The sequence below is a fragment of the Leifsonia lichenia genome (assembly GCF_054780215.1).
On record NZ_BAAGWT010000001.1, the window covers coordinates 283,519 to 340,351 of the forward strand.

Annotated in this window: 59 protein-coding genes (2 of these 59 running past the window's edge); 1 reads left to right on the forward strand and 58 read right to left on the reverse strand. The window is 66.7% G+C overall.

Features of this window, described 5'->3' with window-relative positions; all coding sequences use genetic code 11:
* From ACYVGI_RS01325 to ACYVGI_RS01525, 41 genes are all read right to left on the reverse strand, one after another.
* A protein-coding gene (locus ACYVGI_RS01325; RefSeq protein ID WP_055894825.1) for a DNA-directed RNA polymerase subunit alpha crosses the window boundary here: on the reverse strand, positions 1–490 show its 5' portion. The gene continues 506 nt to the left of window position 1, outside the view; only the first 490 of its 996 coding nucleotides appear in the window; it begins with the start codon at positions 488–490; the stop codon falls past the left edge of the window.
* Positions 491–624: 134 nt separating this feature from the next.
* Positions 625–1,023 carry a 30S ribosomal protein S11 gene (gene rpsK, locus ACYVGI_RS01330; RefSeq protein ID WP_055821293.1) on the reverse strand — a complete coding sequence of 133 codons (399 nt, stop codon included), beginning with the start codon at positions 1,021–1,023 and terminating at the stop codon, positions 625–627.
* 41 nt (positions 1,024–1,064) lie between these two features.
* Positions 1,065–1,439 carry a 30S ribosomal protein S13 gene (gene rpsM / locus ACYVGI_RS01335; protein WP_055894822.1) on the reverse strand — a complete coding sequence of 125 codons (375 nt, stop codon included), beginning with the start codon at positions 1,437–1,439 and terminating at the stop codon, positions 1,065–1,067.
* Between the two features lie 169 nt (positions 1,440–1,608).
* Positions 1,609–1,722 carry a 50S ribosomal protein L36 gene (rpmJ, locus tag ACYVGI_RS01340; RefSeq protein WP_021759549.1) on the reverse strand — a complete coding sequence of 38 codons (114 nt, stop codon included), beginning with the start codon at positions 1,720–1,722 and terminating at the stop codon, positions 1,609–1,611.
* A 78-nt stretch (positions 1,723–1,800) separates the two neighbouring features.
* The gene (gene infA, locus ACYVGI_RS01345; protein ID WP_011186713.1) at positions 1,801–2,022 is read right to left on the reverse strand and encodes a translation initiation factor IF-1; all 222 of its coding nucleotides are present in this window, start codon (positions 2,020–2,022) and stop codon (positions 1,801–1,803) included.
* Between the two features lie 186 nt (positions 2,023–2,208).
* Complete coding sequence (gene map, locus ACYVGI_RS01350; RefSeq protein ID WP_460630878.1) at positions 2,209–3,039, reverse strand: type I methionyl aminopeptidase; 831 nt, start codon at positions 3,037–3,039, stop codon at positions 2,209–2,211.
* 6 nt (positions 3,040–3,045) lie between these two features.
* Positions 3,046–3,654 carry an adenylate kinase gene (locus ACYVGI_RS01355; RefSeq protein ID WP_460630879.1) on the reverse strand — a complete coding sequence of 203 codons (609 nt, stop codon included), beginning with the start codon at positions 3,652–3,654 and terminating at the stop codon, positions 3,046–3,048.
* Positions 3,651–4,973 (reverse strand): preprotein translocase subunit SecY, encoded by a 1,323-nt coding sequence (gene secY, locus ACYVGI_RS01360; RefSeq protein WP_460630880.1) that lies wholly within the window; start codon positions 4,971–4,973, stop codon positions 3,651–3,653. The genes ACYVGI_RS01355 and secY overlap by 4 nt, the downstream gene beginning before the upstream one ends.
* Before the next feature lie 82 nt (positions 4,974–5,055).
* Positions 5,056–5,802, reverse strand: coding sequence for a 50S ribosomal protein L15 (gene rplO, locus ACYVGI_RS01365; protein WP_460630881.1), 747 nt, complete (start codon positions 5,800–5,802; stop codon positions 5,056–5,058).
* Positions 5,802–5,987 (reverse strand): 50S ribosomal protein L30, encoded by a 186-nt coding sequence (gene rpmD / locus ACYVGI_RS01370; RefSeq protein ID WP_055894815.1) that lies wholly within the window; start codon positions 5,985–5,987, stop codon positions 5,802–5,804. The genes rplO and rpmD overlap by 1 nt, the downstream gene beginning before the upstream one ends.
* Positions 5,987–6,706: a 30S ribosomal protein S5 gene (gene rpsE / locus ACYVGI_RS01375; protein WP_082581390.1), complete on the reverse strand. Its 720-nt coding sequence runs from the start codon at positions 6,704–6,706 to the stop codon at positions 5,987–5,989. Before rpsE ends, rpmD begins: the two co-directional genes overlap by 1 nt.
* On the reverse strand, positions 6,703–7,074 hold the full coding sequence (gene rplR / locus ACYVGI_RS01380; RefSeq protein WP_055894813.1) for a 50S ribosomal protein L18: 372 nt from the start codon (positions 7,072–7,074) through the stop codon (positions 6,703–6,705). Before rplR ends, rpsE begins: the two co-directional genes overlap by 4 nt.
* 2 nt (positions 7,075–7,076) lie before the next feature.
* Positions 7,077–7,613 (reverse strand): 50S ribosomal protein L6, encoded by a 537-nt coding sequence (gene rplF / locus ACYVGI_RS01385; protein WP_055894811.1) that lies wholly within the window; start codon positions 7,611–7,613, stop codon positions 7,077–7,079.
* Positions 7,614–7,619: 6 nt separating this feature from the next.
* Entirely contained in the window at positions 7,620–8,018 is a 399-nt protein-coding gene (gene rpsH, locus ACYVGI_RS01390; RefSeq protein WP_055894808.1) for a 30S ribosomal protein S8, read from the reverse strand.
* A 103-nt stretch (positions 8,019–8,121) separates the two neighbouring features.
* Entirely contained in the window at positions 8,122–8,709 is a 588-nt protein-coding gene (rplE, locus tag ACYVGI_RS01395) for a 50S ribosomal protein L5 (RefSeq protein ID WP_460630882.1), read from the reverse strand.
* A complete protein-coding gene (gene rplX / locus ACYVGI_RS01400) occupies positions 8,709–9,068 on the reverse strand; it encodes a 50S ribosomal protein L24 (protein WP_085368815.1) in 360 nt (119 codons plus the stop codon). The genes rplE and rplX overlap by 1 nt, the downstream gene beginning before the upstream one ends.
* Before the next feature lie 3 nt (positions 9,069–9,071).
* The gene (rplN, locus tag ACYVGI_RS01405; RefSeq protein ID WP_055894798.1) at positions 9,072–9,440 is read right to left on the reverse strand and encodes a 50S ribosomal protein L14; all 369 of its coding nucleotides are present in this window, start codon (positions 9,438–9,440) and stop codon (positions 9,072–9,074) included.
* Complete coding sequence (rpsQ, locus tag ACYVGI_RS01410) at positions 9,437–9,742, reverse strand: 30S ribosomal protein S17 (protein WP_460630883.1); 306 nt, start codon at positions 9,740–9,742, stop codon at positions 9,437–9,439. The genes rplN and rpsQ overlap by 4 nt, the downstream gene beginning before the upstream one ends.
* Positions 9,742–10,071, reverse strand: coding sequence for a 50S ribosomal protein L29 (gene rpmC, locus ACYVGI_RS01415; protein WP_055894789.1), 330 nt, complete (start codon positions 10,069–10,071; stop codon positions 9,742–9,744). Before rpmC ends, rpsQ begins: the two co-directional genes overlap by 1 nt.
* On the reverse strand, positions 10,071–10,490 hold the full coding sequence (gene rplP / locus ACYVGI_RS01420) for a 50S ribosomal protein L16 (RefSeq protein ID WP_055894786.1): 420 nt from the start codon (positions 10,488–10,490) through the stop codon (positions 10,071–10,073). The genes rpmC and rplP overlap by 1 nt, the downstream gene beginning before the upstream one ends.
* Before the next feature lie 2 nt (positions 10,491–10,492).
* Positions 10,493–11,257 (reverse strand): 30S ribosomal protein S3, encoded by a 765-nt coding sequence (gene rpsC, locus ACYVGI_RS01425; protein WP_055894781.1) that lies wholly within the window; start codon positions 11,255–11,257, stop codon positions 10,493–10,495.
* Positions 11,257–11,649: a 50S ribosomal protein L22 gene (gene rplV / locus ACYVGI_RS01430; protein WP_460630884.1), complete on the reverse strand. Its 393-nt coding sequence runs from the start codon at positions 11,647–11,649 to the stop codon at positions 11,257–11,259. The genes rpsC and rplV overlap by 1 nt, the downstream gene beginning before the upstream one ends.
* Before the next feature lie 24 nt (positions 11,650–11,673).
* The gene (gene rpsS / locus ACYVGI_RS01435) at positions 11,674–11,955 is read right to left on the reverse strand and encodes a 30S ribosomal protein S19 (RefSeq protein WP_055894775.1); all 282 of its coding nucleotides are present in this window, start codon (positions 11,953–11,955) and stop codon (positions 11,674–11,676) included.
* Between the two features lie 9 nt (positions 11,956–11,964).
* Positions 11,965–12,804 (reverse strand): 50S ribosomal protein L2, encoded by an 840-nt coding sequence (gene rplB, locus ACYVGI_RS01440; RefSeq protein ID WP_055894771.1) that lies wholly within the window; start codon positions 12,802–12,804, stop codon positions 11,965–11,967.
* A 26-nt stretch (positions 12,805–12,830) separates the two neighbouring features.
* A complete protein-coding gene (gene rplW, locus ACYVGI_RS01445) occupies positions 12,831–13,127 on the reverse strand; it encodes a 50S ribosomal protein L23 (RefSeq protein ID WP_055894767.1) in 297 nt (98 codons plus the stop codon).
* Entirely contained in the window at positions 13,127–13,777 is a 651-nt protein-coding gene (gene rplD, locus ACYVGI_RS01450; RefSeq protein ID WP_055894764.1) for a 50S ribosomal protein L4, read from the reverse strand. Before rplD ends, rplW begins: the two co-directional genes overlap by 1 nt.
* A 4-nt stretch (positions 13,778–13,781) precedes the next feature.
* Positions 13,782–14,441: a 50S ribosomal protein L3 gene (gene rplC / locus ACYVGI_RS01455; protein WP_055894761.1), complete on the reverse strand. Its 660-nt coding sequence runs from the start codon at positions 14,439–14,441 to the stop codon at positions 13,782–13,784.
* An 11-nt stretch (positions 14,442–14,452) separates the two neighbouring features.
* Positions 14,453–14,761, reverse strand: coding sequence for a 30S ribosomal protein S10 (rpsJ, locus tag ACYVGI_RS01460; protein ID WP_005050520.1), 309 nt, complete (start codon positions 14,759–14,761; stop codon positions 14,453–14,455).
* 404 nt (positions 14,762–15,165) lie between these two features.
* Entirely contained in the window at positions 15,166–15,639 is a 474-nt protein-coding gene (locus ACYVGI_RS01465; RefSeq protein WP_460630885.1) for a hypothetical protein, read from the reverse strand.
* Positions 15,640–15,642: 3 nt separating this feature from the next.
* Positions 15,643–16,524: a hypothetical protein gene (locus tag ACYVGI_RS01470; protein WP_460630886.1), complete on the reverse strand. Its 882-nt coding sequence runs from the start codon at positions 16,522–16,524 to the stop codon at positions 15,643–15,645.
* A gap of 365 nt (positions 16,525–16,889) precedes the next feature.
* Positions 16,890–19,574 (reverse strand): DUF7927 domain-containing protein, encoded by a 2,685-nt coding sequence (locus ACYVGI_RS01475; RefSeq protein WP_460630887.1) that lies wholly within the window; start codon positions 19,572–19,574, stop codon positions 16,890–16,892.
* Positions 19,575–19,764: 190 nt separating this feature from the next.
* On the reverse strand, positions 19,765–20,958 hold the full coding sequence (gene tuf / locus ACYVGI_RS01480) for an elongation factor Tu (protein WP_055894752.1): 1,194 nt from the start codon (positions 20,956–20,958) through the stop codon (positions 19,765–19,767).
* A gap of 113 nt (positions 20,959–21,071) precedes the next feature.
* Positions 21,072–23,186, reverse strand: coding sequence for an elongation factor G (gene fusA, locus ACYVGI_RS01485; protein WP_460630888.1), 2,115 nt, complete (start codon positions 23,184–23,186; stop codon positions 21,072–21,074).
* A 119-nt stretch (positions 23,187–23,305) separates the two neighbouring features.
* Positions 23,306–23,776 carry a 30S ribosomal protein S7 gene (rpsG, locus tag ACYVGI_RS01490; protein ID WP_055894744.1) on the reverse strand — a complete coding sequence of 157 codons (471 nt, stop codon included), beginning with the start codon at positions 23,774–23,776 and terminating at the stop codon, positions 23,306–23,308.
* Positions 23,776–24,150 (reverse strand): 30S ribosomal protein S12, encoded by a 375-nt coding sequence (rpsL, locus tag ACYVGI_RS01495; RefSeq protein WP_055787040.1) that lies wholly within the window; start codon positions 24,148–24,150, stop codon positions 23,776–23,778. The genes rpsG and rpsL overlap by 1 nt, the downstream gene beginning before the upstream one ends.
* A gap of 388 nt (positions 24,151–24,538) precedes the next feature.
* A complete protein-coding gene (locus ACYVGI_RS01500; protein WP_460630889.1) occupies positions 24,539–24,835 on the reverse strand; it encodes a WXG100 family type VII secretion target in 297 nt (98 codons plus the stop codon).
* 112 nt (positions 24,836–24,947) lie between these two features.
* A complete protein-coding gene (locus ACYVGI_RS01505) occupies positions 24,948–25,838 on the reverse strand; it encodes a hypothetical protein (RefSeq protein ID WP_460630890.1) in 891 nt (296 codons plus the stop codon).
* Positions 25,835–26,437: an alpha/beta fold hydrolase gene (locus ACYVGI_RS01510; protein ID WP_460630891.1), complete on the reverse strand. Its 603-nt coding sequence runs from the start codon at positions 26,435–26,437 to the stop codon at positions 25,835–25,837. Before ACYVGI_RS01510 ends, ACYVGI_RS01505 begins: the two co-directional genes overlap by 4 nt.
* Entirely contained in the window at positions 26,434–27,078 is a 645-nt protein-coding gene (locus ACYVGI_RS01515) for a hypothetical protein (protein ID WP_460630892.1), read from the reverse strand. Before ACYVGI_RS01515 ends, ACYVGI_RS01510 begins: the two co-directional genes overlap by 4 nt.
* A gap of 34 nt (positions 27,079–27,112) precedes the next feature.
* Positions 27,113–28,522, reverse strand: coding sequence for a putative T7SS-secreted protein (locus tag ACYVGI_RS01520; protein WP_460630893.1), 1,410 nt, complete (start codon positions 28,520–28,522; stop codon positions 27,113–27,115).
* A 9-nt stretch (positions 28,523–28,531) separates the two neighbouring features.
* Positions 28,532–28,855 carry a hypothetical protein gene (locus ACYVGI_RS01525; RefSeq protein ID WP_460630894.1) on the reverse strand — a complete coding sequence of 108 codons (324 nt, stop codon included), beginning with the start codon at positions 28,853–28,855 and terminating at the stop codon, positions 28,532–28,534.
* Positions 28,856–28,965: 110 nt separating this feature from the next.
* Here ACYVGI_RS01525 and ACYVGI_RS01530 point away from each other — a divergent pair, with 110 nt between their 5' ends.
* Positions 28,966–33,453, forward strand: a complete 4,488-nt coding sequence (locus tag ACYVGI_RS01530) for an FtsK/SpoIIIE domain-containing protein (RefSeq protein WP_460630895.1) — start codon at positions 28,966–28,968, stop codon at positions 33,451–33,453.
* Between the two features lie 15 nt (positions 33,454–33,468).
* On the opposite strand, the gene ACYVGI_RS01535 is transcribed toward ACYVGI_RS01530, so the two are convergent.
* From ACYVGI_RS01535 to ACYVGI_RS01615, 17 genes are all read right to left on the reverse strand, one after another.
* Positions 33,469–33,960 (reverse strand): DUF6121 family protein, encoded by a 492-nt coding sequence (locus ACYVGI_RS01535; protein WP_460630896.1) that lies wholly within the window; start codon positions 33,958–33,960, stop codon positions 33,469–33,471.
* Positions 33,961–33,984: 24 nt separating this feature from the next.
* The gene (locus ACYVGI_RS01540; RefSeq protein ID WP_460630897.1) at positions 33,985–35,151 is read right to left on the reverse strand and encodes a hypothetical protein; all 1,167 of its coding nucleotides are present in this window, start codon (positions 35,149–35,151) and stop codon (positions 33,985–33,987) included.
* A 105-nt stretch (positions 35,152–35,256) separates the two neighbouring features.
* Positions 35,257–35,976 carry a hypothetical protein gene (locus ACYVGI_RS01545; RefSeq protein ID WP_460630898.1) on the reverse strand — a complete coding sequence of 240 codons (720 nt, stop codon included), beginning with the start codon at positions 35,974–35,976 and terminating at the stop codon, positions 35,257–35,259.
* Between the two features lie 2 nt (positions 35,977–35,978).
* Complete coding sequence (locus ACYVGI_RS01550; protein WP_460630899.1) at positions 35,979–36,773, reverse strand: hypothetical protein; 795 nt, start codon at positions 36,771–36,773, stop codon at positions 35,979–35,981.
* Positions 36,770–37,819, reverse strand: coding sequence for a type IV pilus assembly protein PilM (gene pilM / locus ACYVGI_RS01555; RefSeq protein ID WP_460630900.1), 1,050 nt, complete (start codon positions 37,817–37,819; stop codon positions 36,770–36,772). Before pilM ends, ACYVGI_RS01550 begins: the two co-directional genes overlap by 4 nt.
* Positions 37,820–37,838: 19 nt before the next feature.
* Positions 37,839–38,684 (reverse strand): prepilin peptidase, encoded by an 846-nt coding sequence (locus tag ACYVGI_RS01560; protein WP_460630901.1) that lies wholly within the window; start codon positions 38,682–38,684, stop codon positions 37,839–37,841.
* Positions 38,681–40,585, reverse strand: coding sequence for a hypothetical protein (locus tag ACYVGI_RS01565; RefSeq protein ID WP_460630902.1), 1,905 nt, complete (start codon positions 40,583–40,585; stop codon positions 38,681–38,683). Before ACYVGI_RS01565 ends, ACYVGI_RS01560 begins: the two co-directional genes overlap by 4 nt.
* Entirely contained in the window at positions 40,582–41,247 is a 666-nt protein-coding gene (locus ACYVGI_RS01570) for a PulJ/GspJ family protein (protein ID WP_460630903.1), read from the reverse strand. Before ACYVGI_RS01570 ends, ACYVGI_RS01565 begins: the two co-directional genes overlap by 4 nt.
* 8 nt (positions 41,248–41,255) lie before the next feature.
* Positions 41,256–42,641 (reverse strand): prepilin-type N-terminal cleavage/methylation domain-containing protein, encoded by a 1,386-nt coding sequence (locus ACYVGI_RS01575; RefSeq protein ID WP_460630904.1) that lies wholly within the window; start codon positions 42,639–42,641, stop codon positions 41,256–41,258.
* Positions 42,642–42,772: 131 nt separating this feature from the next.
* Positions 42,773–43,216, reverse strand: a complete 444-nt coding sequence (locus tag ACYVGI_RS01580) for a type IV pilin protein (protein ID WP_460630905.1) — start codon at positions 43,214–43,216, stop codon at positions 42,773–42,775.
* 176 nt (positions 43,217–43,392) lie between these two features.
* Positions 43,393–44,619 carry a type II secretion system F family protein gene (locus ACYVGI_RS01585; protein WP_460630906.1) on the reverse strand — a complete coding sequence of 409 codons (1,227 nt, stop codon included), beginning with the start codon at positions 44,617–44,619 and terminating at the stop codon, positions 43,393–43,395.
* Between the two features lie 4 nt (positions 44,620–44,623).
* The gene (locus ACYVGI_RS01590; protein WP_460630907.1) at positions 44,624–46,321 is read right to left on the reverse strand and encodes a type IV pilus twitching motility protein PilT; all 1,698 of its coding nucleotides are present in this window, start codon (positions 46,319–46,321) and stop codon (positions 44,624–44,626) included.
* A gap of 8 nt (positions 46,322–46,329) precedes the next feature.
* Entirely contained in the window at positions 46,330–48,000 is a 1,671-nt protein-coding gene (locus tag ACYVGI_RS01595) for a GspE/PulE family protein (protein ID WP_460630908.1), read from the reverse strand.
* Positions 48,001–48,370: 370 nt separating this feature from the next.
* Entirely contained in the window at positions 48,371–48,601 is a 231-nt protein-coding gene (locus ACYVGI_RS01600) for a hypothetical protein (protein ID WP_460630909.1), read from the reverse strand.
* A gap of 102 nt (positions 48,602–48,703) precedes the next feature.
* Positions 48,704–52,579: a DNA-directed RNA polymerase subunit beta' gene (locus tag ACYVGI_RS01605; RefSeq protein ID WP_055894679.1), complete on the reverse strand. Its 3,876-nt coding sequence runs from the start codon at positions 52,577–52,579 to the stop codon at positions 48,704–48,706.
* A gap of 45 nt (positions 52,580–52,624) precedes the next feature.
* Entirely contained in the window at positions 52,625–56,122 is a 3,498-nt protein-coding gene (rpoB, locus tag ACYVGI_RS01610) for a DNA-directed RNA polymerase subunit beta (RefSeq protein WP_055894677.1), read from the reverse strand.
* 298 nt (positions 56,123–56,420) lie between these two features.
* Positions 56,421–56,833, reverse strand: the 3' portion of a protein-coding gene (locus tag ACYVGI_RS01615; protein WP_460630910.1) for an SDR family oxidoreductase. 631 nt of this gene lie beyond the right edge of the window; the window shows 413 of its 1,044 coding nt (coding positions 632–1,044); the start codon falls outside the window, past its right edge — the gene reads right to left on this strand; its stop codon occupies positions 56,421–56,423.

The following is a 56,833-nucleotide window of genomic DNA, read 5'->3' on the forward strand; positions in this document are numbered from 1 at the left end:
TCGGGATCTGACCGGCCTCGCTGTACTCGTTGCGGTTCTGGGTCGCCGACACGTAGCCACGGCCGCGCTCGATGGTCAGCTCGACCTCGAACTTCGCCTTGTCGTTGAGGGTCGCGATGACCAGCTCGGGGTTGTGGATCTCCACACCGGCCGGAGCCGAGATGTCCGCAGCGGTGACCTGGCCGGAGCCGGTCTTGCGGAGGTAGGCCGTGATCGGCTCGTCGTGCTCGCTGGAGACGACGAGACCCTTGATGTTCAGGATGATCTCGGTGACGTCTTCCTTGACACCCGGGACCGTGCTGAACTCGTGCAGCACGCCGTCGATGCGGATGCTGGTGACAGCCGCGCCGGGAATCGAGGAAAGGAGGGTGCGGCGAAGCGAGTTGCCGAGTGTGTAACCGAAACCGGGCTCGAGGGGCTCGATCACGAACCGCGAGCGGAACTCGGAAATGTTCTCTTCGGCGAGCGTAGGACGCTGTGCAATGAGCACTGTTGATTCCTTTCGGCTAAGTGTCCGCTATATGACACTTGCGTTTGTGGGTATTGAGTTGTCGCATCGCGCGCGTCGGGCGACGGCTGGCTCAGCCAGCCGCCGCCCCACGCTTGCGCGAAAAGGAATACAGCTTAGACGCGGCGACGCTTCGGCGGGCGGCAACCGTTGTGCGCCTGCGGGGTGACGTCGTTGATCGAGCCGACCTCGAGGCCTGCGGCCTGGAGCGAACGGATCGCGGTCTCGCGGCCGGAGCCCGGTCCCTTGACGAAGACGTCGACCTTCTTCATGCCGTGCTCCTGCGCCTGACGCGCAGCCGACTCGGCGGCGAGCTGAGCGGCGAACGGGGTCGACTTGCGCGAACCCTTGAAGCCGACGCCGCCGGACGATGCCCAGCTGATGACCGCACCAGTGGTGTCGGTGATCGAAACGATGGTGTTGTTGAACGTCGACTTGATGTGGGCCTGGCCCACGGCGATGTTCTTCTTCTCTTTCTTGCGCGGCTTGCGAACGGCCGACTTGGGTGCTGCCATGATTTCTCCTGAATCCTATGGGCGAGGCTGCTGGCTAAGGCCTAGCGAGCCTTCTTCTTGCCGGCCACGGTGCGCTTCGGGCCCTTGCGGGTGCGAGCGTTGGTCTTGGTGCGCTGACCGCGGACCGGGAGGCCCTTGCGGTGGCGGATTCCCTCGTAGCTGCCGATCTCGACCTTGCGGCGGATGTCGGCCGCGACCTCGCGGCGGAGGTCACCCTCGACCTTGAAGTTGCCTTCGATGTAGTCGCGGAGGGCGACGAGCTGGTCGTCGGACAGATCCTTGACGCGGATGTTTCCGTCGATAGCGGTGTCGGCGAGGGTCTTCAGAGCCCGCGTGCGGCCGACGCCGTAGATGTAAGTGAGTGCGACTTCCACGCGCTTCTCGCGCGGGATGTCAACGCCTGCTAGACGTGCCATTGTGGCTTCTCCTGTGAGTGAGTGGAGGTCTGCAGCAGTTCCGGTGCCCCGGCCTCCAACCGAGGGTGTCCCCCGTGGCGCTCACGCGCCGCAGGATCTGGAACTGCCATATTTCGATATTGAGTTATGGGTGGCCGGCGGGAGAGCATCCCACCGGCCGGAACCGCGATTAACCCTGGCGCTGCTTGTGGCGCGGGTTCTCGCAGATGACCATGACCCGGCCGTTGCGACGGATGACCTTGCACTTGTCGCAGATCTTCTTGACGGAGGGCTTGACCTTCATATTTCTTTACCTTTGTTCGCTGTCCTCGTACCTCGTCAGGGGCTACCCGGTGACGAGGCCGTTACTTACAGCAGACCTTTACTTGTAGCGGTAGACGATCCGGCCGCGGGTCAGGTCGTATGGGCTCAGCTCCACGATCACGCGGTCCTCGGGGAGGATGCGGATGTAGTGCTGGCGCATTTTGCCGGAGATGTGGGCGAGGACCTTGTGACCGTTGGTCAACTCAACGCGGAACATCGCATTGGGAAGAGCCTCGATCACGGATCCTTCGATCTCGATGACGCCGTCTTTTTTGGCCATAGCCTCACTGTCGCTAAAAGTCGTGGTTTGCTGGTCGTGCGTTGATTGTGGTGACGGCACGCAAGAAACGTGCCTAAGACACCAAGGATCAATCTTATGGGATTGTCTGGCGTTTCGCCAATCCTTGTGTATGATCTGCGCACGCTCTCCGCGAACGAGCAGGTCGGAACGGGAATCCCCGCGCGATCACGCGATGGGGGTCGGGGTGATTCCGAACGGCGCGAGGCCCTTCGCTCCCCCATCGGCAGCGGTCAGCACCCAGATGCCGTCTTTGTGCACAGCGACGCTGTGCTCCCAGTGCGCCGCGGACGTGCCATCCTCGGTGGCGACGGTCCAGCCGTCGTCCTTCACGTAGGTCTCCGGGTCGCCGAGCACGACCATCGGCTCGATCGCGACGACGAGCCCCGGCTTCACCTCCGGCCCCTTGGCGCGGACGCGGTAGTTGAACACCGGCGGTTCCTCGTGCATCTTGCGGCCGATGCCGTGACCGATGTAATCGGTGAGGATTCCGTATTCGCCCTGCGAGAGGATGTGGTCCTCGACCGCTTCGCCCACCTCATTGAGGTGCGTCGCCGTCGCGAGCCTGGCGATACCGTGCCAGAGCGACTGCTCCGTGACGTCGGAGAGCTTCTGCCGCTCGGCGACGAGCTCCGGCCTGGCAGGGTCGGGAAGCACGAAGCTGCGGGCGGAGTCGCCGTTCCAGCCATCGAGGATCGCGCCGCTGTCGATCGATACGATGTCACCCGGCTGCAGGATGCGGGACCCGGGGATGCCGTGCACGACCTCGTCGTTCACCGACGAGCAGATCGTGTGGTGGTAGCCGTGCTCGAGCTTGAAGTTGGGCTTGCCGCCCGCCGCCACGATGGCCTGCTCTGCCACCTCGTCGAGCTGGAGCGTCGTGACTCCGGCGACCAGCGCATCCCGGACGGCGTCGAGGGAGGCAGCGGTCGCGAGACCCGGCGGCACCATCAGCCGGAGCTGCGCCGGCGACTTGTAGATCGAACGCTTGAAGACCAACGGAGCCTAGGCCACCGACTGATCGCGCTCGGCGATGGGACGGATGCCCCGCTCGGCCAGCGCGGCTGCGATGCGTGCTGCGACCTCGTCGACCTCACCGAGTCCGTCGACCTCGACGAGCAGACCGCGCGAACGGTAGACGTCGATCAACGGAGACGTCTCGCGAACGTAGACCTCCTGGCGGTGCCGGATGGCCTCCTCGGAGTCGTCGGCGCGGCCCTGCTCCTTGGCTCGCTTGGTGAGGCGGGAGACGATCTCGTCCTGGTCCGCCACGAGCTGGATGACAGCGTCGAGCTTCTGCCCGTTCGTCTCGAGCAGCTCGTCCAGGTATGCCACCTGGTCGAGCGTGCGCGGGTATCCGTCGAGGAGGAAGCCGCCCGCGGCGTCGTCCTCGGCGATGCGGTTCGTGACGAGCTCGTTGGTCAGGCTGTCCGGAACGTAGTCTCCCGCGTCGACGATCGCCTTGACCTGCACGCCGAGCGGCGTCTCGTTCTTGATGTTGGCCCGGAAGATGTCGCCCGTGGAGATGTCAGGGATCCCGTATGCGGTGGTGATGCGCGAGGCCTGAGTGCCCTTGCCCGCTCCGGGAGGTCCGACGATCAGCATACGGGTCAACGCAGAAGCCCTTCGTAGTGCCGCTGCTGGAGCTGGGAGTCGATCTGCTTGACCGTCTCCAATCCGACACCGACGATGATCAGGATGGATGTGCCGCCGAACATGAAGTTCTGGCTGGCTCCGATTATCGCGAAGGCTACCAGAGGTATCAGTGCGACGAGACCCAGATAGATCGACCCTGGCAGGGTGACGCGGGTGAGCACGTAGTCGAGGTACTCGGCGGTCGGGCGTCCCGCGCGGATGCCGGGGATGAATCCGCCGTACTTCTTCATGTTGTCCGCAACCTCTTCCGGGTTGAACGTGATGGCCACGTAGAAGTACGTGAAGCCGACGATCAGCAGGAAGTAGAGCAGCATGTAGAGCGGGTGGTCGCCCTTGGTGAGGTAGTTGGTGATCCAGGTGACCCAGGGTGCAGGCGCCTTGCCCGCTGCCGGCTGGTTGAACTGGGCGATCAGCGCGGGCAGGTAGAGCAGCGACGACGCGAAGATCACGGGCACGACACCGGCCATGTTGACCTTGATCGGGATGTACGTGTTGTTGCCGCCGTACGTCCGCCTGCCGACCATTCGTTTGGCGTACTGCACAGGGATGCGCCGCTGCGACTGCTCGACGAAGACGACGGCCATCACGATCAGCAAACCGATCGCGATCACGATCAGCAGCGTCTCGACGCTCTGCGACTGGGCGATGGCCCACAGCGAGCTCGGGAACTGAGCGGCGATCGAGGTGAAGATGAGGAGCGACATGCCGTTGCCGATGCCGCGCTCGGTGACGAGCTCGCCCATCCACATGATGAGGCCGGTGCCGGCGGTCATGGTGATGACCATGAGCATGATCGCGTACCAGGAGTCGTCCGTGATGAGCTGGGTGCACTGCGAGACGGCGGTGGTGCCGAAGAGCGCGCCGCTGCGGGCGACGGTGATCAGCGTGGTCGACTGGAGGACGCCGAGCGCGATCGTGAGGTAGCGCGTGTACTGCGTGAGCTTGGCCTGACCGGCCTGGCCCTCCTTGTAGAGGGTTTCGAAGCGCGGGATGACCACGCGCAGCAGCTGCACGATGATCGACGCGGTGATGTACGGCATGATGCCGAGCGCGAAGATTGAGAGTTTGAGGAGCGCGCCACCCGAGAACAGGTTGACGAGCGAGTAGAGACCAGAGGTGTCCTGGTTGGCGTTGAGACAGGTCTGCACATTGCCGAAGTCGACGAACGGCGCCGGGATGAACGAGCCAAGGCGGAACAGGGCGATGACGCCCAAGGTGAAGGCGATCTTCCGGCGAAGATCTGGTGTGCGGAAGATCCGCGCAACGGCGCTAAACAAAAGTGCGTCCTGCTTTCCTGTAAGGAGTCAGCCGGGTGACCGGAGAAATACCGGTCACCCGACTGTACAGCTTTACGTGTGGCTACTTGACCGAGCCACCCGCGGCGACGATCTTCTGCTCTGCAGAGCCGGAGACCTTGTCGACCGCAACGTTCAGCTTAACCGCAATGTCCCCGTTGCCGAGAACCTTGACCTTCTCGTTCTTGCGAACGGCGCCCTTGGCGACGAGGTCGGTGACGGTGACGTCACCACCCGACGGGTAGAGCTCGGCGAGCTTCTCCAGGTTCACGACCTGGTACTCGACGCGGAACGGGTTCTTGAAGCCGCGAAGCTTCGGGGCACGCATGTGGAACGGCAACTGGCCACCCTGGAAACCGGGGCGGACAGAGTAGCGAGCCTTCGTACCCTTGGTACCGCGGCCAGCCGTCTTACCCTTGGAACCTTCACCGCGTCCGACGCGGGTCCTGTCCTTCTTGGATCCGGCGGCGGGGCGCAGGTGGTGGACCTTGAGCACGTGCTCGCGGGTCTCAGCAGGCGCGGCCTTCTTGGCGGGGGCCTTCGCGGCCGGCTTGTCAGCCTTGGCGACGGTCTCGTCCTTCGAAGCGGCGGCAGCCTTGGCAGGAGCCTTGTCGGCGGCAGCCTTGGCCGGAGCCTTCTTCTCGGCAGCGGGCTTGTCGGCAGCGGCCTTCGCCGGAGCCTTCTTGGCCGGAGCCTTCTCGGCGGCAGCCTTGGCAGGAGCCTTGGCGGCGGGCGCCTTCTTCTCGGCGGCCTTCTTCTCAGCGGCCGGCTTGGCGGCAGCCTTGGTGGTTGCTTCCTTTTCGTCAGCCATTAGTCAATCTCCTCGACCTTGACAAGGTGAGCGACGGTGTTGACGTACCCGCGGTTCTGCGAGTTGTCCTCGCGAACGACGACGTCACCGATGCGCTTGAGTCCCAGGCTGCGAAGGGTGTCGCGCTGGTTCTGCTTCTCACTTACTTTGGACTTGATCTGCGTGATCTTCAGACGCGCAGCCATCAGGCACCTGCCTTCGCGGTTGCGGCGGCCTCGGCCGCCTGGGCCTCGGCACGCAGCAGGCGAGCCGGAGCCACCTGGTCGTAGTCGAGTCCGCGGCGAGCGGCAACGGCACGAGGCTCCTCGAGCTGCTGCAGCGCCTCGACGGTCGCGTGCACGATGTTGATCGTGTTGGACGAACCGAGCGACTTGCTCAGGACGTCGTGGATACCGGCGCACTCGAGGACGGCGCGGACAGGGCCACCGGCGATAACACCGGTACCTGCTGCGGCGGGGCGCAGGAGCACCACACCGGCTGCTGCCTCACCCTGAACCGGGTGCGGGATGGTGTTTCCGACGCGCGGGACGCGGAAGAAGTTCTTCTTCGCTTCCTCGACACCCTTCGAGATCGCCAGCGGGACCTCGCGTGCCTTGCCGTAGCCGACGCCGACCAGACCGTTGCCGTCTCCGACGACGACGAGGGCGGTGAAGCTGAAGCGACGTCCACCCTTGACGACCTTCGAGACGCGGTTGATGGTCACAACGCGCTCGAGGAACTGGCTCTTGTCCTGGTCGCGGCTGCCGCGATCACGGTTGGGGTTGCGCTCGCGACCACCACGGCGGGCCTCGCGGGGCTCGCTCTGGGTGTTGGTGGTCGATGCCGCAGTCTCAACCGGCGCCTGGGCGTCGGTCGTCTGCTCAGAGGCCACGGTCTGCTCCTTGTTGTTCTGTTCGTCGCTCACAGGTTCAATCCACCCTCTCGAGCTCCTTCGGCGACAGCGGCGACGCGACCCGCGTACTTGCTGCCTCCACGGTCGAATACGACGGCGTCGACGCCAGCGCTCTTGGCGCGCTCGGCGACGAGCTCGCCGACCTTGCGTGCCTTGGCGGTCTTGTCACCGTCGAAGCTGCGGAGGTCTGCCTCCATGGTCGATGCCGACGCGAGGGTGTGACCCTTGCTGTCGTCGACGACCTGCACGAAGACGTGACGGGCCGAGCGGTTGACGACCAGGCGCGGACGGAGAGCGGTGCCCTCGACCTTCTTGCGAAGACGCGCGTGACGGCGGCCGCGTGCAGCGGACTTGCTCTTTCCTCTGGTTCCGAGAGCCATGGTTACTTACCAGCCTTTCCGGCCTTGCGGCGGACAACCTCGCCGGCGTAGCGCACACCCTTGCCCTTGTAAGGCTCGGGCTTGCGGATCTTACGGATGTTGGCGGCGACCTCACCGACGGCCTGCTTGTCGATTCCGCTGACCGTGAGCTTGTTGTTGCCCTCGACCGTGAACGTGATGCCCGCGGGCGGCTCGACGTTGACCGGGTGCGAGAAGCCGAGAGCGAACTCGACGCCCGCGCCCTTCTGCGCAACGCGGTAACCGGTGCCGACGATCTCGAGTCCCTTGGAGTAGCCCTCGGTGACGCCGATGATCTGGTTGTTGATCAGGGTGCGGGTCAGGCCGTGGAGCGAACGCGATGCGCGCTCGTCGTCCGGACGGGTGACGAGCACCTGTCCCTCTTCCAGCTTGACCTCGATCGGGCTGGCGACGGTGAGGCTGAGCTCACCCTTCGGGCCCTTGACGGTGACGGCCTGGCCGTCGATCTTCACATCGACCCCAGCAGGGATGTCGATGGGCAGTCTTCCAATACGCGACATGACGAACTACCACACGTAGGCGAGGACTTCCCCACCCACGCCCTTCTTCTCAGCCTGACGGTCGGTGAGCAGACCGGAGGAGGTGGACAGGATGGCGACGCCGAGGCCGCCGAGCACCTTGGGGATCTCGGTGGACTTCGCGTAAACGCGGAGTCCAGGCTTCGAGACGCGCTTGATGCCGGCAATGGAGCGCTCGCGGTTCGGTCCGAACTTCAGACCGAGTGTGAGGGTCTGGCCGACACGTGCGTCGCTGACCTCCCAGCTCGCGATGTAACCCTCGGACTTGAGGATGTCGGCGATGTGCGCCTTGAGCTTCGAGTGCGGCATGGACACGGTGTCGTGGTGCGCCGAGTTCGCGTTGCGCAGTCTGGTCAGCATGTCTGCGACCGGATCTGTCATTGTCATTTCGGTGTTTCCTTTGTTCACCAGGTTTCGTTCAACCGTTACACGACTGACGACCTGTGGTGGAAGCGGGCCGGCCGGATCGGCCGGCCCGACAGGGTGAGGACTAGTTCGCGGCCTCGTTGGAACGGAAGGGGAAGCCGAGCTGCTTGAGCAGCGCGCGGCCCTCTTCGTCGTTCTTCGCGGTGGTCACCACAGTGATGTCCATTCCGCGAACGCGGTCGATCCGGTCCTGGTCGATCTCGTGGAACATGGCCTGCTCCGTGAGACCGAAGGTGTAGTTGCCCGTTCCGTCGAACTGCTTGTCCGACAGACCGCGGAAGTCGCGGATACGGGGAAGTGCAAGCGAGAGCAGACGGTCGAGGAACTCCCACATGCGGTCGCCGCGCAGCGTGACGTGCGCGCCGATCGGCTGACCCTCGCGCAGCTTGAACTGCGCGATGGACTTGCGGGCCTTGGTGACCTGCGGCTTCTGACCGGTGATCTTGGTGAGGTCTGCGACCGCACCATCGATGACCTTGCCGTCACGAGCAGCCTCGCCGACACCCATGTTGACGACGATCTTCACGAGACCCGGCACCTGGTGCGGGTTGGTGAAGCCGAGGTCCTGGGAGAGCTGAGCTGCGATCTCGTTCTTGTACTTCTGCTTGAGACGCGGCTGGATTTTGCCAGCAGCGGTGGCAGTGTCGGTCATTACAGGTCCTTACCTGACTTCTTGGCGTAACGAACGCGGACCGTCTTAGTGACGCCGTCCTTCGTGACAGTCTCGTTGCGGAAGCCGACGCGGGTCGGCTTCTTGGTCTCGGGGTCGACGAGCGCCACGTTGGAGACGTGGATCGGAGCCTCGTGCGTTTCGATGCCGCCGGTCTTCGTGCCACGCTGCGTCTGGCCGACGCGAACGTGCTTGGTGACGAAGTTGACGCCCTCGACGATCACGCGGTTCTTCTCGACGAGAACCTCGATCACGCGACCCTGCTTGCCCTTGTCGCCTCCGCGCGCCTGCGACGCACCCGAGATGACCTGGACCAGGTCGCCCTTCTTGATGTTCGCCATGTGTTACAGCACCTCCGGAGCCAGCGAGATGATCTTCATGAACTTCTTGTCGCGGAGTTCGCGACCGACCGGTCCGAAGATGCGGGTACCGCGGGGGTCCCCGTCGTTCTTCAAGATCACTGCGGCGTTCTCATCGAACTTGATGTAGGAGCCGTCCGGGCGGCGGGTGTTCTTCACCACGCGCACGATGACGGCCTTGACGACGTCGCCCTTCTTGACGTTGCCGCCGGGGATCGCGTCCTTGACCGTGGCGACGATCGTGTCACCCAGGCCGGCGTAACGACGACCGGAGCCACCGAGAACACGAATCGTGAGGAGCTCCTTGGCGCCGGTGTTGTCGGCGACCTTGACTCGGGATTCCTGCTGAATCACTTGGCCTTCTCCAGAATCTCAACCAGGCGCCACCGCTTGGAGGCGCTCAGCGGACGGGTCTCGTTGATGAGAACGAGGTCGCCGATTCCAGCGGAGTTGTTCTCATCGTGCGCCTTCACCTTGGAGGTGCGGCGGATGACCTTGCCGTACAGGGGGTGCTTCACGCGGTCTTCGACCTCGACGACGATGGTCTTGTCCATCTTGTCGCTGACGACGTAACCGCGACGGGCCTTGCGGTACCCGCGGACGAGGGCCTCGTCGGCCGCCGACTCCGCGGCCGCAGCCTTGGTGGTCTCAGCCATTACTTGGCCTCCTCAGTCTCAGTCTCGGCGGCCTCGGCGGCCGGAGCCGCCTTCTTCGCCTTGGTCTTCTTCTCAGCCTTCGCGTCGGCGACCTCGGCGGGGGCCGGGGTGGGCCTGATGCCGAGCTCGCGCTCACGGATGACCGTGTAGATACGAGCGATGTCGCGCTTCACGGCGCGCAGGCGGCCGTGGCTCTCGAGCTGGCCGGTGGCCGACTGGAAGCGCAGGTTGAACAGCTCTTCCTTGGCCTTCTTCAGCTCGTCGACGAGACGCTCGTCTTCGAAAGTGTCGAGCTCCGCGGATGCGAGCTCCTTGGATCCGATCGCCATTACGCGTCGCCCTCCTCGCGCTTGATGATGCGTGCCTTGAGGGGCAGCTTGTGAATTGCACGGGTCATGGCCTCGCGAGCGAGTTCCTCGCTGACACCAGAGACCTCGAAGAGGACTCGACCCGGCTTGACGTTGGCGACCCACCACTCCGGCGAACCCTTACCGGAACCCATGCGGGTTTCGGCGGGCTTCTTCGTGAGCGGACGGTCGGGGTAGATGTTGATCCACACCTTGCCACCACGCTTGATGTGACGGGTCATCGCGATACGAGCGGACTCGATCTGACGGTTCGTCACATACGCGGGGGTCAGGGCCTGGATACCGAACTCGCCGAAGGAGACCTTCGTGCCACCAGTGGCCTGGCCGGAACGGCCAGGGTGGTGCTGCTTGCGGTGCTTGACTCTACGTGGGATCAACATGGTTATGCCTCAACTCCTGCTGCGGCCGGCGCAGTCTCGGCAGGGGCGCTGGTGCGCCCGCCGCGACGCGGACGGTCGTTACGCTCACGCGACGGCTTGGTGTTCGCCTGCTCGCGAGCGAGTTCCTTGTTCGTGATGTCGCCCTTGTAGATCCACACCTTGACACCGATGCGACCGAACGTGGTCTTGGCCTCGTAGAAGCCGTAGTCGATGTTGGCGCGGAGCGTGTGCAGCGGCACACGACCCTCGCGGTAGAACTCCGAGCGGCTCATCTCAGCGCCGCCGAGACGGCCGGACACCTGGATGCGGACACCCTTGGCGCCAGCGCGCTGGGCGCCCTGCAGGCCCTTGCGCATCGCGCGGCGGAATGCCACGCGTGCGGAGAGCTGCTCGGCGATGCCCTGAGCGACGAGCTGAGCGTCGGCCTCGGGGTTCTTGACCTCGAGGATGTTCAGCTGGATCTGCTTGCCCGTGAGCTTCTCGAGGTCGGCGCGGATGCGCTCGGCCTCGGCCCCACGACGACCGATCACGATGCCCGGGCGGGCGGTGTGGATGTCGACGCGGACGCGGTCACGGGTGCGCTCGATCTCGATGCGCGAAACACCCGCGCGGTCGAGCGACGTCTGCAGCAGACGACGGATCTTGACGTCCTCGGCGAGGTAGTCGCTGTAACGCTGACCCGGCTTGGTGCTGTCCGAGAACCACCGCGACACGTGGTCGGTGGTGATGCCCAGACGGAAGCCGTATGGATTGACTTTCTGACCCATTACTTGCTCGCCTTCTTCGTAGCCTTGGCAGCTTCCGCCTCATCCGGCGTCGCGAGGACGATCGTGATGTGGCTGGTGCGCTTGTTGATGCGGAAGGCCCGGCCCTGTGCACGCGGCTGGAAGCGCTTGAGGGTCGTGCCCTCGTCAACGAATGCGCTGCTCACGTACAGGTCCTGCTCGTCCAGATAGGTGTTCGACTGGTCGGCCTTGACTCGCGCGTTGGCGATCGCCGAGGCGACGAGCTTGTACACCGGCTCGCTCGCACCCTGCGGGGCGAACTTCAGGATGGCCAGGGCCTCCTGTGCCTGCTTGCCGCGAATCAGGTTGACGACGCGACGAGCCTTCTGGGGGGTCACGCGGATGTGTCGCACGCGTGCGATCGACTCCACCATTTCTCTCCTCCTTACGTCACCGCGTTAGCGGCGACGACCCTTCTTGTCGTCCTTCACGTGTCCACGGAAGGTGCGGGTGGGAGCAAACTCACCGAGCTTGTGCCCAACCATGGTCTCGGTGACGAACACCGGGATGTGCTTGCGACCGTCGTGCACCGCGATGGTGTGGCCCAGCATGGCCGGGACGATCATCGAGCGGCGCGACCAGGTCTTGATCACGTTCTTGCTGTTGGCCTCGTTCGCGGCGACAACCTTGCGAAGCAGGTGGTCGTCGACGAAGGGGCCCTTTTTGAGACTGCGTGGCATCTTCTACTCCTACTTACGCTTCTTGCCGACAGTACGACGACGCACGATGAGCTTGTCGCTTTCCTTGTTCGGGTGGCGGGTGCGGCCTTCCTTCTGACCCCACGGGCTGACCGGGTGACGACCACCGGAGGTCTTGCCCTCACCACCACCGTGCGGGTGGTCGATCGGGTTCATCGCGACACCGCGGACGGTCGGGCGAACGCCCTTCCAGCGCATACGGCCTGCCTTGCCCCAGTTGATGTTCGACTGCTCGGCGTTGCCGACCTCGCCGATCGTCGCGCGGCAGCGTGCATCCACGTTGCGGATCTCACCGGACGGCAGGCGGAGCTGCGCGTACGGGCCGTCCTTGGCGACGAGACGCACGGATGCGCCGGCCGAACGGGCGAGCTTAGCGCCGCCGCCCGGCTTGAGCTCGATCGCGTGGATCACGGTACCGGTGGGGATGTTGCGCAGCGGCAGGTTGTTGCCGGGCTTGATGTCCGCGCCTGCACCCGACTCGACGATGTCGCCCTGCGACAGCTTGTTCGGGGCCAGGATGTATCGCTTGGTGCCGTCCACGAAGTGGAGCAGCGCGATGCGTGCGGTGCGGTTGGGGTCGTACTCGATGTGAGCGACCTTCGCGTTCACGCCGTCCTTGTCGTTACGACGGAAGTCGATGACGCGGTACTGGCGCTTGTGGCCACCACCGATGTGACGGGTTGTGATGCGACCCTGGTTGTTGCGGCCACCGGTCTTCGACAGCGGACGGAGGAGCGACTTCTCAGGCGTCGAGCGAGTGATCTCGGCGAAGTCGGCAACGCTCGAACCGCGACGACCGGGGGTCGTGGGCTTGTACTTACGAATAGCCATTGTCTGTTTTCCTCTAGATCCCGGCCTTAGCCAACTGCCGTGAAGATGTCGATGGAACCGGACTTCAGCGTGACGATGGCACGCTTGGTGTCCTTGCGCTTGCCGGTGCCGAACTTGGTGCGACGGGTCTTGCCCTGACGGTTCAGGGTGTTGATCGACGCGACCTGGACCTTGAAGATGCTCTCGATGGCGAGCTTGATCTCGGTCTTGTTCGAACGCGGGTCGACGAGGAAGGTGTACTTGCCCTCGTCGATCAGGCCGTAGCTCTTCTCAGAGACGACCGGGGCGATGATGATGTCGCGCGGGTCCTTGTTGACGGCCATTACGCGTTCACCTCTTCCTTGTTGGACTTCGAAGCGATGAAGCCTTCGAGCGCACCCTTGGTGAAGACGATGTCGTCACTGACGAGCACGTCGTACGCGTTGAGCTGGTCGAAGGTCAGCGTGTGGACGGTGGGGAGGTTGCGGACGCTCTTGAGGCTCACAGCGTCGTCGCGCTCGAGCACGATGAGGACGTGCTTCGAGGTGGCGACGGTGGAGAGGTACTCGGCGACGGCCTTGGTCGACGGGGTCTCGCCGAGGGCGAGCGACTCGACGGCGTGAAGGCGGCTTCCGCGGGCGCGGTCCGAGAGAGCACCGAGCAGAGCAGCGGCGATCATCTTCTTGGGGGTGCGCTGCGCGTAGCTGCGGGGCACGGGTCCATGGACGATGCCACCACCGGTCATCTGAGGGGCGCGGATCGAGCCCTGACGAGCGCGACCGGTTCCCTTCTGCTTGAACGGCTTGCGACCTGCACCGGAGACCTCACCACGACGCTTGGTCTTGTGAGTTCCCTGACGTGCGGCAGCGAGCTGCGCGACGACGACCTGGTGGATCAGCGGGATGTTGGTCTGGACGTCGAAGAGCTCGGCGGGAAGCTCGACAGAGCCCGCCTTCTTGCCCTTGACATCGAGAACGTCAATCGAGGTAGCCATACGACTAGGCCCCCTTCACTGCGTTGCGGACGAAAACGATGCGGCCACGAGCACCGGGAACGGCGCCCTTGACCAGCAGGAGGCCCTTCTCTGCGTCGACGGCCTGCACCTTGAGGTTCAGGACAGTCACGCGCTCGCCACCCATGCGACCAGCCATGCGCATGCCCTTGAAGACACGGCTCGGGGTCGAGGAGGCGCCGATGGAACCCGGCTTGCGGTGGTTGCGGTGCGCACCGTGCGAAGCGGAGACACCCTTGAAGTTGTGGCGCTTCATGACACCGGCGAAGCCCTTACCCTTCGACGTTCCGACGACGTCGACCAGCTGGCCGGCCTCGAAGGTCGCGTCGACGGTGAGCTCCTGGCCGGCCGAGTACTCGGCGGCGTCCGCGGTGCGGACCTCGGTGAGGTGACGGCGCGGCGTGACGCCGGCCTTGTCGAAGTGGCCTGCGGACGGCTTGTTGACCTTGCGCGGGTCGATCTGGCCGTACGCGATCTGGACGGCGTTGTAGCCGTCGACCTCTGGGGTGCGGACCTGGGTCACGACGTTCGGCGTGATCTCGATGACGGTCACGGGAATGAGCTTGTTGTTCTCATCCCAGACCTGGGTCATTCCGAGCTTCTTGCCGAGGAGGCCACGGGAGGTCTTGGTTTCGATGTTCGACATGGCACTCCCCCTTAGAGCTTGATCTCGATGTTGACGTCGGCGGGCAGGTCGAGACGCATGAGCGAGTCGACGGCCTTCGGGGTCGGGTCGATGATGTCGATCAGCCGCTTGTGCGTGCGCATTTCGAAGTGCTCGCGGCTGTCCTTGTACTTGTGGGGAGAACGGATGACACACACCACGTTCTTCTCGGTGGGAAGGGGCACTGGGCCGACGACGGTAGCGCCTGCACGGGTAACCGTGTCGACGATCTTGCGCGCCGAGGTGTCGATGACCTCGTGGTCATACGACTTAAGCCGAATGCGGATCTTCTGTCCCGCCATGTCTGACTCACTCTCTTGTTATGGCGTCGTACGAGACCGGCTCTCGAGAGAACTTGCCTCGCATTGGACGCGGATGCGACGAACGCTTGTTGGGGAACGCCACTATTCTTCTGTCAACTCACCGACCCCCGCGCTCGGGCGTGTCACCCGTGCCGAGGACATGGGGGACCCCTTGTCCTCGAGGTTGTCGATTAAGCTTTGCTCTTCTACCCGCGGCCTAACCATCTTCCGCACACGGTCTGACGACCTCGCGGTGGGCTATGCACTGCCTGGCAGTGATCCGTTCGGAGCACACGTGAGCGCACTCGTTCCGAAATGTTGAACTAGACAAGTTTGCCAGACTCTCGCCCAAGCTGCAACCCGGGCGTGTCGCGGGCGCGTCGCGGGGTGCCGGGCGGGCCGTTTCAGTGCCCGCCTGCCCGCACGATCACGTCGACGGCGAGCGCGACGACGACGATCCCGACCAGCAGATCTGTCCACGTCGCGAGCGCCTCCTGGGCGTTCTTGCCCTTCTTCGGCACATGCATGATCCCGGCGATCAACAGGAAGACGCCGCCCGCGATCCCCGCGGGCAGCGCCCATCCGGGCACGAGTGCCAGCAGCCCGGCGACGCCCATGCCGATGTTGGCCGTACCGAGCTCGCGGGTGAGCTGCTTCTCCTGCACGCTCGGGGCGGTGGAGCCGAGGATCTCGGTGGTCGGACCCCGGCCGGAGACCTGGGCGACACCCGCGACGAGGAGCCGCGTTCCAACGCCCCAGAACACCCACCACTTGCCGAACACCAGGACGGGATCTCCCCCTGCGACCGCGAGCTCGATCGCGCCGCAGACGACCGGCAGCGCGATCGTCTGCGCGATGACCAGCACGAAGTAGCCCATGGATCACGACGGTAGCGCCGTGAGGCCCGCGCGCGCCAGTAGCGGACCGAGGCGATCCGCCCGGCGCGCGGTGCCCCATCCCCAGCGGACCACGCGCATCCCGGTCACCCGCTCGATCGCACGCTCGCGGGCCACCTGGTCGCGGAGGACCTGCATCGGCGACCTGGCCCCGCGCATCCTCTGGTCGGTGAGCTTGACGTCGCCGTCCGCCTCGCCCAGGACGCCGTGCTCCGGCCAGGCGAAGTCGACCCGCACAGTGCCACTCGGAAGCTCGACGCGATGCTGCAGCTCGGGCGGCGGGAGACCGACGATGCTCATGACGACTCTGCTGACCGACTCGATGGGACTCTCCGCGCGGCCGTCGGCGAAGGCCGCGACGTCGAGCGCCCGCTCCCGCCCGCGCAGGTCTGGGAGGCGCGCGGCCGCCCTCTCGATCGTCTCCGGCGTCGCCAGGGGAGTCCGCTCACCGAAGGCGCCCGCCGCGACGGCGTGGTCGGCCGCGACCACTCCGCCCAGGAAGGAGCCTATGGCCGCGAGGTCGGCCACGGTCGCTGCCACCGAGGTCGCCGCCAGACCGCGGCGCACGATGGTGGCGTCCTCGGCGCGAGCGGGGTGCTCCACGATGCCGCGCCAGGCGCGGTCAGCGACCAATGGACGGCCCAGGATGTGGATGGTGGACGGAGGAGGCCCGAGCGACGGCAGCCCGTGGACGGCCGCTGCCGACCAGTGGCTGAAGACAGGAACCGTCGGCCTGATCGCCGCGAAGGTGCGTAATCGGGCCAGGTAGTCGGCCGCTGCGGCGGCGCGAACGCGCGAGGCGGTTCGTGCCGACTCGTCCGGATCGACGAGTCTTCTGATGCGAGAGGGCATGGCTGCGATGGACATGCATCCAGCATCCGGTGGGCGGCCTCGAGGAGGGCCCGGTTCAGGGGATCGGTGGAGAAGTCGCGGGTGTGGAGAAATACGCCCCCGACGCGAGGAGCGGGGCCCGGCTGTGCGCCGGAGCCCCGCTCGGGTGACGCCTCGCACCGTCACCCCGTGCTAGTGCCAATGGGACCGCTTACGCGACTCCCGAACTTTCCGTCCGAATGCCTGTCTGCGGGTTGGCCTGGTTTGCGAGGTCATGGATATCCATACGCTCTCCCTTCATCGACGGAACCGTCCGGTTGAAACGGTGTCCTCATTCTGCGCTTCGGCCAGCGGGAGGTAAACCCCCTGGAGGAAACGCCCAGTGGGCTCCCCAGGCACGGTCAGGCCGCCTCTCCGCGGCGTCGGCGCATCCAGAGCAGGAATGCCAGCCCGATGGCCACCAGGGCGGCTCCGCCGACGACAGGGGCCGTCACGTCGCTGCCTGTCGCCGCCAGCCCGACCGACGGTCCTCCCGCGACCGTGGTGGTCGTCGTCGAGTTCACCGGCGTGCAGTGCGTCGACGGCGGCGGATAGGTGACGGTGGATGCGGTCGTCGGGTTGATGCGCACCTCGACCACTGCGTCCGTCCTCACGTCGTAGAACGGCGCGGCCGGGTCGAGCACCCAGGTGCCGTCGCCGAGCTGGCGCCAGCCCGGCCACGCGTTGCCTTTGCCGGACGCATCCACCCCGGCACCTGGCCAGAGCTGTGTTCCTGAGATGGCCTGGCCGTTCGCCCAGGTGGGCGGAACCGGCACGTAGCTCACCTGCGCGGCGCCGTCCGCGAGGATGGCCGCCTCGTCACCGGCCGGGATGGACGGATCGTGCGCGGCGAACTTCGCCGGCGACCACCAGATGAGGGCGATGGTCGGACTGCTGGTGAGGTTGTACGGCGTGATCGAGTACGACACGACGGGCGCGTCGTTCACGCAGAGCGCCTGCGCAGTCACGGCGATGGACTTCACCGGGGTGGTGTCCGTCGAGCAGTTGTCGGACGGGTTCGTGTCCGGCTCCGTGCTCGAGACGCACGCTCGGTTGTCGATGGCGGGGATCGGGCCGCCTGACGGCGGGCCGCTCAGCGTGCCGACGTCGGCGGTGAAGGTCAGCGTCGCGCTCGCACCCGCAGCGAAGGTTCCGCTGTATGCGATCAAGACGACGCCGCCGGTGATGGAGGCCGTCCAGCCGGGAGGCGCGACCAGCGAGCCGGGCACGTACGTGATGCCCGCGGGGAGTGGGTCACTCACGGACACTCCGGTCGCCGCATCCTGGCCGTGGTTGGCGACGACCAACTGGTACGCGATCGTCTCCCCCTCGTTGGAGTCGACGGGCGCTCCCTGACCTCCGGTCGGCGTGGAGTGCGTCTTGACGATGCTCAGGTCGACGGACGGGACCTGGTGATGCGTCTGACACTCGGCGGGAAGCTCGGTCGACGGATTCGGGTAGCCCTGCGGGACGCAGTTGCCGCCAGGGGGTGTCGTCACCACGTTGTGCAGGAGCACGCCCGCCGCCGTCGGGTCGACCTTCACCGAGTACGAGACCGTCTTGGTCTGCCCTACCGCGAGGCCGCCGATCGCCCAGAGGAGGTGGTCTCCCTGCCGCGTCAGCGCCGGGTCGAGCGGCTCGACGAGCGTCGCGTGATCGAGCACGGCGCTCAGGTCGTCGTCCGCCTGGACAAGCATGGGGCTGCCTACGGGCGCATCCGATGGGTTGGATGCGGTGAGTGTGTACGTGATCGTCTGACCGGCCTGCACGGTGGAACCGCTCGCCGGATCCGACGACTTGACCAGCGACCAGCCGGGCACGGGATGATCGGTGGTGCAGCTCTCCGCGCACTCGCCACCCGGTGGGACGAGCAGGACGTTGACGATGTGCGCATCCCGAGCGTCGGCGTTCACCGTCACGGAGTATGTGAGCACGAGCTCGTCGTCGAAGTTCGTGATCGTCCACACGAGGCCGGTTCCGACGATCTCGGCCGTGCCCTGGGACGGGACGATCGAGCCGGTGAGCGTCGCGTTGCCGAGCACGCCGGAGAGATCGTCGGTGATGACGAGCGACGACGGCAGGCGTCCGCCCGTGAACTGCACGTGCAGGGCGTAGTCGATGACGTCACCGGGATGCACGACCGTCCCGGACGCGGGATCGCTCGTCTTCCACACGGACCAGTTGGCGGGCTGTTCGCGGTTCACCACGACGCACCGGGTCGTCTGGTTGCTGGGAACGGAGACGCGGAAGCCGTTCACGCCCACGTTGGCGACCGTGCCGTCCGCGTAGGTGCAGACGGCGTTCAGGCCGCCCTGAGGAGAGAGTGTGTATCCGCTCTGCTGGGTCTCGGTGACCGTGACAGGAACGGACGCCGTGTTGGCCGGGATGCTCAGGGAGTATGTCACCGAGCCTGTGCCGTCGGTGGTGAGCGTCTGGGTGGCGAACGGCAACCCGGTGCTGAGCGCGGTGAACGTCCATCCTGCCGGCGTCGTGTCGATGACCGTGCCGTTCGCGTCTGCGATGTTCTTGACGACGATCAGCTTGCCCGTGGTCGATCCGCCCGACGGCGGCGAGCTGGGGCTCGGGCTCGGGCTCGGCGACGGCACCGTCGCGCGCGGAGCGCTCGCTGGCGGAGGAGCCGCTGGGGCAGGTGCGGTGGACGGCGCGGGGTCGGGAGCCGCCTGTGGTGCAGCCTGTGGTGCGGCCGCGGCGGGCGACGGATCCGGCGCCGGGCTCGGAGCAGGATCGGCAGGCGTCGAGGCGTCCGGAGGCGTGGATGCTTCCGGAGCGGGTGCGGGAGCGGGAGCGCTGTCCGCGGGCGCAGTGGCCGGCGCCGGCGTCGCTGCGTCGGCGGCGGGGGCCGCCGTGCTGGTCGCGCTCGGACCCGCGGGCGTCGGTTCTGCGGCGTTGGCCGGAGCGGCGACCCCGGCGATGGCCAGGGCGATCGCGAGAGTCGGGGCGGCGAGGCGACCGACCCAGGTGCGAGTCAGAGAGAACGGCGAGCGAGAATTGCCGTCGTCGGCGGGTGGATGCGTGTCACGTCGCATGGTCGAGACCCCCTTGTCAGTGCGACCGTTACCCCAGAGTCGGGTACTGAGGTTTGCTCAGTTTATGTCACACGCGGCGTGTTGTCTCGCTTAAGTGACTAATTCTCACTATTATTCCGTGCCCCGTTGGAGGGACGCAAAAAGGGGCCGGACCTTTCGGTCCAGCCCCTTTTCGAGCAGTCGAAGAAGACTACTTGATGATCTTCGTGACCGTTCCAGCGCCCACGGTGCGGCCACCCTCACGGATGGCGAAGCCGAGGCCCTCCTCCATAGCGATCGGCTGGATCAGCTCGACCGTCATGTCGGTGGTGTCGCCGGGCATGACCATCTCGGTGCCCTCGGGCAGCGTGATGACGCCGGTGACGTCGGTGGTGCGGAAGTAGAACTGCGGACGGTAGTTCGCGTAGAACGGGTTGTGACGCCCACCCTCATCCTTGGACAGGATGTACGCGGTGCCCTCGAAGTTCGTGTGCGGCGTGACCGAACCCGGCTTGACGACGACCTGACCGCGCTCGACGTCCTCACGCTTGGTTCCACGGAGGAGCAGACCACAGTTCTCGCCGGCCCATGCCTCGTCGAGCTGCTTGTGGAACATCTCGATACCGGTGACCGTGGTCTTCTGCGTCGGGCGGATGCCGACGATCTCGACCTCGGAGTTGATAGCGAGGGTTCCACGCTCGGCGCGGCCCGTGACGACGGTTCCACGACCGGTGATCGTGAAGACGTCCTCGATCGGCATCAGGAACGGCTTGTCCTTGTCGCGCACCGGGTCGGGGATGGAGTTGTCGACGGCGTCCATGAGCTCGACGATCGACTCGACCCACTTCTCGTCGCCCTCGAGAGCCTTGAGGCCCGAGACGCGAACGACAGGTGCGTTGTCGCCATCGAAGTCCTGGCTCGACAGCAGCTCGCGAACCTCGAGCTCGACGAGCTCCAGGATCTCCTCGTCGTCGACCATGTCGGACTTGTTGAGCGCGACCAGCAGGTACGGAACGCCGACCTGCTTCGCGAGCAGCACGTGCTCACGGGTCTGCGCCATCGGGCCGTCGGTAGCGGCGACCACGAGGATCGCGCCGTCCATCTGAGCGGCACCGGTGATCATGTTCTTGATGTAGTCGGCGTGCCCAGGGGCGTCAACGTGCGCGTAGTGGCGCTTCGGGGTCTCGTACTCGACGTGCGAGATGTTGATCGTGATACCGCGCTGACGCTCTTCCGGAGCCGAGTCGATCGACGCGAAGTCGCGCTGAACGTTGGTCGCCGACGGGTACTTGTCAGCAAGCACCTTGGAGATCGCCGCGGTGAGCGTCGTCTTTCCGTGGTCGACGTGACCGATGGTTCCGATGTTGACGTGCGGCTTAGTCCGCTCGAACTTGGCCTTAGCCACTGGGTCCTCCTCAGGACTCTCGTGTAGAAGCCCCGGCCGATGGTTTCCGGCCGGCAACTCTACGGGATTGTTTATCTATGTTACGGGATACTGCTAAAGGAGGGTGACCGGAGTCACTCGCCCTTGTTCTTCTGGACGATCTCGTCGGCAACAGCCTTCGGAACCTCCGCGTAGCTGTCGAAGGTCATCGAGTAGACCGCACGGCCCGAGGTCTTCGACCGCAGGTCGCCGATGTACCCGAACATCTCCGACAGCGGAACGTTCGCGCGGATAACCTTGACCCCGCTCGCGTCCTCCATCGACTGGATCTGACCACGTCGTGAGTTGAGGTCACCGATCACATCGCCCATGTACTCTTCCGGCGTGCGAACCTCGACCGCCATCAGCGGCTCGAGGAGCACAGGGTTCGCCTTGCGCGCAGCCTCTTTGTAGGCCATCGAGCCGGCGATCTTGAACGCCATCTCCGAGGAGTCGACGTCGTGCGAAGCGCCATCCACGAGGGTGGCCTTGACACCCACTGTCGGGAAGCCGGCGAGAACACCCACCTGCATCGCGTCCTGGATACCGTGGTCGACCGACGGGATGTACTCGCGCGGAACGCGGCCACCGCTCACAGCGTTGACGAACTCGTAGCTCGTCTCCGGGGTGACGTCCATCGGCTCGATCGTGATCTGGATCTTGGCGAACTGGCCAGAACCACCGGTCTGCTTCTTGTGCGTGTAGTCGTACTTCTCGACGGCGCGGCGGATCGTCTCGCGGTAGGCCACCTGGGGCTTTCCGACGTTCGCCTCGACGTTGAACTCGCGCTTCATGCGGTCGACCAGGATGTCGAGGTGGAGTTCGCCCATTCCCTTGATGACCGTCTGACCGGTCTCCTGGTTCTGCTCGGTGCGGAACGTCGGGTCTTCCTCGGCGAGCTTCTGGATCGCGGTGCCCAGCTTCTCCTGGTCGGCCTTGGTCTTCGGCTCGATGGCGACCTCGATGACGGGCTCGGGGAACGTCATCGACTCGAGGACGACCTGGTTATCCGGGTCGCACAGGGTGTCGCCGGTGGTGGTGTCCTTGAGACCGATCACGGCGTAGATGTTGCCGGCGGTGACGAAGTCGACCGGGTTCTCCTTGTTGGCGTGCATCTGGAAGATCTTCCCGATGCGCTCCTTCTTGCCCTTGGTCGAGTTGATGACGCCCGCACCGCTGTCGACACGGCCGGAGTACACGCGCACGTAGGTCAGGCGACCGAAGAACGGGTGGACGGCGACCTTGAAGGCCAGAGCCGAGAACGGCTCGGTGGCGTCGGCGTGGCGAAGGATGACCTTCTCCTCGTCGCGCGGGTCGTGTGCCTCGATGGCCGGCACGTCGAGCGGCGACGGAAGGAAGTCGATCACGGCGTCGAGCATCGGCTGAACGCCACGGTTCTTGAACGCGGAACCGCAGAGGACCGGGTAGATCTCGCTGTTGATCGTGAGCTGGCGGATGGCGCCCTTGATCTCTGCGATCGTGAGCTCCTCACCGCCGAAGAACTTCTCGAGCAGTGCGTCGTCGGTCTCGGCGACGGTCTCGAGCAGGGCCTGGCGGTACTCCTTGGCCTTGTCGACCAGGTCGGCCGGGATCTCCTCGACGGCGTACTTGGCGCCCATCTGCACGTCACCCTTGGCGTCTCCACGCCAGGTCAGGGCACGCATCTCGATGAGGTCGACGACGCCCTCGAAGTTCGACTCGGAGCCGATCGGGAGCTGCAGCACCAGCGGCTTGGCGCCGAGGCGGCTGACGATGGTGTCGACCGTGTAGTAGAAGTCGGCGCCGAGCTTGTCCATCTTGTTGACGAAGCAGATGCGCGGGACGTTGTACTTGTCGGCCTGACGCCAGACGGTCTCGGACTGGGGCTCGACGCCCTCCTTGCCGTCGAAGACGGCGACAGCGCCGTCGAGGACGCGGAGCGAACGCTCCACCTCGACGGTGAAGTCCACGTGACCCGGGGTGTCGATGATGTTGATCTGGTTCTTGTTCCAGAAACAGGTGACGGCCGCGGACGTGATGGTGATGCCGCGCTCCTTCTCCTGCTCCATCCAGTCGGTCGTCGAGGCGCCGTCGTGGGTCTCGCCGATCTTGTGGTTGACGCCCGTGTAGAACAGGATGCGCTCGGTCGTAGTGGTCTTGCCGGCATCGATGTGGGCCATGATGCCGATGTTGCGGACCTTGTTCAGGTCGGTGAGCACGTCCTGTGCCACAGGGTTCCTCCGAAAAGTAGAAAGTTGAAGGGGTGCCGGCCCGGGTGGGGCACTCCGTGGAGTACAACACCCGGACCGGCCTGGTAATGCCCGAAACCGGGATTACCAGCGAGCCTGGACTACCAGCGGTAGTGCGCGAAGGCCTTGTTCGACTCGGCCATCTTGTGCGTGTCCTCGCGACGCTTCACAGCGGCGCCGAGACCGTTCGACGCGTCGAGGATCTCGTTGGTGAGACGCTCGGTCATCGTCTTCTCACGACGACCCTTGGCGTAGCTGGTGAGCCAGCGCAGCGCGAGCGTGTTCGCGCGGTGCGGCTTGACCTCGACGGGGACCTGGTAGGTCGAGCCGCCGACGCGGCGGCTGCGGACCTCGAGGGTCGGGCGGACGTTGTCGAGCGCCTTCTTGAGCGTGACGACTGCATCCTGACCGGACTTGGAGGCGACGCCTTCGAGCGCGTCGTACACGATGCGCTCAGCGAGGCCCTTCTTGCCGTCGAGCAGGATCTTGTTGACGAGCTGGCTGACGATCGGTGCGCCGTAGACCGGGTCTGCGACGACGGGGCGCTTGGGAGCTGGACCCTTGCGAGGCATTACTTCTTCTCCATCTTCGCGCCGTACCGGCTGCGAGCCTGCTTGCGGTTCTTGACGGCCTGGGTGTCGAGCGCGCCACGGACGATCTTGTAACGCACACCGGGGAGGTCCTTCACACGACCGCCGCGGACGAGCACCATCGAGTGCTCCTGCAGGTTGTGGCCCTCACCGGGGATGTAGGCCGTGACCTCGGTCCCGTTGGAAAGCTTGACGCGAGCCACCTTGCGAAGAGCCGAGTTCGGCTTCTTCGGGGTGGTGGTGTAGACGCGGGTGCACACGCCGCGCTGCTGGGGGTTGGCCTTCAGGGCGGGCGCCTTGGTCTTTGTGACCTTGGGGCTGCGGCCCTTCCGAACCAACTGCTGAATGGTTGGCACTGAACTTCTCCTTATATGGACTGCACGGTGACAGGTGTTGCTTCCCCAGGCCCAAGCGCGCCCTGCTGGGCGTGTCTGTTCTTGGGGGGATCGATCGACGTTCAGAAGTGTTCGTCATCGATATGCCGTGGGGGCCGGACTCCCGTGCGGTTGTCCTGCCCATCGGATGAGTACGTGCCTGCCCGCTCGCGGCAGCCATTTCTGGGCACCAGACGAGCGCGCGACAGAGCGCACACCCGATAAATCTTAGCTCGCGGGCAGCGCCCGGTCAAATGGATGCGGGTGCGTGCGGCGCGCCTGCAGCGAACATCCTCACGCCTGGGAGTATACGCAGAAGCGCGGGCATCCATCGTGGATGCCCGCGCTTCGCGGAGTGGGTCGAGGAGGCTCAGCCGCCGATGCCCTTGGCGAGCTCGCTGTCGACGTTCTGCAGAGCGTCCGCGGCCTTGGTGAGGAACTGCGACATGCCGTCGAGGCCGTTCACCGCATCCGTCGTGCCCTTGGTGAACTGCTCGTACGAGCTGTGGAAAGCTCCGGAGGCCTGGTCGGTGACGAAGCCGCCGTTGACCAGCCCGTTGACCAGGCTCTGCAGCTCGTGCAGCTTCGCGGTGATGTCGTCCTTGCCCGAGATGAGGCGGTTGGCGGCATCGGTCATCTCGCCGTACGTGACGTTCATGTTTGCCATGATGTCGTTCCCTTCGTGTTGTCCGAGAGGCCAACCCCTCGGCCGACCAGTGATGTCAAACTATCCGCGGTGGCGGGCGGAATGGAATGGGGAGCACTCCCCATCCACTCCCCTAGGCCGCGGACTCCCCGGAGCCCAGTTCTTCCCCCGCGCGCCAGAAGTTGGTCGCGCAGACGATGCCGGCGACGATCATGACCACGCCGAGCACGCCGAACACGACCGTCCATGGCAGCGCGTCCGCGACCGCCGAGCCGGACGACGTCGAGCCGACAGCCGAGGAGAGCGGCGTGAGCGCGAGCACCAGGATCACGCCGCCGAGCCCCGCCACCCAGAGGTCGAAGCGCCAGCGGTAGTCGAAGAAGCGCCAGAACCGGCGACCGGGCGCATCCACTCCCTGCTGCACCTTCCCTGTCGCCTGAGCGCGGTAGTACGAGAGCTTCTTGATGAGCGAGACGATAGCTGCGACGGTCACGCCGAAGCCGATCGAGCCGTAGATGAGCCAGTAGCGGGAGAAGTCGTTCTCGTCTCCGACGCTCGCCGGCCAGCCGCCGGTGAACCAGGAGATCACCGGAAGCCCCACCAGCAGCAGCGAGACGACGAGGCCGACGACGATCCAGAACACGTGCCAGCCGATCGGGAGCACCCGGAACCGGGAGACCATGCTCGCGGACGGCAGCACCGTGTCCGGCGGCGCAGGATTCCGCTTCATCGCGCCGCGGCGAAGCTGCTCGCCCGCGACCAGGCCGCACATGGCGAGCAGCAGGATCACGCCGGGCGTCGCGCCCATCGCGACGGCGGCGAGGCCGCGGACGCTGTCGAGCGACCCGTCGTCCTGGCCGCCTGCGACCGCGGTCATCACCAGCCCGCCGCCGACGAGCAGCACGAACGCGACAGCGGCGAGCACTCCTCCGATGATGCTCAGCACTTTGCCGAACGCCCGGTTGGATGCGGCGACCCTCTCCTGGCGCGCTGCGAGAGCCTCGCCGGTCAATCCGTCGGTCACATGGCCTCCTGTGTCTGCCGTTCCGCCCAGGTGAGCGAGTCGACGATCGCGTCGAAGAAGAGCGTGTACAGCTCGGGATCGTGGGCCGTCGGAGCGGAGACGCTGACAGTGAGCAGCCCGGTGTCCTCCGGGTACGGCACCGAGTATTCGAGATAGAGCGACGGCTCTCGCGTCTCGCCGATGACGTCGTCGCCGATCTCGCGGATGCGCGCCACTGGTCCGGTGCGCTGCTCGAGAAGCTGCGCGTCCGGGGTGGCGGCCGCCAGACGCTCGGCCAGCGGAAGGGCCGGATCGATCCCGTCCGGCCAGGCGCGGTCGCGGACGATGAGGGCGGCGGGAAGGGGGATGCCCGGCAGCACTTCGAGGGACATCCAGAACGCGGTGGCGCCGACCGCCCTCGCACGCTCGGCCGTGCTGATCAGCTCCTCGCGCGCATCCCGTCGCATCCGCGCCAGCCGGTCGTTGCGGCCGACCTGCTGCAGCACGAGAGCCCGGATGCGCTCGCGCATGGTCTCTTCGTCGGCCAGCGGGATCTCCGCCCACGTGCCGGGAAGGATGATCGAGTACGAGCCCTGGGGGGAACGGGCGGTGTAGGTCATGCCGGGACGTCCGCGGTGTGGGAGGGGGCGTCTGCGAGGGTGACGGTGAGCGTCGAGACGAGGGCCTGCACGTCGGACGCCATGTCGGTGAAGACGCCGAGGTTCTCGGCGGAGGCCACGAACTGCAAGACCTGCGCGGCGTCCGGAGGGTAGACGACGGCGACGACGCGCTCCTCCAGCTCGGCACTGCCGTCGGGGAGGGCGTGCGCGATCAGGTTGTGCGAGCCGACGAGTTCGCCCGCATCCACGGAGGAACGCCAGGTCTGGACGGCGAAGTAGCTCTGGCCGGAATCGGGCTCGACCACGGGGGCGGCCAGCGCCTCCTCATACTGGTCAGGCGAACCGACGACGGCCAGCGGGGCGAGCGAGAAGACGAGCGCTGCGCCGGCGCGGCCGATCTCCGGATACGGGATCCAGACCGCGGCGGTCATGACCGGGTTGCGCATCTCCCGGAAGCGGGAGCGCGCGAAGGCGAGTTCGTCCGCGAGTTTGGCGCGCATCCCCTGGTCGTCGACGAGTGAGGCGGCGAGCGCCGTCGCCCAGTCCGGATCGGACGCCTCCGCGAGCGGCATCGGATACCAGCGCTCCGGTGTGCCGATCCTGAAGTCGACGATGTCGCGCCGCGTTCCGTTCGCCGTCACTGAGCCTCCCCTTCGCCCACCGGTACCCTACCCGCTACTTCGTGCCGTCGTGGGCGACGTTCCAGACGTCCTTCACCACGCCGACCGTGCTGCTCGTGGCCCCGCCGATCTTGTCGTAGTCGCCAGGGACGAAGGAGGAACCGCTGTCGATGGCCTGGCCGATGGGGTTGTCGCCGAAGCCGGAGACAGCGCCGGTGACCACCTTCACGGTGTTCTGCACCTGGTAGAGCGTCGCTGCGCCGGCCGTGAACTTCATCCCGTTGGTGAGCAGGCTCGGGTCGGCCTTCGCCAGGTTGTAGAGGCCGACGAGGTCTTTGTTGATGCCGAAGCCCTTGCTGATGCTCAGGTTGAGGCCGGGGAACGCCTCGCGGGCGGCCTCCTTGATGAGTTCCGGGCCGGACTTGGTGCCCGACTGGAACGCCGTGAGCGCCGCCTTCTGCGCATCCGTGCGGATGAACGGGGATTTGAAGGCGTCGGAGAGGGGCTTGGAGAGCGCCTCGCCTGCCTTCGTCGCGCTCATGAAGTCCTCGCTGTGCGCGCCGACGCCCTGCAGAGCGGCGAGCTGGCGGCTGTCGGTGATCCCGGTGCGGATGACGGCGGTCGCGCGGAGGTTCTTGGCGACCATCGCGAAGATCTTGCCGCCGAACAGGGTGAGCACGCAGCCGACGGCGGCGAACGCGACGTCCCACCAGGAGCCGTCTCCGTTGATGACCTTCACGATCGACTCGACCAGGTCGATGATCGCGCCGATCGCGCCGAGGACGATGAGGATCTGACCGAGGATCGGCACCCAGGCGAAGAAGATGGCGAGCACGCCCGCCCATTTGCAGATGGTCTTGAAGATGCTGAAGACCGTCGCGCCCCAGTCGTCCCAGAACGAGTCCTTGAGACCGTGGTTGTTCTTGTCGACCACGTTGACGATGGCCGTGATGGCGGTCTCTGCTGCGGAGTTCTTCGCATCCAGTGCCGTGTGCCACTCGGCGTGCGCTGCCCGCAGGTCGGCGTCTGCGGCCTCCGCGGCGTCCTGCGACTTCGTGGCCGCCGTGGTGGCGGTGGTCTTGTCTGCGTCTGTCGCGGTGTCCGCGGCGTGCTGCGCGGTGGTGGCCGCGTGCTTGGCCGTGTTCGCGGCCTCCTGCTTGCTCTCGATGTGCGCGATGGCGGTGGTGGCCGCATCCTGCGCAGAGCGGAGCGACGACGAGTATGTGATCAGGGCGTCGGCTGTCTTCCGGTAGCGGTCGTGCGCCTTGTCGATGTCGCCCGCGACGTCCTTGGCCGAATCCCGGAAGGCGTCGATGGCCTTGCTGACCATCTCGTCGACATCGCCGATCTTCTTCAGCGTGGTGACCGAGCGCTGGATGGCGTCCGCGATCTCCGCGTAGTGGCGCGCCTTCGAGAGCACCAGGTCAGGGTCGCCCTTGAGCGGCTGGTATTCGACGTCACTCATCTCTTCCCCCTAGTTCTTCGCCGGAGCTGCCGGGTAGTCCTGCGACGTCGATGCGTCTTCCAACGCTTTCGCGAGGCCGTCGTCCACTTTGGTGAATCCATCTGTCACGCCGGCGACGGACTTGGACAGGCTCTCGACGGACTCTGTCATCTTCTTCCGCTTGTCGTTCCACTTGTGGGCGAAGTCGCGGACGTGACCGGAGAGTCCGTCGTGGCCGGTCGCGTCTGCGACGGCGTCACTGAAATCGTCGGCGCCTTTGAACTCGCTGACGATCGCCTCGAGGTCGGACTTCAACTGTCCGAGCAGTTCCAGGTCGAGCTTCAGGTCGGTCATGGCGATCCCTCCGTTTTCAGGCTGTAGCCAACCTACCGAGCGCTGTGCGGGGAGGCGATGGGGAGCGGTCCCCATGCAGTGCCGTGCATGTATATAGGTATCGTTCTTGCGTGCGCCTCAAACTCACGCTCTCCCGCCCCTCCGGAGCCGGAGACGACATCGTGGTCACCGCCGACGCGGCCGCCAGCATCTCCGAAGTCGCCGCGACCATCCGCCGCATCGACCCGCGCGGGGCCGCCGGGCCGGTGACGGACGACCGCGCGCTGACCCTGCGCGCCGCGATCCCCGGCCAGGCCGAGACGCTCGTGCTGCCACCGGATGCGCCCATCGGCGAAGCCTGGATCGGCAGCGGGGCCACGGTCAGCGTGGCGGACGCCGGGGTGTACTACGCGCCGAGCGACCTCGGCGACGCTCCGGTGGTCGCCACAGTGCAGGTGCTCACCGGACCGGATGCCGGGCGCGAGTTCGCGCTCCGTCCCGGCACCGCCATGCTCGGCCGCGACGACGCCTGCGACATCGTGCTGCACGACCCGCTGGTGTCGAAGCGGCACGTGCGGCTGGAGGTCGGCGACGGCGTCGAGGTCATCGACCTCGGATCGGCGAACGGCGTCGTGGTCGACGGCGGCATCGTGACGCGCCTCACCGTGCGGAGGTCGGAGACACTGCTGATCGGCGACACCGAGGTGCGCATCGCGGTCTCCGGGCTCTCCGGCGTGCCAGCGGCAGCGCCGAAGGCCGGACCGGTGTTCTTCAACCGCTCTCCGCGCGTCGAGCAGCGCTACGCCGGCCAGGTCTTCCAGGCACCCGAGGTGCCGACGGAGAAGGAGGACCCGCCCTTCCCCCTGCTCGCGATGATCACGCCGCTGCTGCTCGGCGGCGCGATGTTCGCCATCACCCACCAGCCGACCACGCTGCTGTTCGTGCTGCTCTCCCCGCTGATGCTGGTGGGCAATTACATGACCGGCCGCACCAGGGGCAAGCGCAAGCTCAAGAAGGCCATCGCGGTCTTCGACAAACGACTGGATGCGCTCACCGCCAAGCTCGACACCGAACGCCTCCGAGAGGTCGAGCTGCGCCGCGCCGAGTCGCCGACCACACACGCCGCACTGGCCGACGCCGTGCAGCGCGGCCCTCTGCTCTGGACCAGGCGCCCCGAGCACTGGTCCTTCCTCAACCTGCAGCTCGGCATCGGGTCGATGCGGTCGCGCAACACGATCGCGAGCAACGACAGGGGCGAGATGATCGTGGAGTTCCAGGAACGTCTGGACGCGGTCATCGACGCCAACGAGCGCGTCTCCGACGTGCCGGTGCTCGACAACCTGTTCGAGTCAGGCGCTCTCGGGATCGCGGGCCCGGCCGAGCACATCGCGGGTTCGGTGAACGCCACGCTGGTGCAGCTCACCGCGCTGCACTCCCCGGCAGAACTCGTCGTCGCCGCCCTCGTCTCCCCGCGCTGGTCGCGGGAGCTGGAATGGCTCAAGTGGATGCCGCACACGTCCTCGCCGCACAGCCCGCTCGGCGGGGGGCATCTGGCGGACAGCGCGTCGAGCGCATCCACTGTCCTCAGCGCGCTCGAAGGCCTGGTGGAGGAGCGTCTCGCCCGCGCCAAGGGCCCACAGCGCCGCGGGGCGATGGAGCAGGAGCGCGCGGCGATCGAGCGCGGGGCCGAGGTCGGCAAATCGCAGACGGTGGACGGCACTCCGTCGCCTGTTCCCGCCGTCGTCGTAGTCATCTCCGGCGACGTCGCCATCGACCGCCCGCGGCTGGTGCAGCTCGCAGAGGCGGCGGCCGACGCCGGGGTGTTCCCGATCTGGCTGGACACCGACATCGCCGCCCTGCCGGCGGTCTGCCGCACCTACGTCGCGCACGCGGACCGCGACGACAGGGCGACCGTCGGCTTCGTCCGCATCGGCGAGACCATCGAGGACGTCGTCACCGAACCGATCGACCGCGACACGGCTCTCGACTACGCCAAGCGCATGGCGCCGGTCATCGACGCAGGCGCCATGGTCGCCGACGCCAGCGACCTGCCGCGCAGCATCTCCCTCGTCAGCCTGCTCGGGCACGACCTGACCGAGTCGTCCGGCGCCGTGATCGACCGGTGGCGGCAGAACGCATCCATCCACGACCGATCCGGCGCCCGCCCTGTCAAGCACCGCGCGGGAACCCTGCGCGCCATCATCGGCTCCGCCGGCGTGGATGCGATGCACCTCGACCTCCGCAGCCAGGGTCCGCACGCCCTCGTCGGCGGCACGACGGGAGCGGGCAAGAGCGAGTTCCTGCAGGCGTGGGTGCTCGGGATGGCCGCCGAGTACAGCTCGGACAGGGTCACGTTCCTGTTCGTCGACTACAAGGGCGGCTCGGCATTCGCCGACTGCGTGAGCCTGCCGCACTGCGTCGGCCTCGTCACCGACCTCAGCCCGCACCTGGTGCGCCGCGCACTCACCAGCCTGCGCGCGGAACTGCATCACCGCGAGCACCTGCTCAACCGCAAGAAGGCCAAAGACCTGCTCGAGCTGGAGAAGCGAGGCGACCCGGAGTGCCCTCCCGCGCTCGTGCTGGTGATCGACGAGTTCGCCGCCCTCGTCGGCGAGGTGCCGGAGTTCGTGGACGGTGTCGTCGACATCGCCCAGCGGGGACGGTCGCTCGGCATCCACCTGATCATGGCCACCCAGCGCCCCGCCGGAGTCATCAAGGACAACCTGCGCGCGAACACCAACCTGCGCATCGCGCTCCGCATGGCGGACGAGTCGGACAGCCAGGACGTGGTCGGCGTCTCGGACGCCGCCCACTTCGACCCGGCCGTCCCCGGACGCGGCATGGCGAAGACCGGGCCTGGCAGGCTCGCGCCGTTCCAGTCCGCATACGCGGGAGGCTGGACCAGCCGCGAACCGGAGCGCGCGGGCGTCGAGGTGGCGGAGTTGCGCTTCGGCGGCGAGATCCGGTGGGAAGAGGAAGGGTCGGGCCGCGAGGAAGAGCGCGACCTCGGCCCGACGGACCAGCAGCGTCTCGTCTCCTCGATCGTGCGCGCGCAGGGCGAGGCACGCATCCCGTCGCCGCGCCGCCCGTGGCTGGACGAGCTGGCGGCGGTCTACGACCTCGGCCTGCTGCGCCAGCGGACGGACGCCGAGCTGCTGCTCGGCGTGAGCGACGTGCCGGACAGGCAGCAGCAGTCTCCCGCGTACTTCCAGCCGGATGTGGACGGCAACGTCGCGATCTACGGCACAGGCGGCTCCGGCAAGTCGGCCGCGCTGCGCACCCTGGCTTCGTCGGCCGCGATCACGCCGCGCGGCGGGCCCGTGCGGGTGTACGGACTGGACTTCGGCGCCGGCAGCCTCCGGATGCTGGAGAAGATGCCGCACGTCGGCTCGATCATCCCCGGCGACGACGCGGAGCGCATCATCCGGCTGTTCCGGATGCTCAAGGAGGAGCTGGAGGACCGCGGCCCGCGCTTCGCCGAGGCCAACGCCTCCAGCATCACGGAGTACCGCAGGCTCACGGGGCGACAGAACGAGGCGCGCATCCTGCTGCTCATCGACGGGTTCCCGAACTTCCGGGAGGACTTCGAGATCCCGGCCGGCCGCTCGCAGTGGTACGACGTGTTCAAGGACGTGCTCAGCGACGGCCGCCAGCTCGGGATGCACGTGGCGCTCACCGGCGACCGCGCCGGAGCCGTGCCCACCGCCATCCGGTCGCTCATCCAGCGGTCCGTCGTGCTGCGGCTCGCGGACGACGGCTACGGGATGCTCGACGTGCCGAGCGACATCCTCGGCCCGTCGTCCCCGCCCGGCCGCGCCATCGTCGACGGTTACGAGACGCAGCTCGCCGTCCTCGGCGGGAGCGCATCCGTCTCCGACCAGTCGGCGGCGACCACCCGCCTCGCGGAGGCGATGGTGCGGGCGGGCGTGCAGGAGACGCCACCCGTCGGCTCGCTGCCCAAGGAGTACGCGATCGAGACGCTGCCGTCGTCGCACGACGGCGCCCCCGTGCTCGGGGTCAGCGACCTCGACCTCGGACCGTTCGGTTTCGACCCGGCAGGGACGATGCTGGTCGCCGGTCCTCCCGCGAGCGGACGGTCGAGCACGCTGGCCGCACTGGCGGCGTCGGTGATGCGGTTCGACCCGCAGGCGCGGCTGTACTACCTGGGCAACGCGCGCTCCGCCCTGGGACGGGCTTCGCACTGGACGGACACGGCCACGACCCCGGAGACCGCCGCCGCGCTCGCGAAAGACCTCGTCGCCGCCATCGCGGACCCGGACACGGAGGGCCGCATCGCGGTGATCGTCGAGAGCATCGGCGACTTCCTGCAGACCCCGGCCGACTCGCCCATCGTCGATCTCGTGCGCGCGGTGCGCCGCAGCGACCATCTGCTGGTGGCCGAGGCGGAGTCGAGCGCGTGGGGGTCGTCGTGGCCGCTGCTCGGCGAGGTGAAGAACGGCCGACGCGGCATCCTGCTGCAGCCGGACTCCGTCGAGGGCGACCTGCTGCTGAAGACGCCGCTGCCCCGGCTCAACCGGTCGGAGTTCCCTCCGGGGCGCGGGGTGTACATCGCGAAGGGCAGGTTCGCCAGGGTGCAGGTGCCGTTGGTCGACGCGTGAGAGGAGCCCGGTCGGCTATTCCTCGTCCTTCTCCCACGGCCAGCGCGGGCGCCCGCGCTGCTGGAACCGGCCGACCAGCACGAGCTGGTACAGCAGTGTGACGACGAAACCGGCGATGCCGACCGTGATCGCGTAGACGCTTCCGAGCTGCCCGACCGCGAACAGGACGTAGGCGAACGGCTGCGACGGGTCCCCCGCCGCGCCGGCGACTCCGCCGGCGACGATGAACACGAAATAGCAGGCGAAGCCGACGACCAGGGCGACGCCGGGCGAGATCCGCTGCTTCTCGGCGGGGACGCGCGTGCCGATCACCAGCAGGAACACGAACAGCATCAGCGTCGCGCATCCGGTCATGATCGGGCCGACGAGCGCCCCGATCGCCGGGTCGGCGATCACCTCGGTGTTGGTCGCCAGCGAGATCAGGCCGAACGCGGCCACCACCAGCGCCAGGTAGAGGAACGTGGCGAAGGCGGCGACGACGGCCGCGTATGCACGCCAGTTACGCATGGTCAGGCATGGTCGGAGCGCCGGTCAGTACCCCTGCGGCGAGGCGTACGCGGCGACGGCCTGGTTCTGCGCATCCGCGAGCTGCTGGTCGTACGCGGCCTGCGCTTCGGCGTTGCGCACCTTGAGCTTGCGGCCGCGGGCAGCCAGCCAGGCGCCGGTCCACATCGAGATCTCGCGGGCGATCACACCGGCGAGGACGGCGAACGGGGCGACCCAGAGACGCTGCAGGACGACGGAGGCCTCGTTGGGGGTGAGGGACCAGACGTTCACATCGACGAGAGACGCACCGACGTACGCGAAGTAGACGAAGAGGGCGACGAACAGGCCGCCGAGGATGTACGCCCACCAGCGAGCCCGGTTGATGATCTGGATGAGCACCAGCATGCCGACGAAGAACGCGACGACGGGAACCCAGCTCGCCTTCTGGGTCAGGAAGAAGGTCGAGAGCGAGTCGAAGAACTTGTCGCTGGGGGTGAGGGCATACCCGACGACGAACACCGCGAGCACCCAGAAGAGGGCGAACACGACCGTACCGACCAGGGCGATCAGGATGCCGAAGCCCCTGTTGCTCTTCTTCTTCGGCGGCTCCGGACGCTGAACGTAGATCGGCGCGACCGGCTGCGCGTAGCCGGGGGCGGGGGCAGGTGCCGCGCCGGGTTCTGGCGCCCAGGTCGCCTCTCCGGCGGCGGCCGGTGCTGCGTACGCTGCGGTCGCCTGTGCAGAGGTCGCGGCCTCCGCGGCGACGATCACCGGCGTGGCGGACTGAACAGGGGATGCGGTGTCGACGGTTGCGGTGCCCGCGGCGGCGGCAGCGGGAACGTCCCCGGTGTGCGAGCGCGCGACGGCGGCGGCGATGTCATCGTCGGTGGCCACGACGGGCTCCGGCTCGGTGACCTTGGCGGGCGCGGCAGGCGCGGGCGTCGCCGGGACCTCGGGTGCTGCTGCCGTCTGCGTGTCGTCGACGGCCGCATCCGGACGGTTGATGTGACCGCGGGCGGAGACGGGGCTCGACGGCGGGTTCACGACCTGTGGGTCGGTGTCAGCGGGCTCCGGCGCGGCCGCCGGCTCGGCCGCTGCGGTCTGCGCGGGCGCCGTCGCCGGGGCCTGCCCTGCCGTGGTCGATGCACTCTCCCCCGCGGGCTCCGCGGCTGCGCCCTTGTTCGGCGCAGATTCCGGCGTCGTCTCGCTCATGATGCCACTCCTCGATCAGCCCAGTCGGGCATCCGTCAGTGGTGCCCACTGTAGCAACGGGGTGGGCGAAGTCCAGGGAGGCCTGGCGGCGAGGGGCGGAGGCGGTCACTTCTTGGCTTCGGCGGCCTCCGGGAGAGTGAGGACGTAGCTGAAACCGCTCACTTTGCCGTCGACGCCGACGCCGCTTGCCGCCGGGGCACTGCTGAAACTGTCCACGAGGAACAACCGCTCGCCGGTCTGGGCCGCGTGCAGGAAGGCGACGACGTTGGGATACGGGCCGGTCACCGTGAAGCTCACGGGGACGACGGTGAAGTTGTCCTTGGTGATCAAGGGACTGACCACGGGTGGCATTCCCGCGACCGGAGCCGCTGGCGCCGTCGCCGTCGGTGCAGGCGTCGGGGTGGCCGACGGCGAGGGGGTGGCGGTCGACGCTGTGCCAGAGCCGGTGGCCGCCACAGGCGCTGCCGGCGCAACGGGAGCCGCGTAGGGCTGACCATCGGCGATCGCCCACGCAGAGATGGTCACGCCGTTTGCTGCCGCGAAGCCGTTGAGCTCGTCCATGAACGCGGGATTCGCGGACTGGGTCGGCACGGAGGCTGCGAGCGACGCCAGGGTCTTCTTGAGCGTTGGCAGGTTGGTCGAGTCCTTCTCCAGCCGGTCGAGCACCGCGCGGTTCACCGCGTTCGTCTGGTCCACCTGCGCGATCTGCGCGTCGGCGGCTGCCGCCTGGTCGAGCTGCGGCTGGACCCCAACGACCCAGCCGAGCGCGACGACGGCGATCATCACGATCACGGAGCCGATCATCCACAGTCTGGTCTTGTCCATGATCACTTGTCCTTCTGCTCGAAGCGCTTCGCGTAGCGCGTCTGGTCGATGTGGAGCGTGATGGTGACCTTGTACTGATTGGTCGTCTGGTCGAGGGCTCCGATGTTCGGCACGACATCGGCGACACCGGGGATCTTCTCCAGCTCGCGCACCCAGGCGGTGACGTCGGGGATCGTCGGGCTGGCGCTCACGGTGGTGACCGTACCGATCCGCGGCGCCTGAAGCGGGTCCTGCGACTGCTGGTAGATCGCGAGGGGCGAGGCGGAGTCCGCAGCGACCGTCTCGAGCACGACTCCGGCCGGCTGAACCGCGCCGATCTGGTCGAGCAGCGCCTTCCAGTCGACCTCCGTTGATGCGCCCACCTGCTGAGCGGCCTGAGCCAGCGCCACCTGTTTCTGCACATCCCGTACCCCGGTGAACTTCTGCTGCTGGGTGAGCAGGTCGGTCGTGCTCAGTTGCGCGCCAAAGAGTCGCGCCTGAGCGGCCACGTTGTATGCGAAGGCTCCGCCGACGCCGAGGACGACCACGAGGAACACCACGAGCACGCCCCAGCCGAAAGCCCGTCTGGTGGACGAGTTCTTCCGTTCGCGCCTGACCTCGGGGGGAAGCAGGTCAACGCGCGGTTCCGTGCCGATGTCGAGACTCTCCGTCCTGCCCGCGGTCTTCGGAGCGGCGGGAGCCTTCGGCGCTCGCGACGCCTTCTGCTGCTTCGGCCCTTTGCGTCCCTTCGTCGCCGGAGCGACGGTCGGCAACTGCTCTGTCTCCTGGGCGTCCGAACGCCTCGACGTGATGCTCATGCTGCGCTCCCGAGTGCGAGGCCGAGCGCGACGGTGAGCGACGACCGGTTCTGCCGAAGCGCATCCGCGTTGAGACTCCGCGAGAGCGCGACGGCGTGGAAGGGATCACCGACGGCGACAGGCAGTCGGGTCATCTCGCTCAGCGCGTCGGTGAGGCCGGGGAGCTGGGCTCCCCCGCCCGTCACGACGAGACCGCTGACCGGAGTGTTCGGGCGGGTGTTGACGAAGTAGCTCACCGTGTTGCGCAGGCTGGTGAGGAGCTCACTCGTCACGCGGTAGATGATCTCCACGGCCTGCTGCTCCTCGATGCTCGTCACCTGTTTGGCGAGGCCGATGGTGGCCTTGATCCGCTCCGCCTCGCCGAGCTGGACATCCAGACCCTCGCGGAGCGCCTGGGTGAGCTCCGCTCCCCCGGCCGGGATGATGCGCACGAACTGCGGAACGCCGTCGGTGACCACCACGACGCTCGTCGTGTTCGCACCGATCTCGATAAGCGCGACGGTTCCGGCGATGCGCGGCCTGCTGACCAGGACGCGGCTGAGCGCGAACGGGATGAGGTCCACGTCCACAGTGGTGAGCCCGGCGAGCTGCGTCGCCTTCACGTTGCCCAGGACCGCTTCCTTGACCGCGGCGACCAGCAGACCGTTGACCACGGGGCCGTTGTCGCTCATCCCCTCGGACACCGGGTAGAAGTCGAGCAGCGCCTCGGCGACGGGCACCGGCAGCATGTCCTGCACCTGGAACGGCAGCGCCTCCCTGATGCGCGTGCGCGACATCTTGGGCACCGTGAGGTCGCGGGCGAGCACCCGCTGGTTCCCCATCCCGAGCACGACCTCTTTGCTCTTGAAGCCGCCCTGCTGCCACAGCCTCTTGAGGCTCGCGGCGACGGTGTTCGGCTCCAGGACCTCGCCGCGGCTCACAGCGCCCTCCGGCAGCGGGACCTCGAAGTGCCGCAGCAGCGTCGGGCGCGCCTTGGCCGGATCTGCAACCTCCACGGCGCGAACGGTCGAACTTCCGACGTCGATGCCGACGATGCTCGTAGCCATTCGATCTCCTCAGGTTCCTCTATGCGATTCCGAGAAGCGCCAGGTAGGCGCCCCACACTGTGTTTCCGGCGAGCACGCCGAGCCAGGCTCCCGCGAGCATCCAGGGACCGAACGGGATGCCCGTCCCACGCCGTGCCCTCCGAGCGATCAGGAGGGCGATGGCGAAGAGCCCTCCGAGCAGGAAGGCGGCGAAGGCCCCGACCACGAGCGCGCCCCAGCCGAGATAGCCGAGGAAGAGCCCGAGCACCCCGGCGAGCTTGACGTCGCCGAGTCCCATGCCTCCCGGGTAGATCATCGCGAGGATCAGGTAGAGGGCGAACAGCCCGGCAGCTCCGACGACCGCCCTGACCAGCGCTCCCGGATCTCCCGTCAGGAGCGCGGCGGCGCCGAGCAGGATCGCGCCGACCGCATACGACGGGAGCACGATCGCGTTCGGCAGGCGGTGCGCATCCAGGTCGATGAGGGCGAGTGCGATGCTGACCGCCGCGAGGTAGAGGAATGCGACGACGACCAGCACCGCGGCGACCGTGGCAGCGGTGCCCACGGGATGCGCGGCGCCGGGGCCGGCCCAGAACCACCACGCGACGAAGGCGAAAGCGAGACCCGTCGCGGCCTCGACGAGCGGGTAGCGGGCGGAGATGCCACTGCGGCAGGCGCGGCACTTTCCGCGAAGGAACAGCCAGGACAGCACGGGGATGTTGTCGTACGGCTTGATCTCGGCGCCGCAGCTCCCGCAGGCGCTCGGCGGAGACACGACAGAGCGACCGGCGGGGACGCGGTAGACGACCACGTTGAGGAAGGAGCCGATCAGGAGGCCGAAAACGGCGACGAACCCGACAGCGACGACGGCGATGGCGACGGTCATGACGTCGGGCTCCCATCCGGACGGTACGCGACGGCAACCTCGATCTCGGTGGTCACGTCGTAGGAGGTGGTGCGCGGGGTCGGGAACTTCGGCGGCGGCGAGTTGAGGAGCCTGGTGTCGTAGCTGTACCGCTTGAGGAAGCCGCTCGACCCGCTGCCCTGACCGACAGGGCCGCGGAACTCCTGAGCGATCGACCCGGTGACGCAGAGGTAGCCGTATGGGTCTCCTGAGTCGTAGTTCTGCACCTCGAACGAGTGGTAGTTCGAGAGGATCGCGGCTTTGATCGTTCGGGCACAGCTCGTGCTCGACGACGATGCCTCCCAAGTCATGCCCGACGAGGACGCACGGCACGTGCCGCTCGTCCAGTTCGTCGGATTCGTGCAGACGAGCGGGTTGTACACCCACACGGCGCCGGCCCCGACGAGCCCCAGGATGTCGTGCGCCGCGTCCGAATAGGTGAGCGTGCCGGTGACCCAGGCGAAGTGGTCGGCGTTGATCGTGATGGCGGAGTGCATGGTGCCCTGGACGAATGCGTCACCCGCTGTGCAGGAGTAGCTGGCGGCCGTGGAGACGACCTCGTACTTGACGGGATAGCCCAGGCCATTGCCCGCGGACGTGTTGTCGGCGCCCACGCACTTGAAAGCGTTGCCGTTCGGCGACTTGTTCGTCGCCCAGGAGTTGGGATCGCTGGATGCGGTGGGGATGCTCTGCACATAGATCAGGTTGTTGTAGAGCGCAGAAGACGGCCCGATGGCGATCGTCTGCCCAGCAGCCGTGTCCGAGAGCGTGCCGGCATTCGCCGTCAGCGACTTCGTCGGATCGCCGGGCTTGCCGCAGAAGGCCGGGTTCGCAGGAACGCCCGGCCCTGTGGCGGGGTTGCCGACGACCTGCGTCTGCTTGGTCCACGGAGAGATGACGTTCATGTACGCCGCCCCGCCGGAGACGCTGAAGGTGATCTTGGTCGGTCCGGTGTACAGGCAGCCGGGGTTCGGCACCTTGCCGGGGATGTCCGTGCGCACCTGGTCGAGCTGCTGCTGCGGCGGCGGCATCGTGATCAGCGCCGCATTCGCCGGAACGCCGGCGTTGAACACCGGCGTCGAACTGCCGGAGGGGCAGTTGTTCGCGCTGTACAGCTTGCCCGACGAGTCCCGGTTGGGGTTCGCCGTCGTCACGCGCTGCTTGAATGTTCCGCCGCAGATGTTGAGGGTGTCGTTCGAGTGCACGGCGCCGTCGAGGGTGTCACCGGTGATGAAGTTGATCAGGCAGCCGGAGTCGCGCGCCGTCGTCGACTGCCAGGCGTACGCCTTCGTGCACGATTTGGAGTTGAGCTGCGGGTCGAGGATCTCGTAGTCGGTGAAGTAGACGTAGTTGGTGAAACCGGTCTGCTTGATGTTCGCGACGACGCTCCGGGTCACATTGTCGACCAGCCCGGTCGCCCGCACGTGCAGGACCCCGGTGCTCGCGTATTTCGAGTTGTCCACCTCGTAGCGGAACGAGGCGTTCGCCGGCAGGCCGTCGGTGAGCGGGACGGCCGCCCAGCGTCCTCCCGACGCCTTCGGCTTCACGTCGAAGGCCGGGTTGCTGCTCGCGCCGGTGGGAAGCGTGACCGTCGACGCTGACCCGTTCGCAATGGTGAACTTCGACGCCGGGTTGCCGTACTGCTGGTAGCTCGGGTCGTTCGTGAGGCGACCCTGGTACTCGGCGATCCCGGCGTACGCGGCCGACATCGCCGCATCCCAGTCCTTGTCGTGGTCGGCGCGGACGATACCGGAGACGGAGAACGTCATCGTGAGCGTGACGAGCAGCAGCAGCACGGAGCCGATGCCGATCACCATCGCGAGGGCGACCCCCCGGTCGGACGACGCGGAGCCGAGCCTGCGACGGAGGATGGCGCGCATCACGACCCCGATCCGATGTTCGACATGCCGACCGAGTTGGTGAGCGTCACCGCGCTGGCGGCGCCGGTCGGCTGGATGGTGATGGTAATGGTGATGGAGGCGATGGCCGAAAGAGTGCTGATCGGCAGCGTGAGGGGCGCTCCGGATGCGTCGAAGTACTGGAACACGACGACACTCGACGGGATCGAGCCGCACAGCGTGCGCTTGAGATCCGGGGTGGCGCTCGTGTTGAAGTCCCAGTGCCCGTTGGTGCCCGCCGTCGTGGTGGTCGCCTTCCACTGGCTCTCGACCAACTGCCCGTTGACCACGGCGAACTGGACCTTGACCGGGCTCTCCGCTCCGGAGAGATTCACGAAGGCATAGAACAGGACGGAGGTGGCGGTCGCGCTGACGAAAGCCGGATCGTTCTGCGCACCACCCGGAGTGGGGTTGGCCAGCGGGTTCGGCGTTGCAGCGCGCACCATGCGTGCCATCTCGTTCATGCCGTTCGATCCCTGGCGGGTGCCGTTGTCGATCGACTGCGCAAGGCTCACACTGTGGGTGCTCGCGACGAACAGCGAACCGGCGAGCGTGGCGATCAGCGCGGCGATGCCCATCGCGATGAGGAGCTCGACCAGTGTGAGCCCGTTGTCCGCGCGGCGATCCCCGCGCAGGCGTGCGCGCATCCGGCGGATCATGGCAGCCTCGGATCGAGAGTGAAGACCGTCGAGCTCGTGACGGCGGGGCTGCCGGCAGGACGGGTGATCTTGGAGACGTCGACGAGAGCCGACGAGGTGAGCGAGTCTCCCGAGTTGCTGAGCGCGTAGATCGACCACGTGCCGTATGGGAGGGCGATGGTCGCCGCGTTGCCGGAGGACTTGGGGTACGTCAGCGTCATCGCGCTCGCGGTCGTGGCGGTCGCGCATCCCGGGTCGCCGACCGTGGCTGCGGCCACCGCGCTCTTCGCCACCAGCCACTTGCCGGAGACGGCGACGGTGACGACGGGCATGGCGACGGGGGTGGTGGGGATGCTCGGCCCGGAGGGTGTGGGGACCGCTTTGCCGCGCGCGCCGACGTGTCCTGCGGCATTCTGCTGCGTCCACTGCTGCGGGTCGACCGAGAGGCAGGTCGGCTGTGAGGCGCCGGCGGCCATGAACGCACCGGCGAAGACGGAGTATCCGGAACCGAACGGGAAGAGCGGCGTCGTCGCCGTGACCCCGCTGAGCGTAGGGATCGTGGTGTACGGGTCTGACTGCGGGACGTACGTCATCGGGAGGTTGGTCGGGATGAGCGTGCCCGCCGCGGCGAGGGTGAGCTGCGGCGTCGCCGCCTTGTCGTACTGCATCTCGATGACGGCGGACTGGCCGGCGACGACCGAGGCTTTCACGGTCGGGACCTGCACTTGGGAGTTGCTGATCGAACCATCCCCCGCCTTGCCGATCGTGACCGTGTATGCGCCAGGCGTCACTTTGAGCGCATAGCTGCAGCCGTCGACATCGGTCGACGGCGGCCCCGGGGTGATGGTGGCGGCGGTGTTCGGGGTGATGCTCGAATCCGGCTTGGCCGTGATCGGGATGTTGGCGACACCCGCGCCGCTCGCGTTGGTCACGTGGACGAGGATCGTGCCGGACGCCGGGTCGTTGATCGGCCCGGCCGGGGCGAGCAGCGTGCTGGCCTGGACGGGGTTCGTGCCAGGGCGCATCCCGGACCAGGAGATGCTGACGTTGAGGGTCTTGTTCTGCAGGATGCCCTGGCTGGTGCCGCAGTCGGCGACGGCGCCGGTGCTGGTCACCCAGCCGACGGACTTCGTGATCGTGTACTTCGTGCCGTCGATGGTCTGGGTGAGCGTGCCGCTCGCGACGGAGAAGACGTCTTTCGCCGAGCGAGCCGCGTCGACCTGCTGGGCGGCGAGGTTGGCCGCGACCTCGTTGGCCCTGGACGACCGGGTGAGGGTCATCGACAGGGTGAGCGAGTATGCGACGAGGACGGAGATGATGCCGAAGACCATCATCGCGATGAGGACCTCGATGAGGGTGAAACCCGACTCGCGGGTCTCGGTGGTGCGGAGGGGGCTAAGCACGGGGGTCACCTCCCTGGTCGGGTGTCGGGAGTGGGTAGCCGGGGTGAGGCGGGGTGAGGCGGGGTGAGGCGGGGTGAAGCGGGGTGAGGCGGGGTGCCGCGTCAGGAAGCGCGGCACCCCGCCTGGCTACATCAAGAGCATTTGTCCTTGGTGGCGCCGACATTCTGGTCGATGTGGAACCAGTTGCCGGTCTTGCTCTGCGCCTGGATGCAGAACGTCGTCGCGCTGGTCGTGGTGCTGCCGAAGGCGGGCGGGGACTGGAGCTGGTCGCCGGATGTGAATCCGTAGTTCCCGAGTCCGGTCGTGGCATCCGTGGAGAGGACCGGCGTCGTCGCTGTCGACCCCTTGTCGGTGTAGTAAGCGACCACTGCGGTCTTCGCGTTGGTCAGGTCGGACTGGACCGACGCGTCCTTCGCGTTGTTCTGGACCCCGATGTAGATCGGGATGGCGATGGCGGCGAGGATGCCGATGATGATGACCACCACGAGGAGCTCGATCAGGGTGAAGCCCTTCTCGTCCTCTTCGAGCAGGCCCTGGCGGCGAGCGTTCAGCTTGCCCATGAGTCGGAAGTACATTGCAGTTTCCAATCGGTCGGGTAGTGCGGGTCGGGGAGCGTTTGCGAGTGCCGCTCCGGTGTTGACCATAATTCCCAGGAGATTTTGAGAAACATCCCACATTTGGGGGGTTTTTGGTGAGATATCACCCCAGTTGAGGGGAGGAAACGCACACTTCGCCCCTGGTCGGGGGTCAGCTACTTCACAGCGGAGGCGATGCTGAAGATCGGCAGGTAGAGGGCGACGACCATGCCGCCGATGATCACGCCGAGGAACGCGATCATGAGTGGCTCGATCATGGCGGTGAGCTGCTCGGTGGCGGCCTCCACCTCCTGCTCGTAGAAGTCCGCGATCTTGTCGAGCATGGACTCGAGGGAGCCGGCGTCCTCACCGACGGCGATCATCTGCGTGACCATCGCGGGGAACACGGGTTGCTTGGCGAGGGGCGCCGCGATCGATTCACCCTGCCGCACGGACTCGGCTACCTCCTCCAGCGCGTTCTGGATCACCCAGTTGCCAGAGGTCTCCCCCACTATTCGGAGAGCCTGCAGGATGGGCACGCCCGCGCTGATCATGTTCGAAAAGTTGCGGCTGAAGCGCGCGATTGCGATCTTCTTCAGCAGGGAACCGAAGACGGGCAGCTTGAGCTTGACCGGATCGACCTTCCGCCGGACCGCCTCGTCGTTCTTGTGCCTGCCCCACCAGATCGCGAAGGCGATGCCGCCCACGATCAGCACGGGCGCGATCCACACCATCGCGTGCGAGAGCTGGACGAGGATCTCGGTCGGCAGAGGAAGCTGGCTGCCCATGCTCGCGAACATCTTCTCGAAGATCGGGACGACGAAAAGCAGCATCACGATGACGGAGACGACCGACATCAACAGCACGATCACGGGGTAGGTCAGCGCCGACTTGATCGACGACTTGAGCTTGACCTCCTTCTCGAAGTTCGACGCGACCGCTTCCAGCGCGTCGTCGAGGAAGCCGCCTGTCTCCCCGGCTCGCACCATGTTGATCATCAGCGGGGGGAAGACGTCGGCGTGCTTGCGCATGGCCTCTGAGGTCGAGACGCCGGACTCTACTTGGTCCCGCACATCCGACAGCACCGCCTGCAGCTTCTTGTTCGGTGTCTGCTCGGCGAGGATGTTCAGCGTCCTCAGCAGCGAGAGACCCGAGGCGATCATGGTCGCCATCTGCCTGCTCATCACGGCGAGCTCTTTGAGCTTCACCCCCGAGCCGAAGCTGAGGTTGATATCGCGATTCAGGCCCGTGCCCTCCGGCGACTCGGCGATCGAGACCGGGGACAGGCCCATGGTCCTGAGGCGGGCGGCGACGGCCGCCTCGCTCGACGCATCCACCCGGCCTTTGACGATCTTGCCGTCGGCGTCCCTGCCCTTGTACGCGTACGCGGTGCTCGCGGGCATAGCTCTACCTCACCGTTCCTGAGTATGTGTCGCCGAAGTCCGGCCCGCTGGACGCGATGGCCATCGCGGAGGCGTCGGTGGGCGACTCCGCGCGCTGGATGAGACGGGTGATGCCCTCCAGGTCGTGCGCCTTGTCCATCGCCGCCTTGCGGGTGATCTGGCCGGAGTTGACCAGGTCGGCCAGGTGCTGGTCCATAGTGCGCATCCCGGAGTCGCGGCCCGCCTGCATCATCGAGGCGATCTGGTAGGTCTTGCCCTCGCGGATGAGGTTGGCGACCGCGGGGGTCATCATCAGGATCTCGGTCGCGACGACGCGGCCTCGGCCGTTCGCGCGCTTCACGAGTGTCTGGCAGACGACGCCCTGGAGGGTCGCGGCGAGCTGGGCGCGCACCTGGTCCTGCTGGTGCGGAGGGAACACGTCGATGACGCGGTCGATGGTCTGCGGCGCATCCTGGGTGTGCAGGGTGGCGAAGACCAGGTGGCCGGTCTCCGCGGCGGTGAGCGCGACAGAGATGGTCTCCAGGTCGCGGAGCTCGCCGATGAGGATGACGTCGGGGTCCTGGCGCAGCACGTGCTTGAGCGCGGCGCCGAAGCTGTGCGTGTCGTGGCCGACCTCGCGCTGGTTGACGATCGACTTCTTGTGGGTGTGCATGAACTCGATCGGATCCTCGACCGTCACGATGTGGTCGGCGCGGGTCGAGTTCACGAGGTCGATCAGGGCGGCGAGAGTGGTCGACTTGCCGGAGCCTGTCGGGCCGGTGACCAGCACGAGACCGCGCGGCAACTGGGAGAACGAGCCCACCGCATCCGGGACGCCGAGCTCGTGCAACTGCTTGATCTCGGTCGGGATGAGGCGGAAGGCCGCGCCGACGGAGCCGCGCTGCTGGTAGATGTTCACACGGAAGCGGGAGTTGGCGGAGATGGTGAACGCGAAGTCGAGTTCCAGTTCGCGGTCGAAGATCTCCTGCTGGCGGTCCGTGAGCAGACTCGTGATCGCGGCCCTGGTGCGGTCGTGGTTCCACGGCGTCGGCGCACCGGCCGGGCGGAGGCTGCCGTCGACGCGCACCATCGGGGCGGTGCCGACGGTGACGTGCAGGTCGGATGCGCCCTGGTAGACGACCTCGTGCAGTGCGGCGACGAGCTCGGCGTCAGCACGCTCCAGCGCCTCGCGCTCCACGGCGGTGAGGGTTTCGTCGATGGGGTCCGGCACGTGCGGGTGCTGCACGATGGGAAGGGTGGCTTCCGGCACGGGCTCTGCTGCCCGGCGTCCTGCAGGGATGATGCGTTGCACGGGGTACAGGTCGTCGGGGACCGGCGCAGGAAGCGACACGGGGTCGGAGACGGGCGCTGGCAGCGACACGGGCGCGGGCGGTGCCACGGAGACGGGCGGGAACGCGGGCGGCGGCAGCACAGGCGGCAGCACAGGCGGCGACACCGGCTGCAGCACAGGCGGCGGCAGCAGCGGCACCCCCGCTCCCGGCGCCCAGCCTTCAGCGGTCGAGCCCGGCGGCGTCACCGGGATCTCGTAGACCGGCTGCGGCTCCGATATCTCGTAGACCGGCTTCGGCTGCGGGATCTCGTAGACCGGCTTCGGCTCCGATATCTCGTAGACCGGCTTCGGCTCCGATATCTCGTAGACCGGCTTCGCCGTGGGCGGCGGGAATCCGCCCCAGCTCGTGTCGTTGCTCGCATCCGATGCCATGAGCCCTCCTAGGCCACCACTCGCAGGATCTCTTCCACCGAGGTCAGGCCGAGCTTGGCCTTCTCCCAGCCGTCTTCACGCAGCGTGAGCATCCCCTGCTCCCTCGCCGCCCTGCCGATCTCGGCACTGGATGCACGACCGACGGCGAGGCGCTCGATCTCCTCGCTCACCGCCATCACCTCGTGCACCGCGATGCGGCCGCGGTACCCGGTGTTCGAGCACGTCGGACAGCCGACGGGCACGAACACCACAGGCGGAGCCTCGTCCGAGGTCACAGGGAAACGCAGACGCTGCAGGTCGTCGGCCGAATACGTGGCCGGCTGCTTGCAGCGGTCGCACAGGCGACGGGCGAGGCGCTGGGCGACCACGCAGTCGAGGGCGGAGCCGACCAGGAACGGCTCGATGTCCATCTCGGTGAGCCTGGTGACAGCGCTCGGCGCATCGTTGGTGTGCAGCGTCGACAGCACGAGGTGGCCGGTCAGCGAGGCCTCGATGGCGATCTGCGCCGTCTCGTGGTCGCGGATCTCGCCGAGGAGGACCACATCCGGGTCGCTGCGGAGGATGCTGCGGAGCGCGCTGGCGAACGTGAGTCCTGCCTTCGGGTTCACCTGAACCTGGTTGATGCCCGCCATCCGGTACTCGACAGGGTCTTCGACCGTGATGACGTTGATCTCGGGCCGGGCGACCGCGTTGAGCGTCGTGTAGAGCGTTGTCGACTTGCCGGAGCCGGTCGGACCGGTTACCAGGATCATCCCGTAGGGCTTGGAGTACGACGTGCGATACGTCTCGAAGTTGCGCTCCAGCAGGTTGAGGTCGCGGAGCGTCATCCCGGTGTTCGTGTTGTCCAGGATGCGCATGACGACCTTCTCGCCCCACACCGTCGGCAGGGTGGCGACGCGCAGGTCGATCTGGCGGCCGCCGTGCACGACGGACATGCGGCCGTCCTGCGGTTTGCGCCGCTCCGCGATGTCGATGTCGCTCATGATCTTGAGACGGGAGATGACACCGTTCTGGATGCTCTTGGGCGCGCTCTGCATGGCGTGCAGCACCCCGTCGATGCGGTACCGGACGCGGACGTCGTGCTCGGCGGGCTCGATGTGGATGTCGGAGGCGTGGTCCTGGATGGCCTGGCTCACCAGCAGGTTCACGAACCGCACGATGGGGGCGTCGTCGTCGCTCGACTCCGCGATGGTGAGGCTGGACTCGTCCGGAGTGGTCGACTCCTCCTCAAGCGTGGTGGTCAGGTCGCTCAGCTCGTCGTCGGCACGGATGTACCTGTCGATGGCGGCGAGCAGGTCGCCGAGCTCTGCAACGGCGGGGGCGATGTTCATCCTGGCGGCGGCGCGCACGTCGTCGATGGCGAACACGTTGCCCGGGTCTGCCATCGCGAGGATCACGGTGCCGTCGGCCGTTCCGATCGGCAGCACGGAGTGGCGGCGGCAGATCGCGCCGTTCACGAGCGAGACGGCCGTGCGGTCCACGGGGTAGTCGGCGAGCTCCACGAACGGGAGGCCGGTCTGGGCAGCGCGGGCGCGCGCCAACTGGCCGGCGCTGATCGCGCCGCGGGCCAGGAGGTCGCGCACAGCGGCCTCATCGGCTGTCGGCTCGCTCGTCACCGTGTCGAGGTACTCGATCGGCAGATGGCCGTGCAGGATCAGGATTTCCGTCATCGACGCCACGGGAGCCTCCTCGCAAGGACGATGCCGGGGCGGGTCGGGTGTCTCGGCAGGTGCGGCGGTACTGCAATATCACTTCTTCGGGTGAAGCGGTGTCACACTATTCCCGCGCGTCCCGCGCGCACCACTCCCGCGTACAGGTGCCACACACCTGGGGGCCAGCGTCCTACGCGCCCCACGACTCGTGCCAACCACGCGGTGCAGGATGCGCGGACCGCGGTTATCGCACGAGTCGCCCGCGATCGGTTCGTGCAAAACGTGCGGTGCGGGATGCGCGGACCGCGGTTATCGCACGACTCGTGCGCGATCGGCTCGTGCGAAACGTGCGGTGCGGGACGCGCGGACCGCGGCTATCGCACGACTCGCGCGCGGCTCAGCGGCGACGGATGTCCGCGCGGCGAGAGGCGAGGTAGACGAGCACGCCCGCGATGACCGCGGAAGCCATCGTGGTGATCCAGAACGGAAGGGTCGCAGCGGCGCGGCCGGTGGTGGCCTGCACGATGCCGAGGACGAAGCTGCCGACGGCCACGACGAGGAGCGCCACCGCGACGCCGACCATCGCACGGCCGGTCGAGTCGGTGTATTCGAGGAGGTGACGCCACATGCATCCATTGTCGCGCATCCCGTGGGCTCCCCCGTCCACGCCCGAAAACGAGGACGGCCCCCGGTGCCGAAGCACCGGGGGCCGTCCGTCGTTCGGAATCGCTTAGTTGTACGTTCCGGGGGTGTAGTCGTCCGAGCTGAAGCTGTCGAAGTCGACGAAGCTCAGGTCGTTCTCGCTGAAGGCCGAGTCGTCGGCGAAGATGCGGTTGGGGTACCGCTCCGCCTTCGCCTCTTCCGTTGCCTCGACCGTCACGTTGCGGTAGCGGGCCAGGCCGGTACCGGCCGGGATCAGCTTTCCGATGATGACGTTCTCCTTGAGGCCGATCAGCGGGTCGGACTTGCCCTCCATGGCCGCCTGCGTGAGGACGCGGGTGGTCTCCTGGAAGGACGCGGCCGACAGCCACGACTCGGTCGCGAGGGAAGCCTTGGTGATACCCATGACCTCCTGGCGAGCCGACGCGGTCTTCTTGCCCTCGGTGAGAGTGGCGCGGTTGACCTCGTTGTACTTCGAGCGGTCGACCAGCTCGCCGGGCAGCAGGTCGGTGTCGCCGTGCTCGACGACGGTGACCTTGCGCAGCATCTGGCGGACGATGACCTCGATGTGCTTGTCGTGGATCGGAACACCCTGCGACCGGTAGACGCCCTGCACACCACCGACGAGGTGCTTCTGCACCTCACGGACGCCCTTGACGCGAAGAACTTCCTTCGGGTCGACGGCGCCGACGATGATCTGCGTTCCGAGCTCGACGTGCTGACCGTCCTCGACGAGGAGGGTCGAACGCTTGAGCACCGGGTAGACGTGCGGCTCGTCGCCGTTGTCCGGGGTCAGGATGACCTTGCGGCTGCGCTCCGTGTCCTCGATGGTGATGCGTCCGGCTGCCTCGGCGATCGGGGACGCACCCTTGGGGGTGCGGGCCTCGAACAGCTCCTGCACGCGGGGCAGACCCTGCGTGATGTCGTCAGCGGATGCGGAACCACCGGTGTGGAAGGTACGCATGGTGAGCTGGGTTCCCGGCTCACCGATCGACTGGGCCGCGATGATGCCGACGGCCTCGCCGATGTCGACGAGCTTGCCCGTGGCGAGCGAGCGGCCGTAGCAGGCAGCACACACACCGACGGCCGACTCACAGGTGAGCACGGAGCGCACCTTGATGTCGGTGACACCGGCGGCGACGAGCTTGTCGATGAGGACGTCTCCGACGTCGTCACCGGCCTTCGCCACGACGGTTCCCTCCGGCGACACAGCGTCGGCGGCGAGGGTACGGGCGAACACCGAGTTCTCCACGTTCGCGTCGCGCACCAGCACGCCGTCGGCGCCGGCCTCGGCGATCGGCAGGTCGAGACCCTTGGTCGTGCCGCAGTCGTCCTCACGGATGATGACATCCTGCGAAACGTCCACGAGACGACGGGTCAGGTAGCCCGAGTCGGCGGTACGGAGGGCCGTGTCGGCCAGACCCTTGCGGGCACCGTGCGTCGCGATGAAGTACTCCGCCACCGACAGACCCTCGCGGTACGAGGAAATGATCGGACGGGGGATGATCTCACCCTTCGGGTTGTTCACCAGACCACGCATACCGGCGATGTTGCGCACCTGCAGCCAGTTACCACGGGCACCGGAGGTGACCATGCGGTTGATGGTGTTGTCCGCCGGGAAGTTGGCGCGCATGGCCTCTGCGACCTCGTTGGTCGCTTCGGTCCAGATCTTCACCAGTTCCTGACGACGCTCGAGGTCGGTCGTGAGACCCTTCTCGAACTCGGCAGTGACCTTGGCGGCCTTCTTCTCGTAGCCGGCGACGATCTGCGGCTTGTTCGGCGGCGTCAGGATGTCACTCAGCGACACCGTCACACCGGACCGGGTGGCCCAGTAGAAACCGGCGTCCTTGATGCGGTCCAGCGCTGCCGCGACCTCCACCTTCGGGTAGCGCTCAGCGAGGGCGTTGACGATCGAGGAGATCACGCCCTTGTCGGCGACCTCGTCCACGAACGGGTAGTCCGCCGGAAGCGCCTCGTTGAAGAGGGCGCGACCGAGGGTCGTCTCGACGATGGCGGTGACACCCTCGGTGCCGGTCTCGTTCGCGTCGGAGGGAACGTAGTTCTCCAGACGGATCTTGACCTTGGCGTTGAGGTGCAGCGAACCCTGGTCCTTGGCGAGGATCGCCTCGGAGACCGACGAGAACGCACGGCCTTCGCCCTCCGCACCCTCGCGAACGGTGGTGAGGTGGTGCAGACCGATGATCATGTCCTGCGAGGGCAGGGTGACCGGGCGGCCGTCGGACGGCTTCAGGATGTTGTTCGACGCGAGCATCAGGATGCGCGCCTCGGCCTGGGCCTCGACCGACAGCGGCAGGTGCACAGCCATCTGGTCGCCGTCGAAGTCCGCGTTGAAGGCGGCACACACGAGCGGGTGGAGCTGGATGGCCTTGCCCTCGACGAGCTGAGGCTCGAACGCCTGGATGCCGAGACGGTGCAGGGTGGGTGCACGGTTCAGCAGCACGGGGCGCTCGCGGATGATCTCCTCGAGCACGTCCCAGACCTGCGGACGCGAACGCTCGACCATGCGCTTGGCCGCCTTGATGTTCTGAGCGTGGCTCAGGTCGATCAGGCGCTTGATCACGAACGGCTTGAACAGCTCCAGAGCCATCTGCTTGGGCAGACCGCACTGGTGCAGCTTGAGCTGCGGGCCGACGATGATGACCGAACGGCCGGAGTAGTCGACGCGCTTTCCGAGCAGGTTCTGGCGGAAACGACCCTGCTTACCCTTCAGCATGTCGCTGAGGGACTTCAGGGCGCGGTTGCCGGTTCCCGTGACGGGGCGACCGCGGCGGCCGTTGTCGAACAGTGCGTCGACGGCCTCCTGCAGCATCCGCTTCTCGTTGTTCACGATGATCTCGGGGGCACCGAGGTCGAGCAGACGACGCAGACGGTTGTTGCGGTTGATCACGCGGCGGTACAGGTCGTTCAGGTCGCTGGTCGCGAAACGGCCACCGTCGAGCTGCACCATCGGGCGAAGCTCCGGCGGGATGACCGGGACGACATCCAGGACCATCGCTGCCGGCGAGTTGCCGGTGGCGAGGAACGAGGAGACGACGCGCAGACGCTTGATCGCGCGGATCTTCTTCTGTCCCTTGCCGTTCGCGATCTGGTCGCGGAGCAGCTCGGCCTCGGCGGCCAGGTCGAACGCGAGCAGGCGACGCTTGATCGCCTCTGCGCCCATGTAGGCCTCGAAGTACAGGCCGAAGCGGTCCACGAGCTCGTTGAAGTCCGCGTCCTCCGGCTTGAGGTCGCCGACCTTGAGGGTGCGGAAGGACTCCCACACGCGCTCCAGGCGAGCGATGTCCTCGTCGTAGGACTTGCGGATCTGGCCCATTTCCTTCTCGGCCGTGTCCTTGACGCGACGCTTCTGGTCGGCCTTGGCGCCTTCCTCCTCCAGTGCGGCGAGGTCGGTCTCCAGGCGCTGCAGACGGTCCGCGATGCGGCTGTCGCGCTGGTCGGACAGGGTCTTAATCTCGAGACGGAGCTCGTTCTCAAGGCCGGGCATGTCGGCGTGACGGCCCTCTTCGTCGACCTCGATCACCATGTACGCGGCGAAGTAGATGACCTTCTCGAGGTCCTTCGGCGCCATGTCGAGCAGGTAGCCGAGACGCGAGGGAACACCCTTGAAGTACCAGATGTGGGTCACGGGAGCTGCGAGCTCGATGTGGCCCATGCGCTCGCGGCGGACGGAGGACTTGGTGACCTCCACGCCGCAGCGCTCACAGACGATGCCCTTGAATCGCACCCGCTTGTACTTGCCGCAGGAGCACTCCCAGTCACGGCTCGGACCGAAGATCTGCTCTCCGAAGAGGCCGTCCTTCTCGGGCTTCAGCGTGCGGTAGTTGATGGTCTCGGGCTTCTTGACCTCGCCGTACGACCAACGACGGATGTCGTCAGCAGTGGCCAGGCCGATACGCAGTTCATCGAACGTTGTTGCGTCGATCAATTTTCCTTCTTTCCTGGAAAAAGTGTGTCAGTGAGGTCTGGCCGCTTAGATCTCGTCGATCGACGACGACTCGAAGCGGGAGGAGATGTTGATGCCGAGCTCTTCCGCAGCGCGGAACGCTTCGTCGTCCGCGTCGCGCAGGCTGACCTGCTGGCCATCGGCCGAGAGCACCTCGACGTTCAGGCAGAGCGACTGCATCTCCTTGATGAGCACCTTGAAGGACTCCGGGATGCCCGGCTCCTGGATGTTCTCACCCTTGACGATGGCCTCGTAGACCTTGACGCGACCGATGATGTCATCCGACTTGATGGTCAGGAGCTCCTGGAGCGCGTACGCGGCACCGTATGCCTCGAGCGCCCAGACCTCCATCTCACCGAATCGCTGTCCACCGAACTGCGCCTTACCACCGAGCGGCTGCTGGGTGATCATCGAGTACGGACCGGTCGAACGCGCGTGGATCTTGTCGTCGACCAGGTGGTGCAGCTTCAGGATGTACATGTAGCCGACCGAAACGGGGTCAGGGTACGGCTCGCCGGAACGGCCGTCGAACAGCTGGGTCTTGCCCGAGCTGCCAATGAGGCGGTCCCCGTCACGGGTGACGGTGGTCGAGTCGAGCAGACCGGCGATCTCCTCCTCCTTGGCACCGTCGAACACCGGGGTGGCGACCTTGGTGTTCGGGGCGGCGGAGAAGGCGGCCTCTGGGAGCTCTGCAGCCCACTTCGGCTTGCCCTTGACCTCCCAGCCGTTCTTCGCGATCCAGCCGAGGTGGATCTCGAGGACCTGACCGAAGTTCATTCGTCCTGGGACACCCAGCGGGTTGAGGATGACGTCGACCGGGGTTCCGTCGGCGAGGAACGGCATGTCCTCGACCGGCAGGATCTTGGAGATGACACCCTTGTTGCCGTGACGGCCGGCGAGCTTGTCACCAGCGGTGATCTTGCGCTTCTGGGCGATGTAGACCACGACACGCTGGTTGACGCCGGAGCCGAGCTCGTCGTCGCCGTCCTGCGAGTCGAAGACCTTGACGCCGATGATCGTGCCCTCTTCACCGTGGGGAACCTTGAGCGACGTGTCGCGCACCTCGCGGCTCTTCTCGTTGAAGATCGCGCGGAGCAGGCGCTCCTCGGCCGAGAGCTCGGTCTCGCCCTTCGGCGTGACCTTTCCGACCAGGATGTCTCCTGGGCGAACCTCGGCGCCGATGCGGATGATGCCGCGCTCGTCGAGGTCGGCCAGGAGGTCCGGGCTGACGTTCGGCAGGTCGCGGGTGATCTCTTCCTTACCCAGCTTGGTGTCGCGGGCGTCGACCTCGTACTCCTCGATGTGGATCGAGGAGAGGGTGTCGTCCTTCACCAGGTTCTGGCTGAGGATGATCGCGTCCTCGTAGTTGTGACCCTCCCACGGCATGAACGCGACGAGCAGGTTCTTGCCGAGCGCGAGCTCACCGTTCTCGGTGGCGGGACCGTCGGCGATGACCTCGCCTTCCTCGATCCGGTCGCCCTCGGAGACGATGACGCGGTGGTTGTACGACGTGCCCTGGTTGGAGCGGTCGAACTTGCGCAGGTAGTAGGTCTTCGTGCCACCCTCGTCGAGCTGGATGGTGACGGCGTCAGCCGACACCTCCGACACGACGCCGGCCTTGTCGTTGATCAGCACGTCGCCGGCGTCGATGGCTGCGTAGCCCTCCATACCGGTTCCGACCAGCGGGCTCTCCGAGCGGACGAGCGGCACAGCCTGACGCTGCATGTTGGCACCCATGAGGGCGCGGTTCGCGTCGTCGTGCTCGAGGAACGGGATGAGCGAGGTCGCGACGGACACCATCTGGCGCGGCGAGACGTCCATGTAGCCGATCTCGTCGGCCGGGATCAGGTCGACCTCTCCACCCTTCTGACGTGCCAGGACGCGGTCCTCCGCGAAGTGGCTGTCAGCGGTCAGCGGAGCGTTGGCCTGGGCGACGATGTAGTCGTCCTCCTCGCTCGCCGTGAGGTAGTCGATCTGGTCGGTGACCTTGCCGCCGACGACCTTGCGGTACGGCGTCTCGATGAAACCGAACGAGTTGATCCGCGCGAACGATGCGAGCGAACCGATCAGGCCGATGTTCGGGCCTTCCGGGGTCTCGATCGGGCACATGCGGCCGTAGTGCGACGGGTGGACGTCACGGACCTCGACGCCTGCGCGCTCACGGCTCAGACCACCGGGGCCGAGGGCCGAGAGGCGGCGCTTGTGGGTCAGACCCGCGAGCGGGTTGTTCTGGTCCATGAACTGCGAGAGCTGGCTGGTTCCGAAGAACTCCTTGATCGCGGCGACGACGGGGCGCACGTTGATCAGGGTCTGCGGGGTGATGGCCTCGATGTCCTGCGTGGTCATGCGCTCGCGGACGACGCGCTCCATGCGGGACAGACCGGTGCGGACCTGGTTCTGGATGAGCTCGCCGACGGCGCGGATGCGACGGTTGCCGAAGTGGTCGATGTCGTCGACGTCGAGACGGATCTCGACAGGCTCTCCGTTGCGGACGCCGTTGAACGTGGTCTGGCCGTCGTGCAGCGCGACGAGGTACTTGATCGTGGCCAGGATGTCCTGGACGGTCAGCACCGAGTCGCTCAGCGGGGCGTCGAGCCCGAGCTTGCGGTTGATCTTGTAACGGCCGACCTTGGCGAGGTCGTAGCGCTTCGAGTTGAAGTAGAAGTTGTCGAGGAGCGCACGCGCGGCCTCGGCAGCGACCTGCTCACCCGGACGCAGCTTGCGGTAGATGTCCTTGAGTGCCTCCTCCTTGGTGAGGATGGCGTCCTTCTCGAGGGTCAGCTCGATCGACTGGTAGCCCTTGAACTCCGAGAGGATCTCCTCGGAGGTCAGACCGAGCGCCTTGAGGAACACGGTGACGGACTGCTTGCGCTTGCGGTCGATGCGAACGCCGACCTGGTCGCGCTTGTCGATCTCGAACTCGAGCCATGCACCACGGCTCGGGATGACGCGAGCGGAGTAGATGTCCTTGTCCGACGTCTTCTCGGGCGTGCGCTCGAAGTAGACGCCAGGGCTGCGGACGAGCTGCGACACGACGACACGCTCGGTGCCGTTGATGACGAAGGTGCCCTTCTCGGTCATCAGGGGGAAGTCGCCCATGAAGACGGTCTGCGTCTTGATCTCACCGGTGAGGTGATTCATGAACTCGGCTTCGACGTAGAGAGGAGCGGAGTAGGTCTTGCCCTTCTCCTTGCACTCGTCGATCGAGTACTTCTTCTCTTCGAGGAAGGGGTTGGTGAAGGAGAGCTGCATCGTCTCACCGAGGTCTTCGATCGGAGAGATCTCCTCGAAGATCTCCTCGAGACCGGTGTTGCTCGGCAGATCCTGGCGACCCTGCTCCTGGGCTTCGGCGACGCGGGCCTTCCACGCGTCGTTTCCGACCAGCCAGTCGAAGCTCTCGGTCTGCAGTGCGAGCAGATCCGGAACGGTGAGGGTGTCAGTGATCTTTGCGAACGAGAGACGAGATGCGTTTCGTCCGTTCTTGGGTGTCTTGTCAGTGTTGGTTGCGTTGCGCGCAGCAGCCAAGGAAATAACCTCCGTGGGCCCCGTCGGGCCTCAGTTACTGTCTGTCAGTGTGTGTACTGTATGGACGAGAACTCCCAGGGGATCGTGCTGGCGCCCATCTGACCTGTGAACCAGGCCCAGGCGCGCACGGAAGATAAGCAAGGCCGACCACAATATGAAGGCAGATGTTTGTCTGGGAGCGCAAAAGACAACTATATGTCAAATGGGCGCGCCGTGTCTACTCTTTTCTTGACCCGATGCGCATCCTTGCGGTATAACCCGCGAAGCCCCTCCGTTATTTCCGCGGAAAGACGCGGATTCAGCCCGTCGGAAGCGAGTCGACGGTCGCGAGAATCGCCTCCTCGCGCGAGCGCGGAGACCAGCCGAGCACCCGTTCCGCCTTCGCTGCAGACGCCCTCCGCACCGATCCGAGATCGGGGAGGGACCCCCGCACGGCACGGCTGAACGGGGCGAGCGCCTTCAGCACCCAGTCCGGCATCGTCTTCGTCGTGATGCGGGCGCCGGCCTCGCCGAGATGGCCCCGGATGAGGAGGGCCACCTCCTGCGCGCTCATCACGTCGCCCGCGATGGCGATGAATCTCTGCCCCACCGCCTCCGGCCTGGTCATGGCCAGCAGGTGCAGCGCAGCGACGTCGCGGACGTCCACGATGCCGAAGCTGACGTTCGGCAGGCGAGGGAGGCGCGCATCCCGCACCGCCTTGATGAGTTGCA

Bases quoted from the DNA above. Each gene is read 5' to 3' on its own strand.
- rpsK (WP_055821293.1), bottom strand. From the start codon at position 1,023: ATGGCAGCACCCAAGTCGGCCGTTCGCAAGCCGCGCAAGAAAGAGAAG.
- rpsM (WP_055894822.1), bottom strand. From the start codon at position 1,439: ATGGCACGTCTAGCAGGCGTTGACATCCCGCGCGAGAAGCGCGTGGAA.
- rpmJ (WP_021759549.1), bottom strand. From the start codon at position 1,722: ATGAAGGTCAAGCCCTCCGTCAAGAAGATCTGCGACAAGTGCAAGGTC.
- infA (WP_011186713.1), bottom strand. From the start codon at position 2,022: ATGGCCAAAAAAGACGGCGTCATCGAGATCGAAGGATCCGTGATCGAG.
- rplO (WP_460630881.1), bottom strand. From the start codon at position 5,802: ATGGCTGACGAAAAGGAAGCAACCACCAAGGCTGCCGCCAAGCCGGCC.
- rpmD (WP_055894815.1), bottom strand. From the start codon at position 5,987: ATGGCTGCGCGTCTGAAGATCACGCAGATCAAGTCCAAAGTAAGTGAG.
- rplR (WP_055894813.1), bottom strand. From the start codon at position 7,074: ATGGCTCTCGGAACCAGAGGAAAGAGCAAGTCCGCTGCACGCGGCCGC.
- rplF (WP_055894811.1), bottom strand. From the start codon at position 7,613: ATGTCGCGTATTGGAAGACTGCCCATCGACATCCCTGCTGGGGTCGAT.
- rpsH (WP_055894808.1), bottom strand. From the start codon at position 8,018: ATGACAATGACAGATCCGGTCGCAGACATGCTGACCAGACTGCGCAAC.
- rplE (WP_460630882.1), bottom strand. From the start codon at position 8,709: ATGACCGACACTGCCACCGCTGCTGGCAAAATCCAGCCGCGTCTCAAG.
- rplX (WP_085368815.1), bottom strand. From the start codon at position 9,068: ATGGCGAACATCAAGAAGGGCGACCTGGTCCAGGTCATCTCGGGTGCG.
- rpsQ (WP_460630883.1), bottom strand. From the start codon at position 9,742: ATGGCTGAGACCACCAAGGCTGCGGCCGCGGAGTCGGCGGCCGACGAG.
- rpmC (WP_055894789.1), bottom strand. From the start codon at position 10,071: ATGGCGATCGGATCCAAGGAGCTCGCATCCGCGGAGCTCGACACTTTC.
- rplP (WP_055894786.1), bottom strand. From the start codon at position 10,490: ATGTTGATCCCACGTAGAGTCAAGCACCGCAAGCAGCACCACCCTGGC.
- rpsC (WP_055894781.1), bottom strand. From the start codon at position 11,257: ATGGGTCAGAAAGTCAATCCATACGGCTTCCGTCTGGGCATCACCACC.
- rplV (WP_460630884.1), bottom strand. From the start codon at position 11,649: ATGGTGGAGTCGATCGCACGCGTGCGACACATCCGCGTGACCCCCCAG.
- rpsS (WP_055894775.1), bottom strand. From the start codon at position 11,955: ATGCCACGCAGTCTCAAAAAGGGCCCCTTCGTCGACGACCACCTGCTT.
- rplB (WP_055894771.1), bottom strand. From the start codon at position 12,804: ATGGCTATTCGTAAGTACAAGCCCACGACCCCCGGTCGTCGCGGTTCG.
- rplW (WP_055894767.1), bottom strand. From the start codon at position 13,127: ATGGCCGTCAACAAGGACCCGCGCGACATCATCATCGCCCCGGTCGTC.
- rplD (WP_055894764.1), bottom strand. From the start codon at position 13,777: ATGGCTACCTCGATTGACGTTCTCGATGTCAAGGGCAAGAAGGCGGGC.
- rplC (WP_055894761.1), bottom strand. From the start codon at position 14,441: ATGTCGAACATCGAAACCAAGACCTCCCGTGGCCTCCTCGGCAAGAAG.
- rpsJ (WP_005050520.1), bottom strand. From the start codon at position 14,761: ATGGCGGGACAGAAGATCCGCATTCGGCTTAAGTCGTATGACCACGAG.
- ACYVGI_RS01465 (WP_460630885.1), bottom strand. From the start codon at position 15,639: ATGGGCTACTTCGTGCTGGTCATCGCGCAGACGATCGCGCTGCCGGTC.
- ACYVGI_RS01470 (WP_460630886.1), bottom strand. From the start codon at position 16,524: ATGTCCATCGCAGCCATGCCCTCTCGCATCAGAAGACTCGTCGATCCG.
- ACYVGI_RS01475 (WP_460630887.1), bottom strand. From the start codon at position 19,574: ATGCGACGTGACACGCATCCACCCGCCGACGACGGCAATTCTCGCTCG.
- rpsG (WP_055894744.1), bottom strand. From the start codon at position 23,776: ATGCCTCGCAAGGGTCCAGCTCCCAAGCGCCCCGTCGTCGCAGACCCG.
- ACYVGI_RS01500 (WP_460630889.1), bottom strand. From the start codon at position 24,835: ATGGCAAACATGAACGTCACGTACGGCGAGATGACCGATGCCGCCAAC.
- ACYVGI_RS01510 (WP_460630891.1), bottom strand. From the start codon at position 26,437: ATGACCTACACCGCCCGTTCCCCCCAGGGCTCGTACTCGATCATCCTT.
- ACYVGI_RS01520 (WP_460630893.1), bottom strand. From the start codon at position 28,522: ATGAGTGACGTCGAATACCAGCCGCTCAAGGGCGACCCTGACCTGGTG.
- ACYVGI_RS01525 (WP_460630894.1), bottom strand. From the start codon at position 28,855: ATGACCGACCTGAAGCTCGACCTGGAACTGCTCGGACAGTTGAAGTCC.
- ACYVGI_RS01535 (WP_460630896.1), bottom strand. From the start codon at position 33,960: ATGCGTAACTGGCGTGCATACGCGGCCGTCGTCGCCGCCTTCGCCACG.
- ACYVGI_RS01540 (WP_460630897.1), bottom strand. From the start codon at position 35,151: ATGAGCGAGACGACGCCGGAATCTGCGCCGAACAAGGGCGCAGCCGCG.
- ACYVGI_RS01545 (WP_460630898.1), bottom strand. From the start codon at position 35,976: ATGGACAAGACCAGACTGTGGATGATCGGCTCCGTGATCGTGATGATC.
- ACYVGI_RS01550 (WP_460630899.1), bottom strand. From the start codon at position 36,773: ATGAGCATCACGTCGAGGCGTTCGGACGCCCAGGAGACAGAGCAGTTG.
- pilM (WP_460630900.1), bottom strand. From the start codon at position 37,819: ATGGCTACGAGCATCGTCGGCATCGACGTCGGAAGTTCGACCGTTCGC.
- ACYVGI_RS01560 (WP_460630901.1), bottom strand. From the start codon at position 38,684: ATGACCGTCGCCATCGCCGTCGTCGCTGTCGGGTTCGTCGCCGTTTTC.
- ACYVGI_RS01570 (WP_460630903.1), bottom strand. From the start codon at position 41,247: ATGCGCGCACGCCTGCGCGGGGATCGCCGCGCGGACAACGGGCTCACA.
- ACYVGI_RS01580 (WP_460630905.1), bottom strand. From the start codon at position 43,216: ATGTACTTCCGACTCATGGGCAAGCTGAACGCTCGCCGCCAGGGCCTG.
- ACYVGI_RS01585 (WP_460630906.1), bottom strand. From the start codon at position 44,619: ATGCCCGCGAGCACCGCGTACGCGTACAAGGGCAGGGACGCCGACGGC.
- ACYVGI_RS01590 (WP_460630907.1), bottom strand. From the start codon at position 46,321: ATGGCATCGGATGCGAGCAACGACACGAGCTGGGGCGGATTCCCGCCG.
- ACYVGI_RS01600 (WP_460630909.1), bottom strand. From the start codon at position 48,601: ATGTGGCGTCACCTCCTCGAATACACCGACTCGACCGGCCGTGCGATG.